This window comes from Paenibacillus sp. S150, from assembly GCF_019352175.1.
Lineage (GTDB): Bacteria > Bacillota > Bacilli > Paenibacillales > Paenibacillaceae > Paenibacillus_AQ.
This window is the reverse complement of sequence record NZ_JACBYI010000008.1, coordinates 1-57,327: the sequence shown is the minus strand read 5'-3', so window position 1 is coordinate 57,327 and position 57,327 is coordinate 1. Positions and strand designations below refer to the sequence as shown.

Genomic DNA, 57,327 nt, shown 5'->3' with positions numbered 1-57,327 from the left:
CCACCTTTTTCGTCAAGCGAAAGAAGCAAAAGGGAGCGTGACAGCCATTGAAGCCGAACCTCAGGAAGTTAATGCCCGGCCTTTTATTTGCCTTCTTTCTCAGCTTATCAGGCATAACGGGACCTCTTCAGAGCTATGCCGCACCGCTGGATACCCCGCCTGACAAGGCCGTCCAGGGAGCTAACCGGGATCTTAAGGTGATTCCCGGAGGGCAGACCATTGGTGTGAAAGTGAAGTCCGCAGGCGTGCTGGTTGTAGGCCATCATCTTATCGAAGTGTCACAGCAGTCCAAGCTTTCACCCGGAGAAAACAGCGGTCTGCTGCCCGGGGATCTGATGATCTCCATCGACGGGGTGAAGCTGGACGAGGTGTCCAAGGTAGCCGAGCTGGTGGAGCGCGCAGGCAAAGCCCACAAGCCCCTTGCCATTGTGTACAAACGCGCCGGCAAAGAGCATACAGCCAAGCTCACCCCGGCCTATGACCGCAATGACAAGGTATGGCGGCTTGGACTGTATATCCGCGATTCTGCAGCGGGTGTAGGCACCTTGACCTTTTATGCGCCTGATCAAGGCGTATACGGCGCCCTGGGCCATGTGATTACGGACATGAATACCGGTACACCGATTGTTGTCGGCAGCGGACACATCGTGCAATCCAGCGTAACCTCCATCTCCAAAAGCCAGGATGGCGATCCCGGGGAGAAACGGGCCCATTTTCTTAAAGAAAGCCAGGTTCTCGGGAATGTGGAGAGCAACACGGATTTCGGAATCTTCGGCAAAATGACCCGCAATCCGGAGCACAGCCTGTATCAGAAGCCGATTCCGGTCGCCATGAGCGATGAAGTGAAGGAAGGGCCCGCGCAAATTTTGACTGTCGTGGATGGACAGCAGGTGGAACGATTCAACGTAGAGATTATTCATGTGGCCCGTCAGGATACTCCGGCGACCAAGGGCATGGTGCTGCGCATTACCGATTCCCGCCTTATCGATAAGACCGGCGGCATCGTCCAAGGGATGAGCGGCAGTCCGATCGTCCAGAATGGCCGTCTGGTCGGTGCGGTGACCCATGTATTTGTTAATGACCCCAAGTCGGGCTACGGCTGTTTTATCGAATGGATGCTTCAGGATTCCGGCGTCGCTGGGCAAGAGCATACCCTTCCCTACAATCTTAAGGCGGTTTAGCCTTAAGATTTTTTTGTCGAAGGGCAACGATAAACATCGAACAATGAAATAAAATATTTAATTATAATTCAAGGCTGAAAAAAAATAAAGAAAAATAATTTTCGACAGAAGGATATTGAATTGGCATGTCGAAACTGTAAGGAGCGAAGATAAATGATTATTTTCGAATAGCAGATATAAATAAGGAGGAAGCAGCCAGTGCAGAATATTGAAGTATTGTTAGCCGATGATAACAGGGAGTTTACGAATTTGCTTGCCGAGTACATTACGGAACAAGAAGATATGACCGTGACAGGCATCGCCTACAATGGGGAAGAAGTGCTTCAAATGCTCAGCGAAGCACGCAAGATTCCCGACGTCCTTATTCTTGATATCATTATGCCCCACCTGGACGGATTAGGTGTCCTGGAGCGCCTGCGCGACATGGAGCTGAAGCCCGAACCGAAGATCATCATGCTGACCGCCTTCGGTCAGGAGAACATTACTCAGCGTGCTGTGCAGCTTGGGGCATCTTATTATATTTTAAAACCCTTCGATATGGAGGTTCTGGCCAACCGTGTGCGTCAGCTCGTCGGTACGCAGGGCAGCATGAGCACTTCATCCAGCATGTCGGGCTATTCGGGCTCCAGAGGGAGCAATGTGGTGCCGCTCTCCAAGGGCAAGAACCTGGATGCCAATATCACCTCGATCATTCATGAAATCGGTGTGCCTGCACATATCAAGGGCTACCAGTACCTGCGTGAAGCCATTACAATGGTGTACAACAATATCGAAATCCTCGGCGCCATCACCAAGACCCTGTACCCGGCCATCGCCGAGAAATTCAAGACAACGCCGTCACGCGTTGAGCGGGCAATCCGCCATGCCATTGAAGTCGCCTGGACCCGCGGCAACATCGACAGCATCTCCCATCTGTTCGGCTATACCATTAATATCTCCAAATCCAAGCCAACTAACTCGGAATTTATTGCCATGGTAGCCGACAAGCTGCGGATTGAGCATAAGGTGTCTTGAAAGGGTAAGGATCAGTGAACTGGAGCGAGTTGCAGAGGTTAAGAAGATTTTTTGTAATCGGCTGAAAACTTACCTTATTACCGGTCGTCTTATGAATAAACATTACTTATCTATTGGTTGCAAAATTACTAATGGAGGAGTGGTCGTACAGATTTTAAAAAAACAAATATCAGCTACGAAAATTGCTAATTATAATAGATTTGACGCTGATTATGATTCGCTTGCGGTCAAGGTGAAAAATGGGGATGAAGAGTGCCAGAATATTGCTTCAGTTGGAAAGGAATTAAAAGGATATGCCAAGGATGCGGCGAAACAAATTGTAAATGAGGATGACGAGGAAGAGGACGGCTTGGATTATAAAAGTAAAAATAAATATAAACGGGTTTTAAATTCTAAGCAATATGCTGTATACTATAGTTAAAGGAGTCGTGCGGGTAACACGACTCCAGTGCAATAGCCGCTTTTAGGGGCGGTAGGCTATAAAATTTGGGTATCAGAAATTAGACCGATTCCTTTGGCGAGGGCGGTCTATTTCTTCTTGAGGTAGTTTAAGAGAGCGATAATGAACATGCCGAACATGAACATTAAAGACAACGCTTGATACACCTCCATGGCATCACCTCCCTTCCGAGAAGTGCGCCGACCGCCCTTGCAAGCCTATACTATTGTTTATGATTATAATTTTGTAGACGAGTGGCATTTATTGGCTACTCTTTTTTGCGTTCTTTGAAAGTCAAGAAAGGAAAATGGTGATGAAATCAGCCAATAGACCGAATCCTAATAAGCCGGCAGTGAACAGTACAGGATGCCTGTGCCGATTTTCCCTTCATAAAATCCATGTCCACTGAGGTATCCCAAGAAGAAACACAGCAGAACAGCAATCCATTTGCTCTTGCGTGTTCATATTTGTAATGGTTTATTTTTAATTTGATATATTCGATTTTTAAATCATTTCCTTTTTTATGATTACAACCGGACGTCGAACGAAGGAGAGGTGTTGGCTGCATTTGTTTTTAGGCTAGATAGAACTGCTCCTGCCCAGCTATTTACGGTATTAATTGTTATAATGAAACACAAATTGTTATGTTGTGTTATGATATAGGTAGAGGTGACTCCTATGAACGATTTCGATAACTATCCCGATGAGCTGGGGAACTTCATCCGGCACTTCAGAAAAACGCGCGGGTTGACCTTAAGAGGGCTGGAAGAAAAGAGCGGCATCAGCTACTCCCAGCTCAGCAAGATTGAACGGGGAGAGAGCATTCCGCTGAAAGATAACCTCGATAAGATTATCGAAGCGCTTGGAGCGGACCTCAAGAACCGGATGTATCATCTGGCGGATTATATGCCCGACCTTGAATACATCAAGACACTCAAGCAGGGATATAAGCAGCCGCAGCATAATCAATCACAGGATTATATCTACGAGACGGCGTTCAACAAGCTGAAGGAGTTCCGGGCGAAGGAAGGCAAAGAAACCTCCTATGTTTCGTTTGATTCAAACGAGGTGATCGTTTATGAAACGGAATATGGGGCAGGAATGGTAATAGAAAAAATCGAGAAATATAACCTCAGCGATGTACTGAACGATAAATTTGAAGGCAGTCTGGATTCCCTCCGCAAGCAGCCCCGCAAAGGCAGACAGGCTTTCCTGTTCGGGGAGTGGCTGAGGGAAAGCATCTACGAGCTGAAGGAAGACGAGCAGGATCTGGTCATTCAAGCCCTCAAGGAATTTACTCAATTCAAAGTGCAGCAGGTTAAGGGAGCATTCAAATAAAGGCTGGCCTCATCCGTTTTCAAAAATGAATAATGTTGCCCTTTCTTGCAGCCATCTATTCATCTTGATCCATAAACAAACAACAAAAATGGTATGACAGAAAAGGGGAAATCCACAATGAGAGTTAACATGAAATTTACCAGCAAGGGCAAAGCCGCCATCGAGAATTTTAACAATGAGGAGCTGCTGGAGATCTTCGCCAGATATATCAAAACATTGACCAAGAAATACGACATTGAAGTGGATGTCCCCCTTGAAGTGAACCAGAATATCGTGAATGACGGAACGGTTATTGCCATGGCAAAGAACGTGAAATGTGATGTGGATACTTTTTTCAAGGAGCTGGGCCGGGATATTAAGGTTCCGTTGAAGAAGAGACTGGGCGGCAAGCTGGAGAATGTCTTCAAAACGGAGTTCATCGAGTAGCCGCTCCCGCCCGGACCGGCAGCTGTGATCACCCGTACCTTCAAGCGCAGGAAGTACAGCATAAGCGATGATGAACCGCAGCAAAGAAGCCAGCTTCACTATACAGTGGAGGTGGCTTCTTTGCTGCTTGCTCGCGGATTTTTTACATCATGTCGTAATAGGTTATATGTAGGAGAGCTGAAATAATTACGATCAATCCTCGGAAGGGCCAGAGCCCCCTATGTTTCTCCCGGTCAGAACAGTTTGGATAATCTCGATGAAATCGGGTGAAGCCTTTGCCTCCACCGCCAATTCGTAGATGTTCAACAATTGTTCGTCAGACAATAGCTCTAAGGATGAGGGGCGCGGAGAAGGATGAAAATAATAATCCATTAGATTCCTCCATCGGTTATTTTAGTAGAGTGCAAAACACTGCGAATCTATACTAAATGGTACCATTTGGAAGGTAACCCGTCTCCTGTCATTCGCCCTGTGAATTAACCTTTACATTCAATGCTTCGTATGTCATAATATTTATTTTTATTAATACAGAATAATTAACAAATATATTAATCAAAAACACCCCCTCCGAAAAACCGGATGGCATCGGGCGGAAGTGTTTTTGAAGCGAAATGAATATGAATGTTAGGATTCAGAGGTGTTTTTCCGTGCGGCCAAAAATTTTCTCAGCCGTGTTTCATTGGGTTCAGATACTGTTGCGAATTGTTCTCCCTGATGAAACGTAACGATTTTACGTTCGGAATCATAACATTCGATGTTGTTAAGACTGACTACATTGCTGCGGTCAAGACGTTCGAAGCCTTTGCCCTTATAAGCAGCCAAGAGATCGGAAAGCGTGGTAGGGAGAACAAACTCGCCTTCTTTGGTGTGGACGAATATCGTATTCTTATAGCTGGAGAAATACAATATTTCTTCTTCCCGGATCTCCCGGGAGGACCCGTCGTTTAACAAGACCCGCATGTTCTCCCCATCCTTGTACAATTACTTCCGCAATTCCTTAGGTGCTTCTGGGCTATGAATCAGTGGTTTTAAAATAGCGACGAACAAAACAGACATGCCAGCAAGTGATGCAGAAGCGTACTTAGCCAAGATTCTTTTCAATGGTTTCCCTCCCTTTAAGAGTAATAACAGTTAAGGACTGGGTGAAAAAAGCCAATCCAATTACTGAAGATCCAATAAAAAAATTGCACCCAACAAGAAGAACTGATATGGCTTTCAGCAGTGGTGCAGCTGTTGCCGAGATTTTTACGTTAACATCTGGACTAGGTGCAAAGAGCAACATCGTTAACAGATTAAAACAGTTTAAGATTATAACTATATTAGCCGGAAGCACGGAAAAATGCGGCAGGGTTGTACACAATACAATAGATACCGTATTGCATGCCAGGGCAGTTTTGAGGTGAAAGCCTCCGGAGCACATACGCAAAATTGCAAAACTAAAAAAGAATAATAGAGTCTCTGCTGTCTTGCCGGTTAACCAGGCAATCAAAAGAGAAACCGCAAAGCTGAAAAGAGTGTTCAGAAGTATCCCCAACGAATACTGCATGATTTCTATCGAGTGTGTCTGTTCAGGATTGGCACGCTTAATGGCAACCGCTATCTTATTTGCTAAGATGTTCATAGTTGCTTCTGTCCTTTTGGTAGGAGTGGTAGAGATAGATATATAAAATCAGACCATATGTAATGGGGACAAAAATAAAGAGTTTTGAAAAATTCTGAATAAAATATGTTGTGGACATCACAATGGCAGCTGAAGGGAGATTTATAGCAAAAAGAATTTTGTCGCGCGTATGAATTTGAACTTTGCCTCCCTGTTTGTCAGGGATAAAATCAAAGCCTTTACGCTTTTTACCAATAAAGACGGCTGTGAAAAAGGCGGCACTGGCTGAAATGCTTTGCAGTACAAACGTCATAATATTAATTGAGTAAGGTGAACTGGATGAGAACAAACCTGACTGCTCCATGATAAAGAAGCATAGTGTTTGGATAAAGGAATAGGCTTGATAGGTGATTCCAGTTATGATTGTGGCATAAAACAGATGTATTCTAAACAAAAGCCATAAAAAGCAGGTTAACAAGACAAACTGGAGCAGTACATCCAATTGGATGTAGTTATAGACATTCCTTAACACGAAAGAAAAGAAAGCCATAATCAAGCTGGAGAATATAATTTCTTTGGTGTAAATGTCAATTTTAAAAATTCTTAACGCCAGATAGAACATGGCACACGTTTCCAGTACCGAAAACACCATATACAGCACAAATTCCAGCATGCTTACACTCCCGAAGCTCAGGTTCATGCAACTTGTATTCTTGCGAATATTATACATAATATACTAAAATACAACAACAGCATTAGACACATTTCGGTAAGTTTTTCTTGAAAACAATAACGAGAGGGGTTTTCCTATGAACCAGCGTCCAGAACCAAGTGAATACAGCGAGTTTCCAGCCCGTTACATTGCCTTGGTGCCTCCTGAAGGGGAGCTTGCGGCTCTGCTTAAAGAACAGTCGGTTCAGGTGTATGAATTGCTGGGCGGACTCAGCGAGGAACAGGGAAGCTACCGCTATGCACCGGACAAATGGAGCATCAAGCAGCTGCTTGGCCATCTGACCGACAATGACCGCATTATGTCCTACCGTCTGCTCGCGATTGCCAGGGGCGAGACGGCTCCGCTTCCCGGCTATGAGGAAAAGCTGTACGCGGCGGCAGGAGAGTTCGACCGGTTCACCCTGCAGGAGCTGGTACAGCATTATAAGCTGGTGCGGCAGTCCACGCTCGCGCTGCTGGAGAGTCTGCCCGAAGCGGCCTGGACCCGAATGGGGACAGCCAGTGATTCACCTATTTCGGTCAGAGCGGTTGCCTGTGTCATTATCGGGCATGAGCTGCATCACCTGGGGGTCCTGAAGGAGCGTTACCTGAAGCAATAAAAGGAGGGAAGGCTGGTTGGCATACTCAAAGGCATACTGCATTTTTTCATTCCCAGAGAACGGACACTCGTATACACGACTTTTGATCAAGCGCAATATTTCAGAGCCAAAGGCAGCCTTGCTGCCGGAGGCATTCCTCACCGGTCACGGATCAACGGGGGAATGCAGGCTTTTGGCCAGCGTGCCCGTTATGGCGGAAAGGCAACCGTTCAGTATGATCTCTACGTGCGCAAGGAAGATGAACACCGTGCAGCGCAGGCAATCCGTTAGAATATTATGGGCCAAAAAAAGCATTCCGGCATGAGGACATGCGCAGGAATGCTTCTGGGAATATATCTTTTTTACAGCGGCGGATTCTTGTGGCATTTGCGGCATACCGGATAATAGGCTTCATTGCCGCCGATCTGGATTTGCTTGCCGCTGTAGACGGGCTTGCCGTTCTCCACGCGCAGCGCCATCGTGGCTTTGCGTTCGCAGAACCAGCAGATGGTCTTCATTTCTTCGATTTTGTCTGCATAGATCAGCATGTATTTGCTGCCTTCGAAGAGATTGTTCTGAAAATCATTTTTGAGTCCAAAGGCCATCACCGGTATATTCAGCTCGTCGACAATCCGCACCAGCTGCAGAATGCAGTCCTTGGTGAGAAACTGGCATTCGTCGATCAGCACACAGTGGGGCTTCGGCAAATTGCTGCTGACAATGCTGTATATATCCGTATTCTCGTCGATGGGGATGGCCTGCTTGCGCAGTCCGATGCGGGAGGAAATATACCCGACTTCGTCCCGGTCGTCAAGGGATGGAGTGAAAATGAGCACCGACTTGCCCTGCTCCTCGTAATTATGCGCAACCTTGAGTATCTCAATGGATTTGCCGCTGTTCATTGCTCCATACTTGAAAAACAACTGTGCCACGTCCATCTATCCTTTCGTCAATCAGCCTGATGAATCCAAATCTGAAAAATGCGACTGTATTAGCGTATCATATTCTCAGTAAAAGTAGCCAGTGAAAACATTTCGGGTAATGGATAAAGGGTGTTATAATTAACAAAGTTCTGTGTATCTGGACAAGAGAACGTTTACAGAAAGAAGGCTTACAGTTGACGGACAAATTGGAAGGCTACAAAGAGAAGATAGCGGCTCTGCAAGAGAATGGGGAGCTGCCTCGGGAAACATTGGGCTTGCTGACGGAGATGCTGGACGAGCTGGCTGAATTGAACCGCAGCAACAAGGCGCTGCGCCGGGTGATTTTGAAGGGGCAATCCTCATCCATGTCCACCCGTCTGCGCGATGCACTCTATGAATAGACAAACGGGGTGACGCTGATGAACATCATTTTTTCCTATCTCAGAAAATATAGGGTTGCTGCAATCGCCGCGCTTGTGATGATGCTGGTCGAGCTGGCGGTGGAGCTGTCCCAGCCTCTGCTGATTTCCAAAATAATCGATGACGGCATCAGGGAGCAGGATAACGGGATTGTCTGGCTGTGGGGCGGTGTGCTGGTTATAAGCGCGGGGCTGGCGTTTATTGCGGGCGTGCTCAGCTCCTTTTTTGCGTCCCATGCCAGCCAGGGATTTGCCTTTGATCTGCGGGACAAGCTCTATGAGAAGGTTCAGTCCTTCACCTATGCTGTGTTCAGCCGCATTCCCACCTCTTCCTTAATCACGCGCCTTACGGCGGATGTGTCACAGCTGCAGGATACGATCTTCATGGGGCTTCGTTTCATGACCCGGGTGCCGCTTGTAGTACTGGGCAGTGTGGTTATGGCTTTGGTCGTGGATGTGAAGCTGGGGATGCTGCTGGCGGTGACCCTTCCGGTGCTGATTGTGCTTCTGGTCTGGGTGATGAGGCGGGCGTCGGCATTGTTCCGCAGTGTGCAGATCAGGCTGGACGGTGTAAACAGCGTGATTCAGGAGAATCTTACCGGAATCCGGCTGATTCGCGTGTTTGTGCGCATGAACTATGAGATCCGCCGGTTTGCCGCTTTCAGCGGGGAGCTGATGAAGTCCACTGTAGCTGCCCTGCGGCTAACCGAGACGTCGGCACCGCTCATTATGCTGATTGTAAATGCGGGAATCATGATGGTGCTGTGGTTCGGACGTATCGAGATCTCCAGCGGGGACGCCACCTTGGGACAGACTGTTGCGGTCATCAACTACTCTTTGCGTACGATCGGAGCGTTGTCGGCGCTCTCTTGGATTATGGCCACCTTTTCCCGGGCCCGGGCTTCCTCACAGCGGATCGGGGAAGTGATGTCGGCAGATGAACTGGAAGCGAGGGACGCGGCGGCGGACACTGCCAGGGAGACTACGGCCATAAGGGGCAAGGTCGAATTCCGGCAGGTGGGCTTTCGTTACCCGGAGAGCGATATCGCTGTACTGGAGGGGATTTCCTTTGCGGTGCAGCCGGGGGAACGGGTGGCGATTATGGGGGCCACCGGCTCCGGCAAGTCCTCGCTGGTGGGGCTGATCCCCCGCCTGTATGAGCAGAACAGCGGCGAAATTCTGATCGACGGGACAGCAATCGCCGAGGCGGGGATTTCCAGGCTGCGCGGAGCCATTGGCTATGTGCCCCAGGAGGTCTTATTGTTTACCGGCTCGGTGCGCGAGAACATTGCCTGGGGGAATCCGGATGCTGCGCAGGAGGAGATTGAACAGGCGGCCTCCGCGGCGCAAATTCATGACACGGTAAAAGAACTGCCGCAGGGCTATGACACTATGCTCGGCCAGCGGGGAGTGAATCTCTCCGGCGGGCAAAAGCAGCGGCTGACGATAGCCCGGGCACTGGTAAGAAAGCCTGCGGTTCTGATTCTGGATGACAGCACCAGCGCGCTGGACGCTGTTACCGAGGGACAACTGCTGGCGGAGCTTAAAACCATGTCCTGCACTACTTTTCTCATTACGCAAAAAATCAGCTCTACCGTATCCGCCGATCTTATTCTGCTGCTGGACGAGGGCAGATTAATTGCACAGGGAACGCATGAAGACCTTATGAAGCATTCGGAGCTGTACCGGAAAATCAATGAATCTCAGGACAGGGAGGGGGTGCAGCATGTTCAAAGCATTATTTGAGCCTTTTCGCCATCCGAAGCTGAATGTCGGGCTTGGGGACGCGGCAAGCTTCGGTTCGCCGGGCGGACGGAGGCCGAAGGCCAAGGCCAAGAACTGGTCCGCCACACTCCTTCGGATCTGGAGCTATCTGGCGAAGCGCAAGGCCAAGCTGGCGCTTGTGCTGGTTATGGTGCTTCTCAGCTCCGGTCTTGCCCTGCTTGGACCCTATCTGATCAGCAGGGCGGTGGACCGCTATCTGGAAGGTGACGGGGGCAGAACCTGGGGAGTTTTCCTCATTACGCTTGCTCTGGTATATCTGCTGAATTCCCTGACCTCCTGGCTGCAGAACATCTGGATGATCGAGATTGCCCAGGAGACGGTATTCCGGATGAGGTCCGACCTGTTTGCGCACCTGCACCGGCTGCCGATTCCTTTCTTCAACCGCAGGCAGCAAGGTGAAATTATGAGCCGTCTGACCAATGATATTGAGAATATCAGCTCCACGCTGAACAGCTCGGCGATTCAGATTTTCTCCAGTGTGCTGACGCTGCTGGGCACGGTGGGCGTGATGCTCTGGCTCAGCCCGCTGCTCACGCTGCTGACCTTCATCGTGGTGCCGCTGATGATTCTCGGCATGCGCTGGATTACGCGGCGCACAGGCCCGCTGTTCAAGGAGCGCCAGCGAAATATGGGCGAGCTGAACGGCTTTATTGAGGAGACATTGTCCGGCCAGAGGATTATTAAGGCCTTTTCGCAGGAGGAACGGGTCATTGCGGGCTTCCGTGAGCGCAATACACGGATTATGCTGTCGGGGTACTGGGCCCAGGCGATTTCCGGCTTTATTCCGAAGCTGATGAACGGCCTGAACAATCTGAGCTTTGCTATTGTGGCGGGTGTCGGCGGCCTGCTGGCGATCCGCGGACTGGTCACAATAGGCGTGATTATCGCGTTCGTAGAATACACGCGCCAGTTCACGCGCCCGCTGAATGATCTGGCGAACCAGTGGAACACGCTGCTGTCGGCGATTGCCGGTGCGGAGCGGGTGTTCGAGGTGCTGGATGAGGAGGCTGAGGCGAAGGACGAAGGGGCAGCGGTATCGCTGGAGCGTGTGGAAGGAGCCGTGAAGTTCTCCGGTGTCTCCTTCTCGTATGATGACGGGGCGGACACGCTGCAGGATATCAGCTTCGAGGCGAAGCCCGGCGAGATGATCGCGCTGGTAGGACCAACAGGGGCGGGTAAAACCACGCTGATCGGCCTGCTGTCCCGCTTCTATGACCCGGACAGGGGCCGTATTACGCTGGATGGCCGGGACCTGACTACGGTCCGCCGTGAGAGCCTGCGGAGCCAGATGGCCTTTGTGCTGCAGGATTCCTTCCTGTTCAAGGGAACGATCCGCGACAATATCCGCTACGGCAGATTGGATGCCAGCGACGAAGAGGTTGAGGAGGCCGCCAAGCTGGCCAATGCCCACTCTTTTATTATGCGGATGAAGGGCGGCTATGAACGGATGCTGTCCGTGGACGGCAGCGGCATCAGCCAAGGCCAGAAGCAGCTGCTGGCTATAGCCCGTGCCATTCTTGCCAATCCGTCGATGCTGGTGCTGGATGAAGCGACGAGCAGCATCGACACGGTGACGGAGATCAAGATTCAGGAGGGGCTGCAGGCGCTGATGAAGGGCCGGACCAGCTTCGTAATCGCCCACCGTCTGGGCACGATCCGTGCGGCAGACCGCATTCTGGTGCTCCGGGGCGGACGGCTGGAGCAGCAGGGCTCGCATCAGGAGCTGCTGCAGGAGGGCGGCTTGTACAGTGAACTGGTACGGGGGGCTTCACCAGATTCCGCGGCAGGCTAGAACCCAAAAAGGCCAGCCCGGATTAGTCCGGAGCTGCCTTTTGCTGTGTGCGGGGGAAGAGGCTATCCCGAAATGGAACGGGAAGATAGCCTGTCAGCCGGCGGCATCCGTTGAAGGGGGCTGCTGTGCCTTCTGCTTCTCCCGGAACCGGGGGCCGACGTAGTTGCGCTTGCGGTCGCGGGTCAGAATCCAGCCGCCGAGGAAGCTCATGCCGGCTAGGAACAGCAGCAGCCCGCCGCCGAAATGAAGCCAGGCGAACACAGGGGTTGCGCTATCGTCGCCGTGCATGGAGATGTAGCTGAAAAGATCGTCTTTCATCATCAGGAAGCCCTTCATCGCGAGAAGACCGGGAATGACCAGGATCAGAATCGCTATAAAACGTGAAATCAATAGTTTCATAAGTGACAATCCCCCTTCGGCAGCCCTTTGAATTCACCCATATGATAACGCTTCAACGGGTAAAAGTCCATGCATACATGACGTTTGTAAGTTTTGTAATACACATAAAAGAGAGTACAATGTAATAGGTTAATTTAGAACTAAGGAGTTATGACTGGAGGATACATACATGACGATTTCATGTGACGTGGCTATACTTGGCGGAGGTACCGGAGGTTATGTGGCGGCGATCCGCGCTGCTCAGCTCGGGAAATCCGTCGTTGTCATCGAAATGGACAAACTGGGCGGAACCTGCCTGCACCGCGGCTGCATTCCAAGCAAGTCGCTGCTGCGCAGTGCCGAGGTGTACGCTGAAATACAAGAGAGCGAGAGTTACGGCATCGAGACTTCAGGGGTGCAGCTGGTGTTCCCGAAGGTGCAGCGCCGCAAGGAAGCCGTGGTGGAGCAGCTGCACCAGGGCGTGCAGTTTCTGATGCGTAAAAATAAAATCCGGGTGGTGAAGGGGAAGGGGCGCATTATTGGCCCTTCGATCTTCTCCCCGCGCAGCGGGGCAGTGGCCGTAGAGCTTGAGAATGGCGAGATGGAGACGGTGGTCTCCGGCAATCTCATAGTGGCTACAGGCTCGCGTCCGCGTGTGCTGCCCGGCCTGAAGCCGGATGGCACAGCCATTCTGAGCAGCGAGGAAGCATTGAAGCTGGAAGAGCTGCCCGCTTCGATAATTATTGCGGGCGGCGGGGTAATCGGCGTGGAGTGGGCTTCGATGCTGGCGGACTTCGGCGTACAGGTCACCGTGGTTGAAGCTGCGGGCCAGCTGCTGCCGCTTGAAGATGAGGAGATTGCCCGCGAATTGCTGCGCCTGCTGAAGAAGCGGGGCGTCAAGGTGCTGACGGGCACCACCGTAGATGCCGGGACCTGTGTAATCACAGAGTCGGGGATTACGATGGAAGCCCGCAAGGGCGGGCAAAGCCAGAGCCTGTCTGCGGAGAAGCTGCTGGTATCCGTAGGCAGAGCAGCCAATATTGAAAACATCGGGCTGGAGAATACCGATATCCGCTTTGATAAGGGAGTTATCGAAGTCAATGGCAGCATGCAGACGAATGAGCCGCATATCTATGCAATCGGCGATTGTATCGGCGGGCTGCAGCTGGCCCATGCCGCGAGCCATGAAGGCATCCGGGCAGTGAACCATTTGGCGGGAGAGATCCTTCATCCGTATCATCCGCACCTGGTGCCGCGCTGTGTGTACACACGGCCCGAAGTGGCGAGCGTCGGTTACACGGAGAAAGAGGCCCAGCGCCTCGGTCATGATACTGTGACCGGCAAATTCCCCTTCTCCGCCATCGGCAAAGCGATTGTCTACGGAATGAAGGACGGCTTCGTCAAGGTGGTTGCCGACCGCAGCAGCGGGGATATTCTGGGCGTGCAGATGATCGGGCCGCATGTTACCGACCTGATCGGTGAAGCGGCGCTTGCCCAGGTGCTGGATGCCACTCCTTGGGAGATCGGCGAGGCCATCCATGCCCATCCGACGCTCTCCGAGATCATTGGCGAAGCCATGCTGGCGGTGGATGGAAGAGCAATAGGTTTCTAGCATACGATGAAGGCCCCCATGAGAATGCCGGACGGAGCTTAAGGCGCTATATGCGCCAAAACTGCTCCATACCGGCTTTTCGCGGCTTTTCTTTTTGCCGGGAAAGGGATTATAATGGACTGGAGCAGGCTTTAGTACCTGGTTTTAAGATCAGGGCATAAAGCTGGCCGAAGTGCATGCTGACAAAATTTTTAGGAGGTACCTCATATGGAATCCCAAGGTACTGCAGGAACTGTTAACAGACACAAGCCGCTTGGACTCAGCGACGGCCAGGTCATCGATATGTACAGATATATGCAGCTGGGGCGGAAGTACGACGAGCGCAGCCTGCTGCTGCAGCGTGCCGGTAAGATTAATTTCCATGTCTCCGGCATCGGCCAGGAGGCGGCGCAGGCGGCGGCGGCTTTTGCGCTTGACCGGGAGAACGACTATTTTCTGCCCTATTACCGCGACTACGCCTTTGTGCTGTCCGTGGGGATGACCACGCGGGAGCTGATGCTGTCCGTGTTCGCCAAGGCGGAGGACCCTAACAGCGGCGGCCGGCAAATGCCGGGCCACTTTGGCAGCAAACGTCTGCGGATTGTTACCGGCTCCAGTCCGGTGACCACACAGGTGCCGCATGCTGTCGGTTTTGCCCTCGCTGCCAAAATGCAAAAGAAGAAATTCGTTTCCTTTGTGACGTTCGGGGAAGGCTCCAGCAACCAGGGGGATTTCCATGAAGCCTGCAATTTTGCCGGGGTCAACAAGCTGCCGGTCATTATATTTTGCCAGAACAACCAGTATGCGATCTCCATTCCGGCCCACAAGCAGCTTGGCGGCAAGGTCAGTGACCGTGCGCAGGGCTATGGCTTCCCGGGGATCCGCGTGGACGGCAATGATCCGCTGGAGGTGTACCGGGTGGTGAAGGAAGCACGGGAGCGTGCGCTTGCGGGTGAAGGACCGACACTGATCGAGGCGATGATGTACCGCCTGTCTCCGCACTCCACCTCGGACAATGATCTGGCTTACCGGACGAAGGAAGAAGTGGACGCCAACTGGAAAAAAGACGGCATCGCCTCCTTCCGGGGCTATCTGGTTGATCTTGGACTGTGGAGCGACGAGCAGGAACGCGATCTGGCTGCAGAATATAATCTGGAGCTCAAGGCTGCCATTGAATACGCTGAAAATGCGCCGTTTCCGAAACCGGAAGATACGCTGCTGCATGTCTACAACGAGTCTGACCTCAAGGGAGGAGCCTAACCCATGGCGATTATGGAATATATCGATGCCATCCGGCTGGCAATGAAGGAAGAAATGGAGCGCGATGAATCGGTGTTCGTGCTCGGCGAGGACGTTGGCGTCAAAGGCGGCGTGTTCACGACCACCAAAGGGCTGCAGGAGCAGTTCGGGGCAGAACGCGTGATGGATACGCCTCTGGCGGAGTCCGCGATTGCCGGGGTGGCTATCGGCGCAGCGATGTATGGCATGAAGCCGATTGCCGAAATGCAGTATTCCGATTTCATGCTTCCCGCGACGAACCAGATCATCAGCGAAGCGGCCAAAATCCGCTACCGTTCCAATAATGACTGGAACTGTCCGGTCGTTATCCGCGCGCCAATCGGCGGGGGGATCTTCGGCGGGCTGTATCATTCGCAGTGTCCGGAATCGATTTTCTTCGGGACACCGGGGCTGAAAATCGTGGCCCCTTACTCGGCATATGATGCCAAGGGGCTGCTGAAAGCAGCGGTGCGCGATCCTGATCCGGTTCTCTTCTTCGAGAACAAGAAATGCTACAAGCTGATCAAGGAAGAGGTGCCGGAAGACGATTATACCGTTCCGATCGGTGAAGCGAATCTGCTGCGCGAGGGCAGTGATATTACGGTGATCGGGTACAGCCTGCCGCTGCATTTTGCGATGCAGGCAGCGGAGGAGCTGGAGCGCGAGGAAGGCATTACCGCGCATATCCTCGACCTGCGCACCCTCCAGCCGCTGGACCGCGAGGCGATTACCGCCGCCGCCCGGAAGACCGGCAAGGTGCTGATTGTCCACGAGGACAACAAGACCGGAGGCATCGGCGGAGAAGTGGCGGCCATTATTGCGGAGCACTGCCTGTTCGAGCTGGACGCGCCAATCTTCCGTCTGTGCGGGCCGGATGTGCCGGCAATGCCGATCAGCCCGCCCATGGAGAAATTCTTCATGCTCAGCAAAGATAAAGTAAAGGCGGAAATGCTGCGGCTGGCGCAGTATTGATCTTTTCATTTTGGGATAGCTGTATAGATTGAAGCTGAGAAGTTAAATATTCAGGGAAATGCAATGAGGTAAACGGGGAACGGAGGCGGAGTGGAAAAAGGGTAACTAATCCGCCGGAATTGGGGCTGCAAAAGGACTTTAGCGGGATTCTGTAAACTTAATTTCAGCCGAATTCCCACTTCAGGCTGGTTTCATCAGAAATAGCGCCACTTTTTCCCACTAAGAGTTCCCCATGAGCCCAATGAGTTCGATTAGTGCACCTTTTTCCCGCTACGAAGTAATAACTGTAAGCATTGCTTACAAAACTTAAGTAGATGCTTCCGAAGTAAGTTTTGTACGAAGTAATAACTGTAAGCATTGCTTACAAAACTTTTAAGGAGTGACATTATGTCTGACAACACTAAGCTGACCGACGTTATTATGCCGCAGCTGGCCGAATCGCTGGTGTCGGCGACAATCGGCAAATGGCTGAAGCAGCCCGGCGATTCCATCGAGCAGTACGAACCGCTCTGTGATCTCATTACAGATAAAGTAAATGCGGAGCTGCCTGCCACTGTGGACGGCACTCTGGTGGAGCTGCTGGCGGAAGAAGGCCAGACGGTCAACGTCGGCGAGGTCATCGCCCGCATTGCCGTAGCCGGCTCTGCCGCGCCAAGCGCACCGGCAGCTGCGGAGGCGGGTGCGCCTTCGGCAAGCGCCGCGGCGCAGGCTCCTGCCGCATCCCGCCCGGCAGCGGGCAGACCGGCTGCCGCTGCCTTTGACGCATCCGCACCGATGCGCTCCCGCTACTCCCCTGCGGTGCAGACCCTTGCCGCCGAGCATGGCATTGATCTTACGGCTGTGCCGGGAACCGGCCTTGGCGGCCGCATCACCCGCAAGGACGTGCTGGCGTTCCTGGAGAATGGCGGCGCATCTGCCGCAGGCATCTCCGTTGGAACAGCCTCCTCTGCAAGGCAGCCTGCACTCCAGGCGATTCAGGAAGAAGTGCAGGAAGCCTTGGAGCCGGTCCGTCATTCCGGCCTGCATCTGAGCGAGACTCCGCGTATTCCTACCATTGAAGTGGAAGGCGGGCGCGGCAGCAGCTCGGAATATCTGATCGATGTCACTCCAATCCGCAATACGATTGCTACCCGGATGCGCCAGAGTGTCTCCGAGATTCCCCATGCCTGGACCATGATTGAAGTCGATGTGACCAATCTGGTTGTGCTGCGCAACAAGCTGAAGGACGAATTCAAGCGCAAGGAAGGCATCAACCTGACTTATCTGGCTTTTCTGATGAAGGCTGTCGTCAGCGCCATTAAGGATTATCCGATCATGAACTCCGTCTGGGCTGTGGACAAAATCATCGTCAAGCGCGACATCAACATCTCGCTGGCCGTGGGCACCGAGGATTCTGTCATGACGCCGGTGATCAAAAAGGCCGACCAGAAAAATGTCGCCGGGCTTGCCCGCGAGATTGACGAGCTGGCGCTGAAGACGCGTGAAGGCAAGCTGCGCCTGGAGGATATGCAGGGCGGCACCTTTACGGTCAATAACACCGGCTCCTTCGGCTCGATCCTGTCCTATCCGATTATCAACTACCCGCAGGCCGCGATTCTGACCTTTGAATCCATTGTCAAAAAGCCTGTAGTCATCAACGACATGATCGCGGTGCGCTCCATGGCCAACATCTGCCTGTCGCTGGACCACCGCATTCTGGATGGCGTTATCTGCGGACGATTCCTGCAGCGTGTCAAGGATAATGTCGAAGGCTACACCCCGGACACCAAGCTGTATTAATGAACGGTACAACCCTGTAACAGGAGACTGTAATGCAAAGGGGACCTGCAAGCATGAGCAGCAAGGATTTAAGCCTATTGGAAGTTTCATATCTGCCCCTGATGGAGTACGGCGCGGCCTGGAAGCTGCAAAGGGAGGCCGTGGCGGCTATCGATGCCGGAACGGGAAATGAGCAGCTGATTCTTTTGCAGCATCCGCCGACCTATACCATCGGTTCACAGCATCATCCCGAACATCTTCTCCTCAGTGCTGAACAGCTTAAGGAGCAAGGCATTGCGCTGTTTGAAATTGACCGCGGGGGAGATATTACATATCATGGACCCGGCCAGCTTGTCGGCTATCCGCTGCTGAAGCTGGGGGAGGACGGCAGGGTGGATTTGCACGGCTATCTGCGCCGCCTGGAGTCGGTCATTATTGATTTTTTGGCTGCTTATGGCATTGAGGGCGGGCGCAAGCCGGAATACACCGGGGTCTGGGTCGGCGATGAGAAAATCTGTGCCATTGGCGTGAAGTTCAACAAGAGCAAATTCCGTAGAGGCTTCATCACCAGCCACGGCTTCGCGTTCAACATCACGGCAGGGATCGGACAGCAGGGGTTTCAGGGGATTATTCCTTGCGGGATTGCCGAATACGGGGTCACCTCGCTGGAGGAATGCGCCGGGCGTCCGTTTGAGCCCGGGACAGTGGCAAGAGAGCTGGTTCCTTATTTTCTGAAGCATTTTCCTTATGAAGTGCCTGCTGCAGAATAAGGGGACGCGGTGCAGACCGGTTAAGCCGGCGCATGCACAAATGCGCGCAAGTCAAATAGCGCCCGGAGAATCCGGACGCTATTATTAACGGGCCAGGGCGGTGATTAACCGGCCAGGAAAGGCTCAACGACGAGCAGCACGGTAGACGCGATCATGGCGATCAGCATTACGTAGATGACAATGCGGAACCATTTTTGACGTTGCATGAGTGACTCCTTTGGAATTAGTTTAAGTTAAAAGCATACAGCTTGTTCACACAATACTACTATTGTAACGTATCCGTGAAAGAGAGGGAAGTCCGATGATCTCACAAGACCGCTTGATTCAGGAATTCATGGAGCTTGTCCGTGTAGATAGCGAAACAGGAAACGAACGGCAGATTGCCGATGTGCTCACAGCAAAATTCAGCGCCTTGGGCCTAACCGCAATTGAAGATGATTCCCGGGAACGCACCGGTCATGGAGCGGGCAATCTGTTCGTCACCTGGCCTGCCGAGGAAGGTACAGCCGCACCCAAGCTGCTGTTCACCTGCCATATGGACACCGTTGTTCCCGGAAAAAGCATTCAGCCTTCCCTTGGCGAGGACGGCTGGATTACCAGTGACGGCAGCACGATTCTCGGTTCGGATGACAAGGCTGGACTCGCTGCATTGTTCGAGGCGATCCGCGTAATTCAGGAGCAGAAGCTGGCACACGGGCAGATCCAATTTGTCATTACCGCCGGCGAAGAGTCGGGGCTGCTGGGTGCCAGGAGCATGGACCCGGGTTATTTGGATGCCGAGTTCGGCTTTGCCCTGGATTCCAACGGTGAGGTGGGAGCCATTGCCGTGGCTGCGCCGACCCAGGCGAAGGTGACGATGCAGATTTTTGGCAAATCCGCCCATGCCGGGGTGAATCCCGAGGATGGAATCAGCGCCATTCAAGTGGCCGGCAAAGCCATTTCGGCGATGAAGCTTGGACGCATCGACAATGAAACGACAGCCAACATCGGCAAATTTGCCGGCGGCGGGCCGACGAATGTCGTGTGTGACCACGTGCAGCTGGATGCGGAAGCGCGCAGCATCGTGCAGGAGAAGGTCGAGCGCCAGATTGCTTCCATGCGTGAAGCGCTGGAGACAACGGCCCGGGAATATGGTGCGGAAAGTGAATTCCGCAGTGAAATTATCTATCCGGCGTTCAGCTTTAATGAGCATGATCCCGTGGTGCAGCTGGCGAAACGCGCGATTGTCTCTTTGGGCCTGACACCCCGGTTATTTCCGTCCGGCGGCGGCAGTGATGCCAACGTGTTCAACGGTCTGAAGGTGCCAACGGTTAATCTGGCGGTCGGCTATGAGAATATCCACACTGCCAAAGAGCGGATCAGGGCCCAAGATATCGTCAAGGTAGCCGAACTGGTTGTTGCTATTGTCCAAGAAAGTGTAAAAGGCTAATCCCGGCAGCTGCCGCTTCAGACTGCGGTTGCGGGATACATGAAGGAGCTGTCTCCGGGTTGATCCGGGAACAGCTCCTTATGTTTAAATGCGCAGATCCGGTGCCGGAAAGAGCTGCCAAGCGAAATATTATCCGGCTTTGGAGGCGTTGTTCCGCGCTTCGGAGTGCAGCAGCAGGATGTAGGCCAGAGGCATATCACGTCCATATTGCTTAATCCACCCGGCCATTACGGCCCTGATTTGCTCCGGTTTGCCTACCATTGTGACGGCGGACGGGCTTGTACGGACAAGGATATCATTCATGCCTGCATTCCTTCTTTCCTCTTAAGTTTGCTATAATACACCCTATGCAGATCACACCCAAAGGAGACCATAATCTATGAAAAAAGATGAAATTAAACGCAACCCCGCATTGGATGAGGAAACGTTGTCGACACAGCCGGTTTTTGACGGGAAAATCATTTCCCTGCAGGTGGATACGGTCAAGCTGCCTGACGGCAATACCGCAACACGCGAAGTCGTGAAGCATCCGGGGGCAGTGGCTGTACTGGCATTGAATCAGGGCAAGATGCTGGTTGTTGAACAGTACCGCCAGCCGATGCACCGCACCGAGGTGGAGATTCCCGCAGGCAAGCTGGATAAAGGCGAAGATCCATTGGCGGCGGCCGGGCGCGAGCTGCAGGAAGAAACGGGTTTTCATAGCGGTGAGCTGAAGCTGCTGAAGTCCTTTTATACCTCTCCCGGCTTTGCGGATGAAATTATTCACTTGTATGTAACGGACAATGCGGAAGCGGGGGATATGGCGCTGGACGAGGATGAATTTCTGGAGGTATCCGAGCTGACTCTGGAGGAAGCCTACCAATACATTGCGGACGGGCGAATTGCCGATGCCAAAACGATGATGGCGGTCTATGCCTGGCATTTATATACGCTTACAGGAGAATGGCATTAGTGTCTAAGCTTCAGAGCTTTTACTGCGACCTTCATGTGCATATCGGGCGGACTTCGGGAGGGCAAGCCGTCAAAATCAGCGGCAGCCAAGGTCTCACCTTTGCCGGAATCGCCCGTGAAGCGGCGGAGCGCAAGGGGATGCAGCTGATCGGCATTATCGACAGCCACGCGCCGGGAGTGCTGGCGGATATCCGCGCACTGCTTGCCTCCGGCGAGATGAGCGAAGCGGATGGAGGCGGAATTGCCTACCGGGGGACAACAATTGTGCTGGGGACAGAGATCGAAATCCGCGAGCCCGGGCGAAAAGAGTGCCATGTCCTGGCCTTCATGCCGGACCTTGCGGCGATGGAGGATTTCAGCCGCTGGATGGGGCGGCATATGCGCAATGTCAATCTGAGCTCCCAGCGGTTGTATACCCCGGCCCGGGAGCTGCAGGATGAAATCTGCGGACGGGGCGGGATTCTGATTCCGGCGCATATTTTTACGCCCCATAAGGGATTGTACGGCTGTGCGGCGAAGCGGATGGACGAGCTGTTTGATCTGAACAGGATTGCTGCGGTTGAGCTTGGGCTGAGTGCCGATTCCGGAATGGCCGGGTATATATCCGAGCTTGACCCGTTCACCTTCCTGACCAATTCCGACGCCCATTCACTGGGGAAAATCGGCCGCGAGTATAATGTCATCGAAATGGAAAAGCCTTCATTCCATGAGCTGCGGCTGGCACTGGAGCGGCGGGAGGGACGGCGGGTCAGCGGCAACTTCGGGCTGAATCCCCGGCTGGGCAAATACCACCGCACCTACTGCTCGGGCTGCGGCAGCATTGCCGACGAGGTCTATGCGACCTCGGAGCGTTGTCCGTATTGCGGCAGCCAGAAGCTGGTGCAGGGAGTATTTGACCGGATTTTGGCGATCGCAGACCGCCGGCAGCCGCAGATTCCGCCGCATCGGCCGCCGTACCAGTACCAGGTGCCGCTGGAGTTTATTCCGGGGCTTGGCAAGCGCAAGCTGGAAACGCTGCTGCAGGCCTTTGGCACGGAGATGAAGATTCTGCATGCTGCCGGTGAAGCGGAGCTGGCCGAAGCCGCCGGGACCGAGCTGGCAGCGCAGATTGTGAAGGCCCGCTCGGGCACGCTGGAGCTGTCGTCCGGCGGCGGAGGGACCTACGGCAAGGTAATAAGAGGGTAGCAGGCAAGGCTGTCTCATGCGCGGTTTTCAACCGCGGTGGGGAGCCTTTTTTTCAAATTGTAAGACACCCATGCCGCTGCGCGGCACCACTGAGGAATGAAATATCGCTGCGGCCGCGTGATTACAGGGCAGACTTTATAGGTTTCACGCTATCCATTATCCTTCTATTTCTCGCTGAAACACCCCGTCCTTTACAAGGACGGCGAAGCCGTTTCCACTTGAAAGATAAGAATGTATATGTTTTGGGGTCCCCGCAAAGTACCTGAGTCATCATCGAAGCCAAGGCCCCGCTTTGTGAGGTTATTTTGCGCAGGATAGACGCAGGCTTTTGGGTAGGCATATTCCTCTGTAAGGGAGAGAAACGGATGGATTAGGTATCCATTTTCCCACTGACGCTTGCGGAAAAGGGGATGTAGGAAGAATTAAGGTCACTTATTGGTTGCGTAAAAATTGCCTTTGAATTCGCTGGGGGGAGGCTAGCTCTATCTCCAAGTAATCAAGCTTTTTCGCCTGCCGGACTTGCCCGGCGGCATTTCATTAAGTCAAGGCCCGTGTTTCTGGCCGCTATGTTCAGACAAGCTGTTCCCGGAGATAAGGACAAGGCATAGAGCGGAATGTTTTCTCATATGGTGTAACATATGACCTGAAAGGAGAACGTCCCGATGCGCAGTTTACGTCTGATGATGAAGGAACAGACGCCTCTTTATATTTTTGTCGCGGTATTGTTTTTGGTAGGGGTCGTTTTCGGGGCTTTAATTGTGAGTGCGCTGACGCTGGATCAGCAGCAGGAGCTTGGCGATTACCTGGGGAATTTTTTCGTCATTGTCGACCAGCAGGGCCTGCCGGCTGCACCGGATTCCTACTGGGACATTGCCGCACTGAATCTGAAATGGCTTGGGCTGGTCTGGATTCTGGGGTTGTCCGTGATCGGATTGCCGGGCATTCTGATCTTGGATTTTCTTAAAGGCGTGCTCATCGGCTTTTCTGTCGGCACTCTGGTCAGCGAGTATTCCTGGCATGGCATGTTGTTCGCGCTGGTCTCTGTTGCGCCGCATAATCTTGTGCTGATTCCAGTGCTGCTGGTAGGCAGCGCGGCAGCGATTGCTTTTTCCCTGCTGATGATCCGCAGCCGGGTGCTTGGCCAGCGGCGTTCGCCAATAACCCGTCCTTTCGTCATGTATACGCTGCTATCCTTCGGACTGGCTGTGCTTGTGCTGGGGGTTTCCGGCTTCGAGGCCTGGGTTACGCCGTCTATGATGCGCTGGGTTACACCGATGTTAGTGAATAATGTCTGAAAAGACTGGTGTTTGCAAATTGGAAGAGTGATACGATAATGAAAAATCACGTTAAAGTCACATTTTCGGCGGATTCTTTGGATTTATGCGTTATCGAAGAGTATGTTTACTTTTTTCGAGGCGCCGCTGGTCATGGCTGCTGTAACGCGCGTATAAATTTTCAACGTGGTTATCGAATCGTCGTGTCTACCCGCTGCATGATAACCGCAAGGTCCACTTTGGCCTAAGCGAGCTTACTGATGCGTGTGTCGCAATATATAGGGTGCAGCATGTTTGGTCATTGTCGTCCGTTTCATTAATCGATCCGTTCGATTTAGTAATATCTTTGGGTTTAAGAGTTTGCCATTTGGGCGTGAAAACATATATTTTTCATCAAAGAAATCTTCGTTCACTTTCTGCGCTTTTGGCATTCTTCTTAGTCTGCTTTATATGCCTTAAGATTCACAATAATTTGCCGAGCTGTATGCAAACAAATTTATACAAAATTCCGAAGAAAGATACGGACTTTCTGGTAGCATCCCTGGCATAATCCAAGGTATCGGTTTGGTATTGGGAAGATCCGGCCCCAATTGAGAACCTGATGGACTTTCTCAGATAATTATGTAAGGCTAAACAAGAAGAAGTTTCAACAAGAAGTTTTAGCACTAAATCCTGATGCATTAGAAGCAGCTTTATCTTCAGAAATACGACTTAGATTTGATGGTGTATCTGATCTGCAAAATATGGTAAGTCTATTTAAGGAAGCAGATAGCCCAGTTCAAACTTTTTCAATGGAGTATCCAGATGGGAGTCGTATTAGCTCGACCGTCGAAAATATAGTAGAAAAGGATAGTTCTAAAATAGTTAGCGTTTTTTCTCCTGAAGAAATAGCAAGAATAAATAGCGGTACAAATGATACTTCTGAAGCTCCTGATATCACAACTCTTGCCATGACCCCATACATTACAGGACCTTGGAATAGTGTAAGTCTCATTAATACTGAGCCTAGTATTCTCTATAACAACGGATGGCCAAGTGGACAGGTAAGACAAATAACTTCAAAGACTGAATGGTCCTTTTCATCGGGAGCTAGCTATTCAAAGCTTAATGATGTTTTTCAATGGCAATGGTATGGTGTGGTTACTGGTAGCGGAGAGTCATCAGTATATAACTTCAGTGTAGCTCCTCTTTCCGATAGTGGTGCTGGTGCATCTTATGGCGTTGTCACTATAGCTAGTGAATCTCCGAACCACCCCAGAAAGTCTGGAACTGGAACTAATGGAAAAGTACAGGGCTATATGGATGTTCAATATCAAGTAAGCGGTTCGTTCAGTGCGACTTGGGGGATACTATCCATTTATGTTAATGCAGGTGCGCAGTGGCATCAATATGCAATAACGGAAGTTGATGGTTGGTCATACGTTGATCATTACGCCGGTACTTACAAATAAGCTTAAGTTAGGGGGAGGTATCCTCCTCCTCTCTTTACAGGAGAACATATGAACAGACTGAAGATATACCTGTTATTAATTCTAACTATGATAAGCCTGACTAGCTGTAGTGAGAAAAAAAGCTTACCCGAGCAAAACGCCTTTGAGGTGTCTGATAGTTCAAACATAAAATATGAAGCCTTGCTCAAATCGTTTTTAACTGGAAAATACAGTTCGATTGACAGATTTGTTATTTTGGATCTTAAAAATTACCTGGAGAATCATATTTTCGTTCAATTCTCTTTCATGCATAATAACCAAAAATATGAAGGGATTAGTTATATTTACAAATATCAAAATGAATCTCAAGTTATCCTAGAAGAAGATAGCATCCTTGATATACAAAGTGAAATTACCAAACTAATGGTAGTTGGAGAATTAAAAAATTCAGATTACAAATTCAAAACTATATCAGGTATTGTAAATAATAAATCTATAGACACGTTGTTAATTAAATATAGCGACAAAAACAATGTATTCATAAAGCTAAATGCAACAAAAAGAAGTTATTTAGATGTTCGAACATTACCACTTAATTCTCAAGTTAGTATTGAAAATATCATAGGATTAGATGAAAACAACAATATAATAGATAAGATGCAATAATAGTTTAGGAAGAATGTTAATTACTGTATCAATAAAAGGCTTTGCTAGTTGAGAGGTGGAACTGTGGCCGGAAGTTCAAACATTCTCTGGAGTTACGGCGAAGCCCAAAATACAAACATTAGAAGTTCCATCTATATAAATCCAAGATATCAAGAAATGTAGGATTGAATGTAGTAGCCATAGCAGCCCGGTACTTTTATGTCATTCTAAAAAAGAAAGGGCTTTCCGAAGTATTGGCTTGTTCGCATAGTGCACTTGACCGCTCGGGCCTAAAAGCGTTTGACTTCTCAAAGCGACTCCCCCTATAATGGAAGAAGTGATTTGAAGCCCGGTGCGGTAATTTTCCAAGGGGGAGGCAGACAATGGAAGCCCGGATAGATAAGATTAAGCAACAGCTACAATCCCAAGGATATAAGCTCACACCCCAACGGGAAGCGACTTTAAGAGTGCTGCTGGAGAATGAGGAAGATCATTTAAGCGCAGAGGACGTCTTCATGCTGGTGAAGGAGAAGGCTCCGGAGATCGGTCTTGCTACCGTTTATCGTACCCTGGAGCTGCTCAGTGAGCTGCATGTGGTGGAGAAGATCAATTTCGGAGATGGCGTAGCCCGCTACGATCTGCGTACGGATACGGCCAAGCATCACCATCATCATCTGATTTGTGTGCAATGCGGCACGATGGATGAAATCCGCGAGGATTGGCTTGGGCCGCTGGAAGAACGGCTGGAGAAGGAATTTAACTTTACGGTTCTTGATCATAGACTTGATTTTCACGGGATCTGCTACCGCTGCAAGGATAAGAACAACAACAACACAGACGGCAGAAATCCTTCCGAATAAGCTTATAGATAAGAATTTACCGCATAAGCTCTCCCCGGTGCGAATTACCGGAGGGGGCTTTTTAAATGATTTGCAGAGGCTTTGTACATAACATGAGTTCCCGGCGCATACAGTGTAGGACGAGTCAGCGGAGCTGGGCTGACGGCTGCTTTTTTTCCAAAAGGTTGTTGTACGAGTACGAAGCAGCCGGAGGCCGCTTGCCTGTCCAGATTAGTCAGGAGGGGTCCTATGATTATTTCTGTGCCCAAAACGGTGCGCCGGTTGTATTTCATGACACTGCTTGTCGCACTCAGCTGCCTTGCCTATTATGGGATGAGCTGGATCAGCGGCTGGATCAGTCCTTTTGAGAAGGTTGAAATTCCCGAGGGAACTGCCATCAAGGCCTTTCAAGAGCTGCCGCACAGCGTGGATGGTCTGAATACAGGAGAGAGGCTGCGGTTCTATTACTGGTACGGAGAGTGAAAACTGCCCGGAAGCAGGAAAAAGCTGAGAGTCTGTCGAAACTTGTTTAGGGTGGGACCGGACATGGCCTGCCCTCATGAGGCTGCCGACGGACCCTATGCTGGAATGCTGCAGAATCGTGAAAAGCAGCCTGAGTAAGACAGGAGCGTGGATTGATGAAGTCACATTTGCAGCCGTTTATGCAGTACTTGTCCGAAAATAGAGGCTTGTCGACAAGCACACTGGAATCCTACGGACGGGACATTTCGCAGTTTATAGATTTTGCCGAAGAGCGGGGCCTGGCCCTGCCGGAAGAAATCCGGAGATCGCACATTATGCTGTATCTCGCGGCACAACGGGGAGCAGGGCGGGCAGCCGCAACGGTGAACCGGAATACGGTGTCCCTCCGGGCTTTTTTTCATTATTTGCTGAAGGAGCGGCTGATCGGGCAGGACCCGACGCTGGATATGGACAAAATCAAGCCAAGCAGCAAGCCTCCCATGGTGCTGAGTGTCGGGGAGATGGAGCGGCTTCTCGGTGCCCCCGATGGGGGCCGTTCCCAGGGCAAGCGCGACAAAGCGATGCTGGAGCTGCTCTACGCCACGGGCATCCGCGTGTCCGAGCTGATCTCGCTGAATGTGGAGGATGTGAATACGGAAATGAAGTATGTCCGCTGCACCGGGGCTTCCGGCAAGGAGCGGATCGTTCCGATCGGCGCCATCGCCGCCGAAAGCGTGGCCCAATATACCGCTGGAATGCGGGACAAGCTGCTGCGCGGCAATCCGGACGAGCCGGCCCTGTTCCTGAACAGTCTGGGGGGAAGGCTGACCCGGCAGGGCTTCTGGAAAATCATAAAAAAATACGCACGTGAAGCCCATATTGAGCAGGACATTACGCCTCATACCTTGAGGCATTCCTTCGCCGCGCATCTGCTGGAGGGCGGAGCCGATCTTCGCTCCGTGCAGCAGATGCTTGGACACGCCGACATTTCCACAACACAGGTGTACAGCGGAATTGCCCGCAAAAATATGAGGGAAGTCTATGAAAGCCATCATCCGCGGGCGCATTAGCTTCCGGCCCGGGAAACAGAACACAGCTGAAGTGCGGCTGGCCGAGGGCTGAAAGATGCTTTTTGTGAGTAAGATCGTTATGATGGAAATATACTGAAACCAAAGGCTCCACTTTGTGGGGCTCTTTTGAAATATAAGGATGGATAGGTTTCACGACATAAATCATCCTTCATACTACCCGAAGGAGTGACGACGCAATGTCCTCATTTAAACGAATCGGATTTATTGTACTGGACAGTGTAGGCATCGGCGAAGCCCCGGATGCCGAAGGCTTTGGAGATAAAGGGTCCCATACGCTGGGGCATATTCTGGAGCGTGTTCCGGGACTTAAGCTTCCCAATCTGCAGCAGCTCGGACTTGCGAATATCGCACCGCTGCCGCCGCTCGAGCCTGTGGCTGCCCCAACCGGATATTACGGCAAAATGCAGGAGGTTTCGGCAGGCAAGGATACGATGACCGGCCACTGGGAGCTGATGGGACTGAAGATTGAGATCCCCTTCAATACGTACCCGGAAGGATTTCCGGCCGGGCTGATCGGGAAATTCGAAGCCGCTACCGGCCGCAAGGTGATCGGCAACAAACCGGCCTCCGGCACGGAGATTCTGGTGGAGTACGGCGAGGAGCAGATGAAAACCGGCGCCTGGATTGTCTATACTTCCGCAGACAGTGTATTCCAGCTTGCCGCCCATGAGGATATTATTCCTCTGGAAGAGCTGTACAGCGCCTGTAAAATCGCCCGCGAGCTGACGATGGCTCCCGAATTTTCGGTAGGACGCGTGATTGCCCGCCCTTATGTGGGCGAACCGGGGAATTTCGTGCGCACGCCGAACCGGCATGATTACGCAGTGAAGCCGCCGGAGCCTACGGTCATGAACGCGCTGGAGGATATCGGCAGGGATGTAATCGCTGTCGGCAAGATTAACGATATTTTTACGGGTGAAGGCGTTACGGCGTCCTATCCAACCAAAAGCAATGAGCATGGCATTGAAATTACGATTGCGGAGCTACGCAAGCCGTTCGACGGCTTCCTGTTCACCAATCTGGTAGACTTCGACTCCCTCTACGGTCACCGCCGTGATCCGGAGGGCTATGGACGCGCGCTGGAGGTGTTTGATCAGGCGCTGCCTGAGCTGCTCTCGGCCTTAACGGAAGATGATCTGCTGATCATCTCGGCGGATCACGGGAATGACCCGATCCACAGCGGAACGGATCATACACGCGAATATGTGCCGCTGCTGATTTACAGCCCAAGACTCACAAATCCGGTCAGCCTGGGTATCCGCCGGACCTTTTCTGATGTCGCAGCGACGATTGCCGATAACTTCGGGGCGAAAGCGCCGAAGTACGGGACGAGCTTTTTGGCGGAACTGAAATAATCCAAGTAAAACCAAGTACATGCTTACGCTGTGAGTTTGTACGGTGCTGTTCTAATCAAGAAACCCTACCAAACTCTTTAGGAGGAAATACATCCATGAATGCAGTGACCCAGAGCAACATTCAGGAAGCGGCAATTTATATCAAAGACAAATGTCCGGTCTCCCCGGAGATCGGCCTGATTCTCGGCTCCGGCCTTGGCGTGCTGGCGGATCTGATCACAGATGAAGTGATTATACCTTATAACGAAATTCCGCATTTTCCGGTGTCTACGGTAGAAGGGCATGAGGGAGAACTGCTGATCGGCATCATCGAGGGACGCCGTGTGGTCATGATGAAGGGCCGCTTTCATATGTATGAAGGCTATGGCCCGGAAACAACGGCTTTTCCGGTACGCGTGATGAAGGAGCTGGGGGTAGCCAGCCTGCTTGTCACCAATGCCGCCGGAGGTGTGAACATAGGCTTCAGGCCCGGAGATCTGATGCTGATCACCGACCATCTGAACCTGACCGGACGCAATCCGCTGACCGGACCCAATGACAACGCTCTGGGTGTGCGCTTCCCGGATATGTCCACAGCCTACAGTCCCCGCCTGATAGCAGTGGCCAAGGAGGCTGCGGCGGCGCAGGGCTTTGAATTCAAGGAAGGCGTATACGCCGGACTGCTTGGACCCAACTACGAAACACCGGCTGAAATCGTCATGCTGCGCCGGCAGGGTGCGGATGCCGTAGGGATGTCTACCGTTTCGGAGACGATTGTTGCCCGCCATGCCGGCATTGAAGTGCTGGGCGTATCCTGCATCACCAATATGGCAGCCGGTATTCTGGATCAGCCGCTGAACCATGCGGAGGTTATGGAGACGGCGGACCGTGTGCGGGAGAGCTTTTTGAAGCTGGTGCTGGCGTTTATTCCGAAGATGTAGGATAAGCCCAGCGCTGCGATGAAGTACCTTTTAACTTTACACAATTGATATCCGGGAGGATTTATTGATGACACAACACGCAAATACCCCTTACGGCATGCAGGTCAAAGAAGCGGCTGAATATATTAAATCCAAGCTGGGAGCCTACTCCCCGGGCATCGGGCTGATTCTGGGTTCGGGTCTTGGCGATCTGGGCGATCAGATTGAAGATGCGGTGTACTTGCCTTACGAGGAAATCCCGCATTTCCCGCGTTCGACGGTGGAGGGCCATGCCGGACGGTTCGTAATCGGAAAGCTGGAAGGCAAGGACGTTATTATTATGCAGGGCCGCTTCCACTACTATGAAGGCTATGCGATGCGCAAGGTTGTGCTGCCGGTGTATGTGCTGGCCAAGCTGGGCGTGGGTACGCTGGTGATTACGAATGCGGGCGGCGGCATGAACCGCTCGTTCAAAGCCGGAGACCTGATGCTGATTACCGACCACCTGAACATGACCGGCGACAACCCGCTGATCGGACCGAATGATCCGGAGCTGGGTGTGCGTTTCCCGGATATGTCCCGTGCGTATGATCCTGAATATATTGCCTTGGCGAAAAAGCTGTCCGCTGAAGTCAAAGGTGCGGACGGCGCAGCGCTGGTGCTGCAGGAAGGCGTCTACGCCGGCATCAGCGGCCCGACCTACGAAACACCGGCTGAGCTGAAAATGCTCGCCCTTCTCGGCGGGGATGCCGTCGGCATGTCCACCGTGCCGGAAGTGATCGTTGCCAGCCACAGCAGGCTGCGCGTGCTCGGCATTACCTGCATTACCGATATGGCGATTGGCGAAGAGCTGGAGCCGCTGACGCATGAGCAGGTGGTGAAGGTGGCGAATCTGACGAAGCCGAAATTTATCGGCCTGGTGCGCGCTTTTGTGCGTGAGGTGCAGGCGTAATGCGGGCAGTGGATCTGATTCAGAAGAAAAGAGACGGCGGGGAGCTGAGCCGTGAAGAAATAGCCTACCTGATCCAGGGCTACAGCAGGGGCGAAATTCCGGATTATCAGATTTCCGCCTGGGCGATGGCTGTCTATTTCCAGGGGATGAACGCGCGGGAAACCGGTGATCTTACCCTGGAGATGGCCATGTCCGGCGATCAGGTCGACCTTAGCCCGATTGCGGGCATTAAGGTGGACAAGCATTCCACCGGAGGTGTGGGCGACAAAACTACGGTTGTCCTCGCGCCTTTGGTAGCCTCTGCGGGCGTGCCGGTTGCCAAGATGTCAGGCCGCGGCCTGGGGCATACCGGAGGCACGCTCGACAAGCTGGAGTCGATCAGCGGCTTCTCCGTGGAGATGGGCCGGGAACGGTTCTTCACCCAGGTCGGTGAAATCGGCGCGGCTGTGATCGGCCAGTCCGGCAACATTACGCCAGCGGACAAGAAGCTGTATGCCCTGCGGGATGTGACCGCGACCGTAGAATCCATTCCGCTGATCGCCAGCTCCGTCATGAGCAAAAAGATCGCCGCGGGCGCCGATGCCATCGTGCTTGATGTCAAAACCGGCAGCGGCGCGTTCATGAAAACGCTGGATGATTCCATCGCCCTGGCCCGGGCCATGGTCGATATCGGCACGCATCTTGGCCGCAATACGGTTGCGGTCATCAGCGACATGGACCAGCCGTTAGGGTACGGCATCGGCAACGCCCTGGAAATCAAGGAGGGCATCGCAACGCTTAGGGGCCACGGTCCGGAGGATCTGGAGGAGGTCTGCCTGATTCTGGGCAGCCAGATGCTGATTCTCGGCGGCAAGGCGAAGGATGAAGCCGAAGCGCGCTCGATTCTGAAGTCCCGCATTGAGGACGGCAGCGCTCTGGCCAAGTTCAAGCAAATGGTCGGGGCGCAGGGCGGAGACGTTGCTCAGGTAGAGTCGCCTGATACGTTGCCGGCAGCACGGACCTTGATCGAAGTGAAGGCGGTAACCGCCGGTTATGTGGAGAGCATCCAGGCCGGGGAAATTGGCATTGCCGCCATGCTGCTCGGGGCCGGACGCGAGACGAAGGAATCGGTCATTGATCTGGCTGTCGGCATTCAGCTGTCCAAAAAAGTCGGCGACGCTGTAGCCGCAGGCGAGACGCTCGCCGTGCTGCATGTGAACGATGCCGGAGCGGGCAAGGTGCGGGAAGCCGAAGCCAAGGTGCTGGAAGCCTACCTGATCTCCGCCGAGCCGGTTCCGCCGCAGCCGCTGGTGTTCGCCCTGGTGACCAGGGATGGGGTCAAGCGGTATTAGTCCGGGAGAGAACTCCATATCGCAGGTGTGTCCAACCGCAGGGAGCATGTTCCCTGCGGTTTTTTGGGGCTGCCTGCGGGTTATTAAACAGCCTGCTGAATGTATTGTTTGAATTCCTGGATCGTCGTAAACAGCCTGTCGGGCTGCAGGGGCAACAGCTGTTCCGTATCGGCAGTTTCCGCCCACGCTGCAGAGACAACGGCTACTCCGGCTGCGCGCGATGCCTCAATATCGCTTGGGGCATCTCCTACATACAGGCTTTCTTCGGGCGCGGCTCCAAGCTGCTTCAGCACGTTTTTGATCCCCTGCACTTTTCTTGGTCCCAGCGGAGAGCCGGTTTCAATCACATCAAAATAGGAGCGTATTCCAAAAATATCCAGAGTAATTTCTGTACTTTGCTCACCCTTCCCCGTAACCAAAGCCAGGCGCACATTTCTGTCTTTTAGGTAATCAAACAACTCTACAATTCCCTCGAATGGCGCAGCGCACATTTCATGCAGGTCATTATAATGCTGTAAATAATCCGCAACCCCCTGTTCGTAATGCGCGGGGATCAAAGCCTGGACGGTTCCTTCCTCGGAAGGGCCGAAGGTATCGATAATTTCCTGATCGCTCAGCGCTCTGCCGGCCAGGGGTTCAATTGATTTTTTGAAAGCGGCAATACAAAGAGGCAAGGTGTTCCCAATCGTACCGTCAAGATCAAAAATGAGGCATTTTATCATGTTCATTCTCCTTTTCATAATGAATTGTCAAGCTGCAATGAATGGGCCGAGACACTTTACTGAGGGGCTTGCAGCACTAACATAATTCATGAAACGCTTTTCAGGTCAAGGGTTCTTTTCCTGCAGGAGCTGTAACTGCTATACAAAAGAAACTTTGAACTGGATCCGGGGAGGGAGGAGCCCGTTATGGCAAATATTAAAGATATAGCTAAGCTGGCCGGAGTGTCGGTCACCACGGTGTCCCGTGTAATTAATGCGCATCCTTATGTAAGCGAGGAAAAAAAGAGGCTGTGATACGGGCAATGGAGCTGACCAACTATGAGCGGAACATCAACGCCGTTCATTTAAGCAAAGGCAAAACCAACCTCATAGGTGTCGTAGTTCCGTCCATCAAACGGCCTTATTTCGGGCTTGTAGCCGAAGGAATAGCCGGCGAGGCTTTGAAGGATAATTACAAGCTGGTGCTCATCCAAACCAATTATGAGGAAAAACGGGAGCTGGAGGCTTTAATGATGCTGCGGTCAAACAAATAGATGCTCTGATTATCTGTTCTAAAAGCAGCGGCTGGGAAATCGTGGAGGAGTACGCCGCCTGGCAAGAAAATCAGGTGCCAGCAGCAGACAAAGAGATGCGGCTTACAGGGATTTTTTGAAAAACTCGGATGAACCGTTTTCACTCCTGGTTACGGGCGATCAAGTGGCGGCAGGAATTCTGACCTGTTGCCAAGAACAGAAGCTTGAGGTGCCGGGCAAGCTTGCGATCGTCGGATTTGATAACCAGCCCATCGCCAAAATCCTGAATATCACCACTTTTGAAATTCCATTGGCGGAGATCGGCAGGAAGCTGTTCCTTCAAGCCGTTAGCGGAAGCTGCTGTCAAGAGCAGATTCCCGTTAATCTGATTGAACGTCTGACCGTATAACCGCAATGGTCAGCCAGCTCTCATATTGGCGGCAAGGCGGGGGGGTTAACCGAAATCGTTACCGGGGGCAGGGGAGAGCAGTGGAATTAGTGCATTTTCCGGTTGCTGAGTCTTGGATAGATCGAGGGTAGAGCGGGCAATTATACCTTGTTTGCCCCGGGTCAGGGGTCAAGCTGGAGCTTCCCGCTTCAAGCATCCGCCTGAGGGTCCAAGCACTCCTCTATGATCCGGCTCATCCGGTAAGCGCCCCGGCTCTGGTTGCAGAGCACAGCGGCAGCGGTTCCGCTGGCGGGATAGTAGGCGGAGTGGAAGGATACGCCGGGATCGTAGCCCATTACATGGTATTTATAGACCTCGCCGCCGCGCTTCGTAATCCATACCCCATAGCCGTAATATTCCTCCTCATCCTTATGCACATGCGGCGTAAGCAGCAGGGCAGTCATTTCCGGACCCAGCAGCTTATGCCGGAGCAGACCCTCCCAGAGCAGCAGCATATCGGGAGCGGTCACGAACGCGCCGCCGTCAGCGCCTCCTTTTACCGGGATGGAGTAGATATTGGCGGTCCAGGCGCCATCCTCTTTTACAATGTAGCCCTGAGCCGTATTGCCGGGGAGCGCATCCAGTGCAAAGTATCCCGAATCCTTCATTCCGCATGCTCCGAAGATACTTTCCTCCACATAATCCGTAAAGGTTATCCCGCTCAGCTTCTCCACGAGCAGTCCGAGCAGAATGTATCCGGCATTGTTGTAATGGAATCTGGTGCCCGGTGCGAATGTCATCGGCAGCTCACGGAACATCGGCAGGAAATCCTCAAGCCGTCTGAGCAGATACATGGGCATGGTTGTCCACAGCTCGGCGATATCCTCCATCGTATCTTCATCAAAATAATCCGGAATCCCCGAGCTGTGGGTCAGCAGCTGATGCACGGTAAAGTCAGGACTGAAATGAGGGAAGGCCGTCCGCTCCAAAATATCCATGACTTTGCTGTCCAGCGCAAGCTTGCCCTGCTCCGCCAGCTGGCAGACGGCAATTGCTGTGAACAGCTTGCAGCCGGAGGCGATTCCGAATCGCGTGTCCGGACGGTTCAGTCTTTCTCCGGCTTTGTCGGCATATCCGTATGCGCCGGAGGCCGCAATAAGGGAAGTGCTTTTTACCAGAAAGGTTCCCGAGAATGCGGCTGCCTTGGCCTCCGAGTCCATTGTTGCAAACAGCTGTTTGTTCGGCATGTGATGTCCTCCTGTTTCTTTGGGGCCGGAGAAGTTGAACTTCAATCCGAAACCGGGCTTTACAGCGCTAAGTCTCTTTCTCTGCAGCCGCAAAATAATTCCTGGCATGATTGTACTTTCTGCAGCAGATTGGATCTCGGCGGTCAACACTGAACATCTAACCTGAAATGTCAGTTCCAGTCTCAATTCCCAGCCCTGTTACCCATTATACCTTGTTTGTGCCCTGTTTATTGACCGTTTAATTGAACTGTTTGCGGCCAGCCTATTGGTCTGCCATTGGCCTCCTTCCGAGCTGTTTCCGAACCGTTTGGCCCGGCAGCCTCCATATAAGATTGTCCAGGGAAGAGCATACGCCGGACGTAAGGTTTATCTGCAAAGGACAAGAAAAGCACAGCAGTTTTGGCAGGGCGGCACATTGTGGAGCATTTGGAATTTAAGATAGTATAACTCTAACAGATTGAGAGAAGCACATCCGGGGAGGAATTTGAATGGCACTTCATCAGACGATGACAGTATTGAATACTATGGACAGCGCTTATGTGAACGGTGAACAGATCAGGCAGCTATTCGCGTCATATCCGGCGGTTAAGGTAGAAGTGAGGAAGGTTGAAGGGGATAAAGGGAGCACAGAATTCGTGAAAATCGCAATCCCCGGCAGTGATGGCAAAGCGGCGGGCGGCAGTGCGCCAACGTTCGGCATTGTGGGCAGACTGGGCGGTATCGGGGCGCGTCCCGGACGGATCGGCATTGTCTCTGACGCGGACGGAGCAGTAGCTGCCGTGGCTTCAGCTCTGAAGCTGGCAGATATGCAGTCTAAGGGAGATATTCTGAAGGGCGATGTGCTGGTCACCACCCATATATGCCCGGATGCGCCGACCCTGCCGCATGAGCCGGTGGATTTCATGGACTCTCCGGTCGATATTCTGCAGATGAACGAGCACGAGGTGCTGCCGGAGATGGAAGCGGTTCTGTCCATTGATACCACCAAAGGCAACCGCGTAATCAATCACAAGGGGATTGCCATCTCGCCTACCGTCAAGGAAGGCTACATTCTGCGGGTGAGCGAGGACCTGCTGCGTCTTCTGGAAATGACGACCGGGCAGCTGCCGGTTACTTTCCCGGTTACGACCCAGGATATTACTCCATATGGCAATGATCTCTACCATATTAACTCGATTCTCCAGCCGGCAGTGGCAACGGATGCCCCGGTTGTCGGCCTGGCGATTACTGCCCAGTCGATGGTTCCCGGCTGCGGAACGGGCGCCAGCCATGAGGTTGATATCGCCTCGGCCGTCCGCTTTGCCATCGAGACGGCCAAGGAATTCAGCCAGGGTCTGTGCTCGTTCTATAATACAGCCGAATTCACGCGCATTACGGAGCTGTACGGCTCAATGAAGGTATTGCAGACCTCCGGCAAACCGGCGGTTCCTTCAGCCTGATGTGGTGCGCGGCGATTCTTAGCCATGGGACGGAACCGGGGAGGGAGGAGAGGGCAAGGTTGAAGCAGATTGGGATGATTACCATTGGACAAGCCCCAAGAACGGACGTGGCGCCTATTCTCGAAAAATATCTGGAGGGACGCGCGGAGCTGGTCCAGTCGGGAGTGCTGGACGGCTTCACCCCGGCCCAGGTCCGGGAAAATTACGCGCCGGGGGCGGGAGAGTATGTTCTGGCCTCCCGGATGGCCGACGGTTCGGCTGCCGTGGTCTCCAGAGAGCGGATAAAGCCGGTGCTACAGGGGAAGATTGATGCCATGGAGGCGGCGGGGATCACCACGATTCTCCTGCTCTGCACCGGCGAATTCCCTGGGCTGCGCACGGCCCGGGCCCATTTGATTGAACCGGACCGGATCATTCCTCCGGTGGTGCAGGCCTTAACCGGCAAGCGCCGCCTGGGGCTGATCGGACCCTTGCCTGAGCAGGAGCGGAACCTGAACGACAAGTTTGCCGTCCCGGGCATCACCCTGCCTTTTGCCGCCGTCTCTCCCTACACCGGGAAGGAAGCGGAATTCCGCGCCGCTGCGGAGAAGCTGAAGGATGCTGCCGATGTGATTGTACTTGACTGTATGGGCTATGTGGAGCAGCATAGACAATGGGCAGCCTCAGCCGGGGTCTCTGTCGTGCTGTCCAATGCGCTGATGGGGAAGCTGATCGCTGAAATGGTGTAATCAGGAGGAAGCTAGCATGAGTGAACAACGGATCGAAATCAGTATGAATGTCCTGAAGGACTGTCTGGGACTCGTCAGCCATGAGCAGCTTGTTGTAGTAGCGGATGACGATAAGCGCGAGCTTGCGGAATCGGTCTATGAGGCAGGCAAACGGCTTGGCGCCGAGACGGTGCTGATGATTATGAAGGAACGGGCCCGGTCCGGCGAAGAACCGCCGGCCGCCATTGCCGAAGCAATGGCCAAGTCGGACGCGGCTGTATGTATTACAACCCATTCCATGACGCACACGGCGGCCCGGAAGCAGGCGGCGGCAGCGGGTACGCGCGTAGCCACAATGCCCGGGATGACCGATGATATGTTCAGTCAAGGCGCGATAACGGCAGACTATGGACAGGTGAAGACCTTGACGGAGCAGGTTGCCGCGCTCTTGTCCGGCAGCCGCACCGTCCGTATCGAGAAGGAAGGATTAAGCCTGTCGTTCTCGATCCAGGGACGGGAGGGCATCCTCAGCACGGGCCTGTATCTGAAGCCCGGGGAATCCGGCAATCTCCCTTCCGGTGAAGCCTATATCGCGCCTGTGGAAGGAACGGCTGCCGGAAGCATTAAGGTCGATGGCTCCATTGCCGGAATCGGCGCGCTGGGCAGTCCGGTGGTGCTTACGGTCGAGCAAGGCCGCTTGACTGCCGCCGAAGGCGAAGCCGGGGACAGGCTGCTGGAGATGCTGGGTGCAGGCGATGGAAGGCTGCTCGGCGAATTCGGAATCGGCACGAACAACAAGGCGAGAATTACCGGTGTGGTGCTGGAGGATGAGAAGGTCTACGGGACGATTCATGTGGCGTTTGGCAGCAATAATACCTTCGGCGGAATGGTGGCCGCAGGTGTGCATATAGATGCTGTCGTAATGAAGCCGGATGTGTATCTGGATGACAAGCTGATTATGCGTGCCGGAGAACTGCTGTAGGCATACAGATTGGAATACGCGGCCCGGGCAAGGCTGCTGAACAGGAGGAATAGGGATGCTGGGAATTATCCGCGTCATCACATTGGAGGAAGAGGCGGCCGTCCAGCTGCACGGCGAGCTGATTGAGCGCCGCTTCGGGCTGCCCGTCATGAGCCGCTGCATTCAGGATCAGCCTCAAGGGGTCTACGATGCGGAGACGGAAGCGCAATCGGTCCCCAAGATCATTGCGCTCGCCCGCGAACTGGAACGCAGCGGCTGCACCGCCATCGGGATCAGCTGCGCGGCAGATCCTGCCCTGGGGGAAGCCAGAGCGGCAGTGAAGGTGCCCGTTCTCGGTGCGGGCTCCTGCGCCGCGCATATGGCGATGGCGTATTCCTCCAGGGTGGGCGTGCTGACTATCCTTACGGAGGTGCCGCCCCTGATCCGGAGCATACTCGGAGAGGCTTATGCGGGCATGGACCGCCCGGACGGAGTAACAACGACCCTTGACTTGAATACGCCTGCGGGGCGTGCCGGCGCCTTGGCTGCCGCTGCACGGCTGAAGGCGCGCGGAGCGGCAGCCATTGTCCTGGCCTGTACCGGCTTCGCCACTATCGGACTGGCGGCGGAGCTGGAGGAGAAGCTCGGTGTCCGCGCGCTGGACCCGATCCTGGCGCTCGGCGCAGCAGCGGCATCCGCCGCTGCGGTGCCGGAGCTTCACCACCGGCGGCAATAGTCTACTGTGATTTGCAGAAGCGGATACCCCTTTTTGAAGGGATGTATCCGCTTTTTTTGCTCACTGTACAGGAACTGAAAAGCGGAAGCCAGGCGGGGAAGAGGATGAGCAGAGCGGAAGTGTCTGCTTCCAGATGAAAAACTTATCCTTTTGGTTATTCGACAAATTCTGCTAAACTATCGGGAGCTGAGGTTTGGCATATTTCAGGAAAAATCATGAAATACTGAAGACAGCAGAAGGGGGAAATAATCGTTGAATACTCAGGGCATTACCTTAAGAGAACTGATGCAGCTTCCGATTCTGTCCAAGGCAAGCGTCATAAGCGGAGTGCAGGGGCTGGACCGGGTGGTGCGTTTTGTGGATATTATGGAGGTGCCTGATCTGAAGGGCTGGATCAGCGAAGGCGTGATGCTGTTGACCACAGCCTACTCCATCCGCCACGACCCTTCGCTGCTGACCGAGCTGGTCTACACCCTGGACCAGTTAGGCGCGGCTGCGCTGGCGATCAAGCCGGCCCGGTTCCTCAAAGAAATTCCGCAAGGGGCGATTGAGGCGAGCAATGCCTGCGGTCTGCCCATCGTGGAGATTCCGCCGGAAATCCCCTACACGGATATCACCCAGCCGGTAATGGAGCTGCTGCTTGGCCGCCAGGCCATGCTGCTGCGCCGGGCGGAGGAAGTATACCGTACGCTGACCACGATGGTGCTGGAGAACAGCGGGATTCAGGCGGTGAGCGACAATGTGGCTGAGTTCTTGAAGGCGCCGGTCGCCCTGGTCGACACGGAGCGGAATATCATTGTATCCTCGCCGTCGCAGTTTGACTGGTCGCGGGCGGAGCAGCCGCTGAGCTGGAATATCCATGTGGACCGGCGGACGGTAGCCAGGCTGCTGGTCCACAAGGAGCAGCTGGATGATATGGAGGAAGTGGGGATTGAGCAGGCCCGTCTGGTGTTTGCCCTGGAGCTGATGCGGAAAAAAGTAGCCGAGGATACGGAGTTCCGGCTGCGCGGCAATTTTATCGATGAGCTGCTGACGCCGCCCCTGCCGTCAAGACATGAAGTGGAGCGGCGGGCGCGCCAGCTGGGGATGAATCCCGGGCACAAATGGGAGGTCGCCGTGATCGAAGGCGAAACCGCGCCGGATGAGGAAACGGTGAACCGGCTGCTGGAGCAGGAGGCGCTCAAACGCGGCGTGATGCCCCATGCCGAATTCCGCTCGAACCGTGCAGTGCTGTTCCTGCCGACGCCGGAGGGCCGCAAATTCGCCGTTGCCGGCGACGCCGGGGAATCATGGGCGGCGACGCTGGAAGGCTGGCTGCGGGACAAAGAGGAAGGCCTGGGCGGCTACCGCACGGGAGTCGGGACCTCCGAATATCTCTGGGATATTCAGGCCAGCTATAATGAAGCGCGCAAAGCGCTGTCCATCGCAAGACGCCTTGGCCAGGGAGCGGGCGGTGTGACCCGCTATGAAGAAATCGAGGTATACCATCTGCTGGAGGGGCTGAGCGGTGAGGGGATTGCCGCCTTGTTCGAGCGCAAGCTGGGCAAGCTGCGGCAGTATGACCAGGAGCATGACAGCAATATGCTGCTGACATTTTACCATTATCTGGAATTCCGGGGAAGCCTGATCGAGACGGCGAACAGCCTGTACATCCACCGCAATTCCGTCAAATACCGGCTGGAGCGCATCCGCGATATTACCGGCTTCGATCTGAATGATCCGCGCGAGCAGTTTGTTTGCCATTTGTGTCTGATCTACTACTATCTGCAGGAAAAATAGGCGGAATTGGAATTTTGGAGAATTCTTGCTGAACGGTACCTTTCTGTAAAAAGAACGGAAATTCCGTCTCTGCTTAGGATATTGTGTTAGAAAATGTGACATTAAAACGGGTCTGTAGTGCACAATCGACAAACGGTTGTGCTTTTTTTTAGCTGAACGGGACGTAGTGAGGGGGGCAAATTCTATGTAGAATTAGCACAACTACCTAAGAGAGAAAAGAAACCGCATGGTACCTGACATGGAGCCTGCGCTGCAGCAGAAAAAAGCTCAAAGCATGAAGGCAAAAGAGCCGTAAGGGGGTTGAGTCATTGTTTGCTTACACATTAAAAAGACTGGCACAGATGATTCCGGCCTTGCTGGGCATCATCGTGATCACGTTCATTCTCTCCAGGGTATTGCCGGGTGATCCCGCAATCATGCTGGCCGGGGAACAGGCTCCGGAGGAGACGGTCAACAAAATCCGCCAGGACATGGGGCTGGACAAGCCGCTGTACATCCAATTCTTCAGTTATTTCGGGCAGCTGTTCCAGGGGAACATCGGCTATGCCTATCATACGGGGCATTCGGTCGCAAGCGATCTTGCCACCCGGTTCCCGGCGACCCTGGAGCTGACGCTTGCAAGCATTCTGATCGCGGTTGTGGTGGCCATTCCCGTCGGCATTGTTGCCGCCACCCGCAAGGAGTCGATTCTGGACCATATCTCGCGCGTCTTCTCACTCATAGGTGCATGTGTGCCAATCTTCTGGCTGGGTCTGATGTTCATTTATATCTTTTATTCCATCCTTGGCTGGTCGCCTGCTCCGATGGGGCGCATCAGCGGGGACCTGAATCCGCCGGTGCAAATTACCGGATTGTATGTACTGGACAGTATTTTATCAGGCGATATCCTCGCACTCAAAAGCAGTATTGCCCACCTGCTGCTTCCGGCAATTTGCCTCAGCACAGGCACGATGGCCATCGTGGCCCGGATGACCCGCTCCAGCATGCTGGAGGTGGTCGACCAGGATTTCGTCCGGACCGCACGGGCCAAGGGACTGAAGGAATCGGCGGTCATCGGCAAGCATGCGCTGGTCAATGCGCTGATTCCAACGCTTACGGTGCTCGGTCTGCAGTTCGGCTACCTGATGGGCGGTGCGGTGATCACGGAGACAATCTTCTCCTGGCCGGGAATCGGCGGCTACGTCACCGATTCCATTCTGGCTGCGGATTACGCGCCGATCCAGGCCTTCACGCTGGTCAGCGCCATTCTCTACTGCGGCATTAATCTGGCAGTCGATCTGATCTATGGCCTCATTGATCCGCGAATCCGCTATGAATAAGCCGGCATTTCCGAAAGGAGGAGATTTCCATTGAGCACGGCAGCACATTCAGCGCAGGGCAAGCCTTCATCACCCGCAGCTGCCCACAAACCCAAAACACTGTTCTCTCTGCTTCTGCATAACCGGCTTGCCGCGGTCGGCCTGGTCTTTATTCTCATCTGGACCGTGACGGCCCTGATCGCGCCATGGATTGCGCCGCATGATCCCTACATTACGGACATGGCGAACAAATTGCAGGCCCCTTCCGGCAGCCATTGGTTCGGGACGGACAACTTCGGGCGGGATATATTCAGCCGGGTGCTCTACGGAGCGCGGATCAGCATCTGGACCGGCCTGATTGCCGTAGCCATCTCGTTTCTGATCGGTGTTCCGCTTGGCGGGATCGCCGCCTACTACGGCGGGCGGACCGGAACGATCATCATGCGCCTGATGGATGTTCTGCTGTCCTTCCCGTCACTCGTGCTCTCCATGGCAATCGCCGCTTCCATCGGGGCGGGCCTGACCAGTGCGATGATCGCGGTCGGCATCGTCGGCATTCCGGAGTTCGCCCGGCTGATGTTCGGCCAGACCGTCTCACTCCGCGAGAAGGAGTATGTGGAAGCCAGCCGGGCCATCGGGGTGAAGAACTCGGTTATTCTGTACCGGCATATTCTCCCGAATGCCCTCGCTCCGTTGATGGTCCAGGCGACACTGGGCATGGGCTTCGCCATTCTGACAGCCTCCAGCCTCAGCTTTCTCGGCCTTGGAGTCAAGCCTCCGATTGCCGAGTGGGGGGCGATGATCTCGGAAGGCAGAGAGTATATTATCTCCGGCCAGTGGTGGCTGGTAACCTTCCCGGGACTCGGAATTGCCACCTCCATTCTCGGTTTTAATCTGCTCGGCGACGGTTTCCGGGATGTGCTTGATCCGCGGTTGCGTTCGGGCAAGTAAGCAGGAGAGCGGCCGGCAGTGTCCGCCGCTTCCCGCCCTTTCCCGGTAAAGATAAATCAGCAGCATTGTACTTGTATCCAGTACGCCCAGAACATATCCCGTGGATAGACACCGGTGTTAGGCTGGTCACGGGGGATCTGCAGCACATTTCTAGTGTTGAACGCATACTCGGATAGAGAAAAAGGGAGGAATTATTCATGAAGAAACTGCTGTCCACACTCGTAGCTCTTTCAATCGTGCTCGCCGGCTGCGCAAGCAGCGCCAATCCGCAGACGCCTGCTGCCACTTCGGCGGCTGAGGGCACCGCAGCAACAGGAGAGACAACGGCAGCGAAGCCTTTCCTGACGGTCGCTTATTCCGAAGGCGGCACTACGCTTGACCCGGCGGAAGCCAATGATCTCACCTCGGATACCCTGGTTCTGGCCGCATATGACCAGCTCGTCACCTATGGCATCAAGACAGAAAATGGCGCCAGTATCGCCAACACCGAAGACATTCAGCCCATGCTTGCCGAGAGCTGGGAAGTGTCGAGCGACAATACAGTCTACACCTTCAAGCTGAAAGCCGGCGTGAAATTCCAGAGCGGCAATCCGGTGGATGCGGCGTCGGTTGTGTATTCCTTTGACCGTGTGGCCAAGTCCAGCTCCGGGAGCTTTCTCTACGGAATGGCAGCGATCCAATCCGTAACCGCCGCAGATGATTCCACCGTTGAAATTACCCTGACTAATGCCAATCATAATTTCCTGCAAATTCTGGCCATGTACACCTTCTCCATCGTTGACCAGAAGACGGCGGAAGCGCAGGGCGCAGATTACCTGAAGACAAACACCGCCGGCTCCGGCCCGTTCATTCTGCAGAAATGGGACCCGGCTACCGAAGCGGTATTCACTCCGAACGAGGAGTACTGGCAAGGTGCGCCGAAGCTCGGCAAGGTGACGCTGAAGTTCACCAAGGAAGCCTCCAACCGCGTGCTGCTGCTGGATAAGGGCGACGTTGACATGGCGATTGAGATTCCGCCGAAGGATGTTGATTCCCTGAAGAGCAACACGGAACTGACAGTAGCCTCCAATGCGAGCAACCGGATTCTCTATTTTGCAATGAACAACAGCGTGAAGCCTTTTGACAACGAAAAGGTCCGCCAGGCCATCAGCTACGCAATTCCTTACGATGAGCTGCTGACCGGTGTAATGTATGGACAAGCCAAGCAAATGAAGAGTTCGGTGGCCAGCAATACGCCGGGCTTCACGGATGCAGGCTATGTCTACGAGCACAATCTCGACAAGGCGAAGGAATTGCTTAAGGAAGCGGGCTATGAAAATGGCTTCAGCTTCGACTTCACGCTCGGCTCCGGGTTCGATGACTGGGAAGACGATGCTGTGCTGATCCAGGCCGAGCTGGCCAAAATCGGAGTAACGATGAACATCAACAAGCTGGCCCGCGCCCAGTTCCTGGAGCAGCAGAAAACGAAGAACCTGACGGCGTATATCTCCAAATGGACATCTTTTGTCAACGATCCGGGTTATCATCTTGGCTTCCTGATGTACGGCAAAGGCTCCTCCAACTACAACAACTACCAGAACGCCGAGGTAGACAAGCTGTGGGAACAGGCCAACACCGAGCCTGACGCCGCCCGGCGCGCAGAGCTGTACAGGCAGGCACAGGAAATTATCACCACGGAAGCGCCATGGGCTTATCTGTACGAGTACAACCGCATTGTCGGCATGAGCAACAAGATCAGCGGCTATGCGTTCTACCCGGATGAAGTGATCCGCTTCTACCCGCTGTCGATTCAGGAATAGAGAACTCTGAAAAAGAGCGGACGGGCCTTGCGGCTGTCGTCCCTCTTTTTCCAAATTACAGAGGACCCAAAGGAGAGCGGACTTCATGACAGATTGGAAAAGCAAGGTACTCCAGGAGATCGAGGAACAACAGGACCAATTGCTGGAGCTGTGCTCGCAGCTGATCCGTTTCCCTTCCGAGAACCCTCCGGGGGATTCGCGTGAAATCAGTGCGTTCATTATTGATTATCTGAAGCAGGCAGGAATAGATACCGAGGTGCATCCGGCGACTGAAACGATGCTGAACCTCGTCTCCACCTTGAAAACCGGGGCCGCAGCGCCTTCCGGTAAAAAATTGATCTTCTGCGGACACACGGATGTGGTTCCCGCCGGTGACCTGTCGCGCTGGGATTTCGATCCGTTCAGCGGCGACATTGTGGACGGCTATATGCTGGGAAGAGGCGCCTCCGATATGAAGGCCGGACTGGCCGGACTCATCTTCGCCATGGGGTTGCTGTCCAAGCTTGGCGTGCCGCTGAGCGGAGATTTGGCTCTGCTGGTTGTGCCGGATGAAGAGACCGGCGGCCATCTTGGCGTGCCGTGGGTGCTGGAACGCGGGCTGGTCACAGGAACGGCTGCGGTTATTGCCGAGCCATCCGGTCCGCTGAATCCGACGATCGGCCAGAAGGGCAGCTGCTGGTTCGAATTCACGGTGGAAGGCACGCCGGGACACGGCAGCCTCTCCCCGGTGGTGGGGGACAGTGCGATTGTCAAAGCGGCCAAGGGGATTGAAGCCCTGCAGCGGCTGTGGGATATCAAGCCCGACATTCCGGAGGAAGTGAAGGAGATCATCCGCATTTCGCAGGATTATGTGAAGGAGCGGGAGCAGGACGGCTCTATTGCCTACCAGGTGTTTGACCACGTGACCGTCAACATCGGAACGATTCAGGGCGGAACCAAGGTGAACGTTGTGGCGGACCGCTGTACGGTGCAGGTGGATTCGCGGGTGCCTTTTGGCGTCGATTACCGCGATGTGCTGGACCGCGCGCGTTCGCTGCTGCTTGAAGCAGGCATCGAATCCGAGGTCAAAGGCTTCGGCTTCCAGGGCAACGCCAACTGGACTTCTACGGAAGAACCCATCGTCAGCGATCTGGTGGAGAGCATCTGTGAGGTGAGCGGAGAGGAAGCCTACGGGGTACTGCAATGGGCCTCCAGCGATGCGCGCCATTTCCGCACCCACCAGATTCCCGTGCTGCAATACGGCCCGGCCGAGCTGTCCACCATCCACAATTTCAATGAAAAAGCACCGGTCTGGCAGATCATCCAGTCTGCCAAGGTCTATGCGCTGACAGCGCTGAAGTACCTTGGTGTGGAAGAAAGCGGAAAGTAAAGGGCGCTGACAAATTTTACGCTGAAAATCTGAGCGGAATTGATGTTACGATTAGAGTCTGTATATCCTTTTCAAGTTCAGGCCGAGACACGAACATAATATTTACCGCCGGGAGGGATAAAGATGACAGAACTGCTTGAAGTATCCGGGCTCTGCACCGAATTCACAACGGCTGCGGGTACCATCCGTGCGGTTGACGGCATCAGCCTGTCCGTGCGCAAAGGGGAGACGCTGGGCATTGTCGGCGAATCCGGCTGCGGCAAAAGCATCACCTCGCTGTCGATTATGCAGCTGCTGCCGAAGCGGATCAGCCGGATTGCCGCCGGGCAGATCCGTTTTGAAGGCAAGAACATGCTGGAGATGCCGGTGAAGGAAGTGCGCAATATCCGGGGTAACCGGATTGCGATGATTTTTCAGGAGCCGATGACCTCGCTGAATCCGGTATTCAAAATCGGCCGCCAGATTTCCGAATCGGCCCGGTTTCATCTGAAGCTGGGCAAGAAGGAAGCGGAGGAGCGTGCGGTCGAAATGCTGCGCAAGGTCGGGATTCCCCGTCCGGAAAAAATTGCCCAGCAGTATGCCCACCAGTTATCCGGCGGGATGCGCCAGCGTGTCATGATTGCCATGGCGATGGTCTGCAGTCCGCAGCTGCTGATTGCCGATGAGCCGACGACGGCGCTGGACGTGACGATCCAGGCGCAAATTCTGGATCTGATGCGCGAGCTGCAGCAGACCGAGGGCATGTCCATCCTGATGATTACGCATGATCTTGGTGTAGTCGCGGAAATGTGCGACCGGGTTGTGATTATGTATGCGGGCCAGATTGTCGAGGAGGCGGAGGTGGCGGCGCTGTTCGGCTCGCCGCTGCATCCTTACACCCGAGGGCTGCTGGCCTCGCTGCCCCAGCTTGCCGGGGACAGCGGCCGTCTGTCCTCGATTCCGGGCCAAGTGCCGAATCCGGCCGATCTGCCGGCCGGCTGCCGGTTCGCTCCCCGCTGTCCGATGGTGTTTGACCGCTGCTGGACGGAACGCCCGGAGCTGCTGGAAGCCCGGCCCGGACACAGCTGCCGTTGTCTGCTGCAGCAGGGGGAGGAGGTATCATGAGCGCAATTCTGGAAGTCCGCAATCTGAAGAAGCATTATCCGGTCCGCAAGGGCTTTTTCGCCAAGCAGGTCGGCGCTGTAAAAGCGGTGGACGGCATTACATTATCCGTGGAGCAAGGGGAAACCCTGGCCGTGGTAGGCGAATCCGGCTGCGGCAAGTCCACCACCGGCCGGGCGATTCTGCGGCTGATAGAGCCGACAGAAGGCGAAATCCTGTTCGGCGGCACGGATGTCCGCAGTCTGGACACCGAGCAGCTGCGGCGTTTCCGCACCCATATGCAGATGGTATTCCAGGACCCGTATGCCTCGCTGGACCCGCGCTGGACGGTGCAGCGGATTCTGGAGGAGCCGCTGCGGACGCATGAAGCGGCGAAGAACAGCGAGCTGAAAAGCCGCGTCGAGCAGCTGATGGAGGTCGTGGGCCTGTCGCCCTACCAGGCGCACCGCTTCCCGCATGAGTTCTCCGGCGGCCAGCGGCAGCGGATCGGGATTGCCCGTGCGCTGGCCCTGAACCCCAAGTTCATCGTCTGCGATGAACCGGTCTCCGCACTGGATGTGTCCATCCAGGCACAGGTGCTTAATCTGATGCAGGATCTGCAGGAGCAATACGGCCTGACCTACATGTTCATCTCCCATGACCTGTCTGTCGTGAAGTTCATCAGCGACCGGGTCGCGGTGATGTATCTGGGACGCATCGTCGAGCTGGCGCCAACCAGGGAGCTGTTCGCGCAGCCGCTGCATCCATACACGCAGGCGTTGATGTCCGCAGTGCCGGTGCCTGCCCCGGGGCTCAAAAAATCACGGATCGTGCTGACCGGCGATGTGCCAAACCCGGAGACTCCCCCGGCCGGCTGCGCCTTCCATCCGCGCTGTCCCTTTGCCATGGACAAATGCCGCAAGGACGAGCCTGTGCTGCGCGAGCAGGATTCGGGGCACCAGGTCTCGTGCCATTTGTACTAGCAGTAAGTTGAAAGAGTAAGGGCCACCCGGAAGCGGGTGGCCCTTACGGCTTTAGAGAGGGAAGCCGGTCTGCGGCACACTGCCTTTGGTATCGCCAAGAGTACCTTTGATATGGCCAAATCCGGCTCCGGGCCGGGAATCAAGGGTAAAAGTACCTCTGATCTTGCCCAGAGTGGGGTCCGGGCCGGGAATCAAAGGTAGAAGTGCTTTTAATTCCGCGGCTGGCGGGGCAAAAGGTGAAATCAAGGGTAAAAGTACCTCTGATCTTGCCCAGAGTGGGGTCCGGGCCGGGAATCAAAGGTAGAAGTGCTTTTGATTCCGCGGCTGGCGGGGCAAAAGGTGAAATCAAGGGTAAAAGTACCTCTGATTTCGCCCAAAGTGGGGTCCGGGCCGGGAATCAAAGGTAAAAGTGCTTTTAATTCCTTGGCTGGCGGGGTAAAAGGTGAAATCAAGGGTAAAAGTACCTCTGATTTCGCCCAAAGTGGGCTCCGGGCCGGGAATCAAAGGTAAAAGTGCTTTTAATTCCTTGGCTGGCGGGGCAAAAGGTGAAATCAAGGGTAAAAGTACCTTCAATTTCGCCCAAAGTGTTGGATTGCCCGGATATAACGGCAGAAATGCCGTTGTTGAGGCTCGCCCGGGAGGATTGCCCGGAAATAACGGCAGAAATGCCGTTGTTGAGGCTCGCCCGGGAGGATTGCCCGGAAATAACGGCAAAAATGCCGTTGTTGAGGCTCGCCCGGGAGGATTGCCCGGAAATAACGGCAAAAATGCCGTTGTTGAAGCTCGCCCGGGTAGATTGCCGGAAATAACGGTAAAAATGCCGTTATTGAGGCTCGCCCGGGCCAGATTGCCCGAAATAACGGCAGAAATGCCGTTGTTGGAGCTCGCCCGGGAGGATTGCCCGGAAATAACGGCAGAAATGCCGTTGTTGAGGCTCGCCCGGGCCAGATTGCCCGAAATAACGGCAGAAATGCCGTTGTTGAAGCTCGCCCGGCAGGATTGCTTCGGAGCAGGCTGCTAGTAGCTACAGCAATCGCAAAAGTTCCTCCCCCATGTTACCAAGGGGCTATAATAAAGCCAAACGGCTTACACAGCAGAGGCACAAGTTCTTCCAACGTCTCTTGAAAGGGAGACGTTTCCCAATGGCCTTTGTGGAGCAAGACAAGAGTGAATGGACCAAAACACTTTTATTTACCTTTTTTTCCTTTAGAAGTGTGGTGATTTTGTCGTGGCTTATGGCCGGGTAGGGGTTTCTACTCGCTGTTGTAGCCGGATTTTTTGAATTTTGTAACCCCCTATAGGGGGAAATCCGGCTACAAAGGCGACTGCTACCGCTGTTTGGCTCCCTATCGGCTCTCCGGTCACTTTTTCACCATGCTTTTAGGGGCTCTAAAAGTGGGGGAAGAACTTACGGGATGTTGTATTAGGTCAACATTCCTATAAAAAACCGCCATTACAGTGCTATTTCTACCATTCCAGCGAACCCTGCAATTGGCGGTTTTTGCATGGGGGCCGGTCCGCTTTTGATCTGCGACTTCTGATTCATTTATGACAATTTAGTAACTTTAAAATTGAAATGAAATGTAAACTCCCCTATAATTACATTAAATATAAAACTGAACTGGGAGGAGATGGAACTCATTGTGAATAAACGGCGTGAGCTGTGGATTGACGCGGCGAAGGGTTTCAGTATTATTTTTGTGGTCATGGGACACTCCGGCGATGCGGCGGCCAACCATTATCTGTCCTGGTTCCGAATGCCGCTGTTCTTTATGCTTAGCGGGCTGGTCTTCAAGCCGGTGGATCCGGACCGGTATCTCGGCTGGGCAGCCAAACGGACGAAAGGGCTGATGACACCTTATGCGGCCTACGGAATCCTGATTGCCTCCGTGCTGCTGCTGTTCACCTTCAATATCAAAGGATTTGCCGAAAATATCGCCAGACTGCTCTATGGGGGGCTGTCGCTGACCGGTCCGTATGGTGTGTTCTGGTTCATAACTTGTCTGCTTTTTACACAACTGCTGTTCGGTTTCATTGTGCGCTACTCCATGAGAACGCAGCTCCTCCTGATTGCCGCCGCTTATTCTCTATCCCACCTGATCTCCCTCACTTCGCTCCATAACTATAACCTTCCCTGGAACATCGACGTTTCATTATTGGCGGTGACTTATTATGCCGTCGGCTACTATGGCAAAAAAGCGATTCCCGCGCTGATCAGCCGCCGGATTGCCCTGCCGTTGTTGCTGCCGCTGTGTGCAGGGGTGTTTGCACTGGAGCGTACCGGACTTATTCATTACAGCCTGAACATGAAATACAAGGAATACAATGCCTTGCTGCTCGACCTCATTATTCCGCTGCTGATCTCCCTGACCATTTGCGCGGGAGTGTACTGGCTGTCGAAGGTGCTTCCGCTGCAATGGCTGGGCAATTTGGGCCGCAATACGATTGCCATCATGTACCTCCACCTGCCGGTGAATTATGCGCTGAAATATCTGCTCGGCACAGACTACGGCCTGGTGCCCTTCACGGTAATCGGCGTCGGCGTCCCGCTTCTCGCAGCCCTGTGGATCAGCCGGTTCCCGCTGCTCTCCAGACTGTATCTTGGTCATAATGGGGGCAGCCGCCCTGCCGTCAGCTACAGTGAACGCGCCGCAGTACGGAACGGAGTCTCGGCCGGAGACTAAACTGAGGAAATGAAGCGTGAGGCAATATAGAGCGCTTCAATTCAACCCCTACCCTCACCACCGCAATTATGCGGCCCGCGCAAGCCAGGTTCCCGTTGATTCCGCGGCAGCGGAATCAACGGCTTGGCTGCGTTTTTTTTACGCACATATGGAATAATTTTCACCCTTTCTGACCAGACTGGAACACAGTACCTGTGAAATAAAGGTTAATGTTCAGGAGGGGAACCATGTGAGAAAAATGCGTTATGTACTGCTTGTGCTGTGTGTTGCTGCTTCGGTTCTGGGAGCGGCCTCAGGCGCACATGCAGAGGAAAAAGCCAAAGCCAAGGACACCGGCAAGAACGCCGCCGCTGTGGATCTGGCACCCGGAGCACGCTCCGCCATTCTGATGGATGCGAACACCGGAACCGTGATCTATGAGAAGAACAGCCACGAAAAGCTGCCTCCGGCAAGCATCACGAAAATTATGACGATGCTGCTGACCGTCGAAGCGCTGGACGAAGGCAGACTGCAATTGACCGACAAGGTGCGGACGAGTGAATATGCCGCCTCCATGGGCGGGTCGCAGATTTTTCTGGAGCCTGGAGAAGAAATGACGGTGGATGAAATGCTCAAGGGCATCGCGATGGCCTCGGGCAATGACGCTTCTGTGGCGATGGCCGAGAAATTGGCCGGGTCGGAGAGCGCTTTTGTTGATCAGATGAACAAGAAGGCCGAAGAGCTTGGCCTGAAGGACACGCATTTTGCCAACTGCAACGGTCTGCCGGCCGAGAATCACTATTCCTCCGCCCACGACATTGCCGTCATCAGCCAGGAGCTGCTGAAGCATGAACGGATTATCAAGTACACCGGCTCCTATCAGGATTACCTGCGCAAGGATTCGACCAAGCCGTTCTGGCTGGTGAATACGAACAAGCTGGTGCGCTTTTATACAGGGGCTGACGGTCTGAAGACGGGCTATACGTCCGAAGCCAAGTTCTGCCTCTCCGCGACTGCGGCCAGAGACGGACTGCGTGCCGTTGCGGTTGTGCTGGGTGAACCGAATACCAAAACGCGCAACAGCGAGGTGTCGGCAATGTTCGACTATCTCTTTAACGGGTATAAGGTCCACACGATACACCAAGAGGGAGAAGCCATCGGCACCGTGAAGATTGAAAAAGGCGTGAAGACCCAGCTCCCTCTGACCGCCAAGGAAACCTACAGCGTGCTTTTGAAAAAAGGTGTCACCCAGGAAGGCATCCGCCATGAGCTTGTCGTGCCGGAAAGCATAAAAGCCCCTGTGGCCGCAGGACAGACGGTGGGCAAGCTGGTCGTCTATCAGGGTACCAATGTCCTTAAGGAATATGAGCTGAAGGCAGACGCGGATGTGCCGAAGGCGGGCTGGTGGAAGCTGTTCAAACGGACCACAGGCTCTATGTTCCGGATTGATTAATTTCTTGTTTTTTGTAGATTGGCCTCAGGCTTTCTGTAGATTCGTAGGAGTTTTCTTCTAGTTTTGTCGCGAGGCAGGATTATAGAATTCCGGCGTAGAAAACCTTGTCCTTGTAGGGGAAAGAACTGTTGTACAGGACGGGTTCTGAAAGCAACGAAGAGGAGAGTGGCAAGCATGAATTCTCATGTGGAGATGGAGCATCACCGGGGTGTGCTGATTGTCCGGCTGTCTGGAGAGCTGGACCATCACGCAGCCGAGTATGTACGTATGGATATGGATGATGCGATTATGCGGGGACAGGTCGAGCATCTGATTCTCAGCCTGAAGGAACTCCAGTTCATGGACAGCTCAGGCTTAGGCGTTATTCTCGGCCGGTACAAGCTAATCCGCAGCAAAGGCGGTAAAATGGTCGTCTGTGATGCCACCGCACCTGTAAAAAGGCTGCTGGAAATGTCGGGCTTGTTCAAAATCATGCCCCTATATGACGACGAGAGCGCTGCACTCTCGGATTTGGAGGTTGCGTTATGACAAAGAGTGAAGCGGGTAACTTCATGAGCGTCCAGTTCGCCGCATTGTCGGAGAACGAATCGTTCGCACGCGTGGTGGTGGCGGCTTTTGTCTCCCGGCTCGATCCTACGATGGAGGAGCTGAATGATCTGAAGACGGTTGTGTCCGAGGCGGTCACCAACTGCATCATCCACGGATATGACAGCAACCCTGAGGGAATTGTCAGCATTTCTGCCTCCATTGAATTTGAAACGGTCCATCTCACCATTGAGGACCAGGGCCGGGGCATTGATGATTTGGAGCTGGCCCAGCAGCCGCTCTACACCTCCAAGCCGGAGCTGGAGCGTTCGGGTATGGGGTTTACGATTATGGAAAATTTCATGGATGAATTCGAAGTGACAAGTGAACCGGGGCGCGGTACCTCCATTTCAATGAAGAAAACCATCGTCTCGAAAAAAGCTTTATACAATTAGGGGTTGGAGCCATGGATGCAGAGTCAAAAAAAGCTCCGCCGACCTATTTGGACGATGCGGAGGTCAAACGTCTGATTGCACTCAGTCAAGCCGGAGATAACCTGGCCCGCGATACGCTGGTCAACTGCAATATTCGCCTCGTCTGGTCGGTGGTGCAGCGGTTTATGAACCGCGGTTATGAGCCTGACGATTTATTCCAGATTGGCTGTATCGGACTGCTGAAGTCCGTTGACAAATTCGACCTCAGCTATGAGGTCAAATTCTCCACCTATGCCGTACCGATGATTATCGGCGAAATCCAGCGGTTCCTGCGCGACGACGGGACCCTCAAGGTTAGCCGCTCGCTGAAGGAGATGGCCAACAAGGTCCGCAAAATGAAGGACGAAATGTCCAAAACGCTGGACCGCCTGCCGACCATCGGTGAAGTTGCGGAGGCGCTGGGGGTAACCCCTGAAGAAATCGTGTTCGCCCAGGAGGCCAACAAGCCGCCGACCTCGATCCACGAGACCGTCTTCGAGAACGACGGCGATCCGATCACACTGATCGACCAGATCGCCGACGAGACGCAGGAGCGCTGGTTTGACAAGCTCGCGCTGAACGAGGCCATCGGGGCCTTAACCGAGCGCGAGCGCCTGATCGTCTACCTGCGCTACTACCGCGACCAGACCCAATCCGAAGTCGCCAGCCGCCTCGGCATTTCGCAGGTCCAGGTATCGAGGCTGGAGAAGAAGATCCTCGCGAACATCCGCGAGCAGATTGCACAGTAGGGCAGGCTGTCAGGATAGAGGCAGGCAGGGGACAGGCAGGAAGCTTAGGTGCAAGAGGCAAGGAGTTATGAGCCGGGAAGAGCAAGTTCAAACAACAAGCAAATTGCAGGAGCCGGGATTTTAAGTGTGGGCAGTGAATGTGACGGGTGAAATGAAGGTTTGGAGCAGAAGGCCGCCTCGGGAGGGGCGGTTTTTTGATGTGCTATCTTTTAGCTTATTTTAAGCTGGATTACATGAATCGACAAAAGTAGATATTAATACTCTTTATTCTACCTATAGAAAATATTGGAACTCTAAAATATACTATGATACATAGCTATCCAAAATTGAAAAACATTAAATTAAGGGAGAAAATTATGAAAAAATCATCTAAGAGTTCACTGATTTTCATAACGTTTTTAATTACAATTCCAATTTTTCTGTCAAGCATGGATATTCCCGACACATTTGCATATTCAACAACGTCCGTTAGTCAGGCAACCTATGTCCCAGCAGTAGAAACGCCGCCCTTGAATAAAATCGAAAAGCTTCCAAGTTCACTTTACTCCACTGCTCAAAGCTCAACCGATACATACGTAGCTTCAACGGGCTTTAGTTCTCAGCAGGGACTCAATCAGTGGTACTATCAGCAATGGAACGGCAGCTCATATAGCAATATGACATGGGACTCGACTTACGGACGCTGGAAAGGCACTCCTGCATACACGTTGGTAATGAGCAACGGACAGCATCCAGACGCACAAGATTCGGTGAGAAAATGGTTATCGCCTAAAGCTGGAATCATCCATATTACAGGTGTTGTTAAAAAGGGGGATATCTCCTACGGAGATGGTGTGTTGGTTAAAGTAATGAAAAATCAAGAGCAATTATGGCCTGCATCTGGCTGGCAAAGTATTCAATACAACGACAGTACTGGATATGAGCTGAACGTGACAACATCCGTAAGCAGTGGGGACAGTATCTATTTCATCGTCAACAAAAATGTAACGACCTACGCAGATACTACAGCATGGGACCCTGTCATTACGTATGTGAATAATTCCACGACTTATTCTTATGAATATAACGCGCGGGCAGACTAACGAAAATGATTTCCCCTGACGGCAAGGTTACTGCATTTAGCTATGACAAAAATGGAAGTTTGCTGAAAAAAATAGTTCAGCCCTAGCACATATTTTAAACGAATAGACACGTTTGATCAGAAGACAAGAATACCTACCCACCCCTAAGGAGAGATCTGCTTGAAGCGTAAACCTATTATAACTAAACTCGTCCTCATCTTCCTGGCATTATGCCTGCTTACACCGGAGTATGCAGTGAATGTACTGGCCGCACCGGATACGGAACAAGCGGCTGCTGCTGCAAAGTCTGGTGCGAATCAAACCGAACTTGTACAACCCTCGCCCGCTCCCGGGAATCTGGGCGACGTACAGAAAGGCCAGGGACAGCCGACACCGACACCCACACCGGCGCCGGATCCGTATGCAACGCCGGGACCCGGAGAGTCCCCTTCCGCCCTAAGAGACGGGGACCGCGTCCAATCCTGGGAGAGCCCCCTGCTTACAGCCACAGAAGCCGCCTATGCAGGGGAAGCGGCTTTGGACCCTTGGACCGAGACGATGAAGCAGGTCAAAGCCAAATATTTGCTGACGACAATGGATCAATCGCTGCAAGGCGATCCTATCCTGACGGAAGAGCAAGTGAGAGCCCTCCTGATGAAAGGGGCCTCCTATGCGGACGTGTACGAGCTTGCCTTTCTCAGCCGGGAAGTCAGCCGTGAGCCCTTGGCATTGCTAGAACTGAAGCAGCAGGGAGCGTACACCTGGGATGAACTGCGGGCGCAGTTGAGCCCTGCACAAGCCAACGTGACCGATGAGGTCTACGGAGAAGATTCAGCGAATGGAGATATTTCAAAAACCCGCAGCTCCTCTGCCCGCTCCCTGGTTACGGGCAGCGTGTATGAAGAACTGCCTGTGGAGGCGGGCGAAAGCTTGGCTGTTACCGCTGCCTATGCGCTGGATGCGGTAGTCAACAGTGTCATTGAAGATGATGATACGATGCGGGTGATTAATCAGACCGCCAAAGTGCAATATTCGGACCGGAATGGAGACAGTGAACTGATCGACCCGGCTTCAGGTGCACTCACCTGGAAATCGAACCAGATCAGCCTGCCGGGCAGGGACGGACTGGATCTGAACATCGGGGTCATGTACAACTCCAATCTGTCCAGCCCGACCACACCGGGACCCAACGGCCGAGAATATTATAACTATTACAATAACCGGTTTGAGCTGGGGAACGGCTGGACCTTCAGATTTCCGTCCTTGGAGTATCAGAAGGGCTTTTACTACCACGATGGAGAAGGAGCCCGTTACTCCCTGCAATATGATTCCACCAAGCCGCTGGAAGAGTACACTCATCTGGCGGGCTACAAAGGCAAAGATAAACGCATGTTGTACGGGGGGAACTTCAGAAGCGGGAACTATACTTCGGAGCGCTACATCGAATACAGCGATCAGCGCAGAGAGTATTTCGGCGGTGCGGATTCAAACTACTCCTTGCTTGGAATGAGCGACCGGTACGGGAATACGATTACCTTCCATTACACCCCGCGTAAAATTTATACAGGGGACACGTATCTGATCCTTTCATCGATTACCGACAGCGTAGGCCGAA

General features: G+C 53.5%; 57 protein-coding genes and 2 pseudogenes. 47 read left to right on the top strand and 12 right to left on the bottom strand.

What is annotated here, in order from left to right; genetic code table 11:
• Positions 1–47: 47 nt before the first annotated feature.
• From spoIVB to HYD27_RS10415, 3 genes are all read left to right on the top strand, one after another.
• Entirely contained in the window at positions 48–1,181 is a 1,134-nt protein-coding gene (gene spoIVB / locus HYD27_RS10425; protein WP_219214596.1) for a SpoIVB peptidase, read from the top strand.
• A gap of 198 nt (positions 1,182–1,379) precedes the next feature.
• Entirely contained in the window at positions 1,380–2,195 is an 816-nt protein-coding gene (gene spo0A, locus HYD27_RS10420) for a sporulation transcription factor Spo0A (RefSeq protein WP_219214594.1), read from the top strand.
• A gap of 139 nt (positions 2,196–2,334) precedes the next feature.
• Positions 2,335–2,616: a hypothetical protein gene (locus HYD27_RS10415; protein ID WP_219214593.1), complete on the top strand. Its 282-nt coding sequence runs from the start codon at positions 2,335–2,337 to the stop codon at positions 2,614–2,616.
• A 107-nt stretch (positions 2,617–2,723) separates the two neighbouring features.
• Here HYD27_RS10415 and HYD27_RS10410 read toward each other — a convergent pair whose 3' ends face one another.
• Both HYD27_RS10410 and HYD27_RS32920 read right to left on the bottom strand, forming a co-directional pair.
• The gene (locus HYD27_RS10410; protein ID WP_219214875.1) at positions 2,724–2,807 is read right to left on the bottom strand and encodes a putative holin-like toxin; all 84 of its coding nucleotides are present in this window, start codon (positions 2,805–2,807) and stop codon (positions 2,724–2,726) included.
• Between the two features lie 165 nt (positions 2,808–2,972).
• Positions 2,973–3,053 carry a hypothetical protein gene (locus HYD27_RS32920; RefSeq protein ID WP_375373908.1) on the bottom strand — a complete coding sequence of 27 codons (81 nt, stop codon included), beginning with the start codon at positions 3,051–3,053 and terminating at the stop codon, positions 2,973–2,975.
• A 259-nt stretch (positions 3,054–3,312) separates the two neighbouring features.
• On the opposite strand from HYD27_RS32920, the gene HYD27_RS10400 reads away from it, so the two are divergent.
• Positions 3,313–3,972, top strand: a complete 660-nt coding sequence (locus HYD27_RS10400; protein ID WP_219214591.1) for a helix-turn-helix domain-containing protein — start codon at positions 3,313–3,315, stop codon at positions 3,970–3,972.
• Between the two features lie 117 nt (positions 3,973–4,089).
• Positions 4,090–4,398 (top strand): hypothetical protein, encoded by a 309-nt coding sequence (locus HYD27_RS10395; RefSeq protein WP_219214589.1) that lies wholly within the window; start codon positions 4,090–4,092, stop codon positions 4,396–4,398.
• 192 nt (positions 4,399–4,590) lie between these two features.
• Here HYD27_RS10395 and HYD27_RS10390 read toward each other — a convergent pair whose 3' ends face one another.
• From HYD27_RS10390 to HYD27_RS10375, 4 genes are all read right to left on the bottom strand, one after another.
• Positions 4,591–4,770 (bottom strand): sporulation histidine kinase inhibitor Sda, encoded by a 180-nt coding sequence (locus tag HYD27_RS10390; protein WP_219214584.1) that lies wholly within the window; start codon positions 4,768–4,770, stop codon positions 4,591–4,593.
• Between the two features lie 252 nt (positions 4,771–5,022).
• Positions 5,023–5,358 carry a LytTR family DNA-binding domain-containing protein gene (locus HYD27_RS10385; RefSeq protein ID WP_219214581.1) on the bottom strand — a complete coding sequence of 112 codons (336 nt, stop codon included), beginning with the start codon at positions 5,356–5,358 and terminating at the stop codon, positions 5,023–5,025.
• 121 nt (positions 5,359–5,479) lie between these two features.
• Positions 5,480–6,019: an accessory gene regulator ArgB-like protein gene (locus HYD27_RS10380; RefSeq protein WP_219214578.1), complete on the bottom strand. Its 540-nt coding sequence runs from the start codon at positions 6,017–6,019 to the stop codon at positions 5,480–5,482.
• Positions 6,000–6,671 carry a hypothetical protein gene (locus HYD27_RS10375; protein WP_219214575.1) on the bottom strand — a complete coding sequence of 224 codons (672 nt, stop codon included), beginning with the start codon at positions 6,669–6,671 and terminating at the stop codon, positions 6,000–6,002. The genes HYD27_RS10380 and HYD27_RS10375 overlap by 20 nt, the downstream gene beginning before the upstream one ends.
• Positions 6,672–6,807: 136 nt before the next feature.
• On the opposite strand from HYD27_RS10375, the gene HYD27_RS10370 reads away from it, so the two are divergent.
• A complete protein-coding gene (locus tag HYD27_RS10370) occupies positions 6,808–7,329 on the top strand; it encodes a DinB family protein (RefSeq protein WP_219214573.1) in 522 nt (173 codons plus the stop codon).
• Between the two features lie 341 nt (positions 7,330–7,670).
• On the opposite strand, the gene HYD27_RS10365 is transcribed toward HYD27_RS10370, so the two are convergent.
• Entirely contained in the window at positions 7,671–8,240 is a 570-nt protein-coding gene (locus HYD27_RS10365) for a thymidine kinase (RefSeq protein ID WP_219214572.1), read from the bottom strand.
• Positions 8,241–8,425: 185 nt separating this feature from the next.
• On the opposite strand from HYD27_RS10365, the gene HYD27_RS10360 reads away from it, so the two are divergent.
• The 3 genes from HYD27_RS10360 to HYD27_RS10350 are packed head-to-tail and all read left to right on the top strand — an operon-like array spanning position 8,426 to position 12,227.
• Entirely contained in the window at positions 8,426–8,632 is a 207-nt protein-coding gene (locus tag HYD27_RS10360; protein WP_219214570.1) for a hypothetical protein, read from the top strand.
• Between the two features lie 18 nt (positions 8,633–8,650).
• Positions 8,651–10,396, top strand: coding sequence for an ABC transporter ATP-binding protein (locus tag HYD27_RS10355; RefSeq protein WP_219214568.1), 1,746 nt, complete (start codon positions 8,651–8,653; stop codon positions 10,394–10,396).
• Complete coding sequence (locus tag HYD27_RS10350) at positions 10,377–12,227, top strand: ABC transporter ATP-binding protein (protein ID WP_219214566.1); 1,851 nt, start codon at positions 10,377–10,379, stop codon at positions 12,225–12,227. The genes HYD27_RS10355 and HYD27_RS10350 overlap by 20 nt, the downstream gene beginning before the upstream one ends.
• A gap of 93 nt (positions 12,228–12,320) precedes the next feature.
• Here the strand turns inward: HYD27_RS10350 and HYD27_RS10345 are convergent, their stop codons facing one another.
• Positions 12,321–12,626, bottom strand: a complete 306-nt coding sequence (locus tag HYD27_RS10345) for a DUF2627 domain-containing protein (protein WP_219214564.1) — start codon at positions 12,624–12,626, stop codon at positions 12,321–12,323.
• Positions 12,627–12,795: 169 nt separating this feature from the next.
• Here HYD27_RS10345 and lpdA point away from each other — a divergent pair, with 169 nt between their 5' ends.
• The 5 genes from lpdA (at position 12,796) to lipB (ending at position 18,974) form a co-directional block, all read left to right on the top strand.
• Positions 12,796–14,217, top strand: coding sequence for a dihydrolipoyl dehydrogenase (lpdA, locus tag HYD27_RS10340; protein WP_219214562.1), 1,422 nt, complete (start codon positions 12,796–12,798; stop codon positions 14,215–14,217).
• A gap of 207 nt (positions 14,218–14,424) precedes the next feature.
• Complete coding sequence (locus tag HYD27_RS10335) at positions 14,425–15,456, top strand: thiamine pyrophosphate-dependent dehydrogenase E1 component subunit alpha (RefSeq protein ID WP_219214560.1); 1,032 nt, start codon at positions 14,425–14,427, stop codon at positions 15,454–15,456.
• Between the two features lie 3 nt (positions 15,457–15,459).
• Positions 15,460–16,446 carry an alpha-ketoacid dehydrogenase subunit beta gene (locus HYD27_RS10330; protein ID WP_219214557.1) on the top strand — a complete coding sequence of 329 codons (987 nt, stop codon included), beginning with the start codon at positions 15,460–15,462 and terminating at the stop codon, positions 16,444–16,446.
• Positions 16,447–16,833: 387 nt separating this feature from the next.
• Complete coding sequence (locus HYD27_RS10325; RefSeq protein WP_219214554.1) at positions 16,834–18,225, top strand: dihydrolipoamide acetyltransferase family protein; 1,392 nt, start codon at positions 16,834–16,836, stop codon at positions 18,223–18,225.
• Positions 18,226–18,278: 53 nt separating this feature from the next.
• Positions 18,279–18,974 (top strand): lipoyl(octanoyl) transferase LipB, encoded by a 696-nt coding sequence (lipB, locus tag HYD27_RS10320; protein ID WP_219214552.1) that lies wholly within the window; start codon positions 18,279–18,281, stop codon positions 18,972–18,974.
• Positions 18,975–19,078: 104 nt separating this feature from the next.
• Here lipB and prli42 read toward each other — a convergent pair whose 3' ends face one another.
• Positions 19,079–19,180: a stressosome-associated protein Prli42 gene (gene prli42 / locus HYD27_RS10315; protein ID WP_219214540.1), complete on the bottom strand. Its 102-nt coding sequence runs from the start codon at positions 19,178–19,180 to the stop codon at positions 19,079–19,081.
• A gap of 95 nt (positions 19,181–19,275) precedes the next feature.
• Between prli42 and HYD27_RS10310 the strand changes: the two genes are divergently transcribed.
• A complete protein-coding gene (locus HYD27_RS10310) occupies positions 19,276–20,403 on the top strand; it encodes a M20/M25/M40 family metallo-hydrolase (RefSeq protein WP_219214536.1) in 1,128 nt (375 codons plus the stop codon).
• A gap of 129 nt (positions 20,404–20,532) precedes the next feature.
• Here the strand turns inward: HYD27_RS10310 and HYD27_RS10305 are convergent, their stop codons facing one another.
• Positions 20,533–20,706: a hypothetical protein gene (locus HYD27_RS10305; protein ID WP_219214533.1), complete on the bottom strand. Its 174-nt coding sequence runs from the start codon at positions 20,704–20,706 to the stop codon at positions 20,533–20,535.
• A gap of 76 nt (positions 20,707–20,782) precedes the next feature.
• On the opposite strand from HYD27_RS10305, the gene HYD27_RS10300 reads away from it, so the two are divergent.
• The 12 genes from HYD27_RS10300 to HYD27_RS10245 all read left to right on the top strand — a co-directional run bounded on the left by HYD27_RS10300 (position 20,783) and on the right by HYD27_RS10245 (position 32,817).
• Entirely contained in the window at positions 20,783–21,355 is a 573-nt protein-coding gene (locus HYD27_RS10300) for an NUDIX domain-containing protein (protein WP_219214531.1), read from the top strand.
• Positions 21,355–22,539, top strand: a complete 1,185-nt coding sequence (locus HYD27_RS10295; RefSeq protein ID WP_375373906.1) for an endonuclease Q family protein — start codon at positions 21,355–21,357, stop codon at positions 22,537–22,539. The genes HYD27_RS10300 and HYD27_RS10295 overlap by 1 nt, the downstream gene beginning before the upstream one ends.
• Positions 22,540–23,201: 662 nt before the next feature.
• The gene (spoIIM, locus tag HYD27_RS10290) at positions 23,202–23,834 is read left to right on the top strand and encodes a stage II sporulation protein M (protein ID WP_219214527.1); all 633 of its coding nucleotides are present in this window, start codon (positions 23,202–23,204) and stop codon (positions 23,832–23,834) included.
• Between the two features lie 722 nt (positions 23,835–24,556).
• On the top strand, positions 24,557–25,264 hold the full coding sequence (locus HYD27_RS10285) for a hypothetical protein (protein WP_219214525.1): 708 nt from the start codon (positions 24,557–24,559) through the stop codon (positions 25,262–25,264).
• A gap of 48 nt (positions 25,265–25,312) precedes the next feature.
• Positions 25,313–25,909, top strand: coding sequence for a hypothetical protein (locus HYD27_RS10280; RefSeq protein WP_219214523.1), 597 nt, complete (start codon positions 25,313–25,315; stop codon positions 25,907–25,909).
• Positions 25,910–26,271: 362 nt separating this feature from the next.
• Positions 26,272–26,748, top strand: coding sequence for a ferric iron uptake transcriptional regulator (gene fur, locus HYD27_RS10275; RefSeq protein WP_219214521.1), 477 nt, complete (start codon positions 26,272–26,274; stop codon positions 26,746–26,748).
• A gap of 228 nt (positions 26,749–26,976) precedes the next feature.
• The gene (locus HYD27_RS10270) at positions 26,977–27,210 is read left to right on the top strand and encodes a DUF4227 family protein (RefSeq protein WP_219214520.1); all 234 of its coding nucleotides are present in this window, start codon (positions 26,977–26,979) and stop codon (positions 27,208–27,210) included.
• A gap of 155 nt (positions 27,211–27,365) precedes the next feature.
• On the top strand, positions 27,366–28,259 hold the full coding sequence (gene xerD / locus HYD27_RS10265) for a site-specific tyrosine recombinase XerD (protein WP_219214518.1): 894 nt from the start codon (positions 27,366–27,368) through the stop codon (positions 28,257–28,259).
• 197 nt (positions 28,260–28,456) lie between these two features.
• Positions 28,457–29,635 (top strand): phosphopentomutase, encoded by a 1,179-nt coding sequence (gene deoB, locus HYD27_RS10260; protein WP_219214516.1) that lies wholly within the window; start codon positions 28,457–28,459, stop codon positions 29,633–29,635.
• A 95-nt stretch (positions 29,636–29,730) separates the two neighbouring features.
• Entirely contained in the window at positions 29,731–30,555 is an 825-nt protein-coding gene (locus HYD27_RS10255; RefSeq protein ID WP_219214513.1) for a purine-nucleoside phosphorylase, read from the top strand.
• 67 nt (positions 30,556–30,622) lie between these two features.
• Positions 30,623–31,486 carry a purine-nucleoside phosphorylase gene (locus HYD27_RS10250; protein ID WP_219214511.1) on the top strand — a complete coding sequence of 288 codons (864 nt, stop codon included), beginning with the start codon at positions 30,623–30,625 and terminating at the stop codon, positions 31,484–31,486.
• Positions 31,486–32,817, top strand: coding sequence for a pyrimidine-nucleoside phosphorylase (locus HYD27_RS10245; RefSeq protein ID WP_219214508.1), 1,332 nt, complete (start codon positions 31,486–31,488; stop codon positions 32,815–32,817). The genes HYD27_RS10250 and HYD27_RS10245 overlap by 1 nt, the downstream gene beginning before the upstream one ends.
• A gap of 83 nt (positions 32,818–32,900) precedes the next feature.
• On the opposite strand, the gene HYD27_RS10240 is transcribed toward HYD27_RS10245, so the two are convergent.
• The gene (locus HYD27_RS10240) at positions 32,901–33,539 is read right to left on the bottom strand and encodes an HAD family hydrolase (RefSeq protein ID WP_219214506.1); all 639 of its coding nucleotides are present in this window, start codon (positions 33,537–33,539) and stop codon (positions 32,901–32,903) included.
• Positions 33,540–33,725: 186 nt separating this feature from the next.
• Here HYD27_RS10240 and HYD27_RS10235 point away from each other — a divergent pair.
• Positions 33,726–34,460: pseudogene (locus HYD27_RS10235) on the top strand (LacI family DNA-binding transcriptional regulator).
• Positions 34,461–34,648: 188 nt separating this feature from the next.
• On the opposite strand, the gene HYD27_RS10230 reads toward HYD27_RS10235, so the two are convergent.
• Positions 34,649–35,686 carry a serine hydrolase domain-containing protein gene (locus HYD27_RS10230; protein ID WP_219214505.1) on the bottom strand — a complete coding sequence of 346 codons (1,038 nt, stop codon included), beginning with the start codon at positions 35,684–35,686 and terminating at the stop codon, positions 34,649–34,651.
• A 488-nt stretch (positions 35,687–36,174) separates the two neighbouring features.
• Here HYD27_RS10230 and HYD27_RS10225 point away from each other — a divergent pair, with 488 nt between their 5' ends.
• The 19 genes and pseudogenes from HYD27_RS10225 to HYD27_RS10130 form a co-directional block, all read left to right on the top strand.
• Complete coding sequence (locus tag HYD27_RS10225; RefSeq protein ID WP_219214502.1) at positions 36,175–37,125, top strand: DUF1177 domain-containing protein; 951 nt, start codon at positions 36,175–36,177, stop codon at positions 37,123–37,125.
• A 59-nt stretch (positions 37,126–37,184) separates the two neighbouring features.
• Positions 37,185–37,853 carry an AroM family protein gene (locus HYD27_RS10220; protein ID WP_219214500.1) on the top strand — a complete coding sequence of 223 codons (669 nt, stop codon included), beginning with the start codon at positions 37,185–37,187 and terminating at the stop codon, positions 37,851–37,853.
• Positions 37,854–37,869: 16 nt separating this feature from the next.
• On the top strand, positions 37,870–38,814 hold the full coding sequence (locus tag HYD27_RS10215) for an aminopeptidase (protein WP_219214498.1): 945 nt from the start codon (positions 37,870–37,872) through the stop codon (positions 38,812–38,814).
• A 55-nt stretch (positions 38,815–38,869) separates the two neighbouring features.
• Complete coding sequence (locus HYD27_RS10210; protein ID WP_219214495.1) at positions 38,870–39,529, top strand: aspartate/glutamate racemase family protein; 660 nt, start codon at positions 38,870–38,872, stop codon at positions 39,527–39,529.
• A 252-nt stretch (positions 39,530–39,781) separates the two neighbouring features.
• Positions 39,782–41,308 (top strand): PucR family transcriptional regulator, encoded by a 1,527-nt coding sequence (locus HYD27_RS10205; protein WP_219214493.1) that lies wholly within the window; start codon positions 39,782–39,784, stop codon positions 41,306–41,308.
• A gap of 308 nt (positions 41,309–41,616) precedes the next feature.
• The gene (locus tag HYD27_RS10200; RefSeq protein WP_219214490.1) at positions 41,617–42,627 is read left to right on the top strand and encodes an ABC transporter permease; all 1,011 of its coding nucleotides are present in this window, start codon (positions 41,617–41,619) and stop codon (positions 42,625–42,627) included.
• A gap of 30 nt (positions 42,628–42,657) precedes the next feature.
• The gene (locus HYD27_RS10195) at positions 42,658–43,557 is read left to right on the top strand and encodes an ABC transporter permease (RefSeq protein WP_219214488.1); all 900 of its coding nucleotides are present in this window, start codon (positions 42,658–42,660) and stop codon (positions 43,555–43,557) included.
• Between the two features lie 197 nt (positions 43,558–43,754).
• On the top strand, positions 43,755–45,356 hold the full coding sequence (locus HYD27_RS10190; RefSeq protein WP_219214486.1) for an ABC transporter substrate-binding protein: 1,602 nt from the start codon (positions 43,755–43,757) through the stop codon (positions 45,354–45,356).
• 85 nt (positions 45,357–45,441) lie between these two features.
• Positions 45,442–46,725, top strand: a complete 1,284-nt coding sequence (locus HYD27_RS10185; protein WP_219214484.1) for a M20 family metallopeptidase — start codon at positions 45,442–45,444, stop codon at positions 46,723–46,725.
• A gap of 123 nt (positions 46,726–46,848) precedes the next feature.
• Positions 46,849–47,829 (top strand): ABC transporter ATP-binding protein, encoded by a 981-nt coding sequence (locus HYD27_RS10180; RefSeq protein WP_219214483.1) that lies wholly within the window; start codon positions 46,849–46,851, stop codon positions 47,827–47,829.
• Positions 47,826–48,788 (top strand): ABC transporter ATP-binding protein, encoded by a 963-nt coding sequence (locus tag HYD27_RS10175; RefSeq protein ID WP_219214468.1) that lies wholly within the window; start codon positions 47,826–47,828, stop codon positions 48,786–48,788. The genes HYD27_RS10180 and HYD27_RS10175 overlap by 4 nt, the downstream gene beginning before the upstream one ends.
• 442 nt (positions 48,789–49,230) lie before the next feature.
• Positions 49,231–49,809 (top strand): hypothetical protein, encoded by a 579-nt coding sequence (locus HYD27_RS10170; protein WP_219214465.1) that lies wholly within the window; start codon positions 49,231–49,233, stop codon positions 49,807–49,809.
• A 622-nt stretch (positions 49,810–50,431) separates the two neighbouring features.
• The gene (locus HYD27_RS10165) at positions 50,432–51,472 is read left to right on the top strand and encodes an acyltransferase family protein (protein WP_219214462.1); all 1,041 of its coding nucleotides are present in this window, start codon (positions 50,432–50,434) and stop codon (positions 51,470–51,472) included.
• A gap of 238 nt (positions 51,473–51,710) precedes the next feature.
• A complete protein-coding gene (locus HYD27_RS10160; protein ID WP_220101583.1) occupies positions 51,711–52,904 on the top strand; it encodes a D-alanyl-D-alanine carboxypeptidase family protein in 1,194 nt (397 codons plus the stop codon).
• A gap of 174 nt (positions 52,905–53,078) precedes the next feature.
• Positions 53,079–53,432 carry an anti-sigma F factor antagonist gene (gene spoIIAA, locus HYD27_RS10155; protein WP_219214458.1) on the top strand — a complete coding sequence of 118 codons (354 nt, stop codon included), beginning with the start codon at positions 53,079–53,081 and terminating at the stop codon, positions 53,430–53,432.
• Positions 53,429–53,884, top strand: coding sequence for an anti-sigma F factor (spoIIAB, locus tag HYD27_RS10150; protein WP_219214455.1), 456 nt, complete (start codon positions 53,429–53,431; stop codon positions 53,882–53,884). The genes spoIIAA and spoIIAB overlap by 4 nt, the downstream gene beginning before the upstream one ends.
• An 11-nt stretch (positions 53,885–53,895) precedes the next feature.
• Entirely contained in the window at positions 53,896–54,651 is a 756-nt protein-coding gene (sigF, locus tag HYD27_RS10145) for an RNA polymerase sporulation sigma factor SigF (protein WP_074113799.1), read from the top strand.
• Between the two features lie 356 nt (positions 54,652–55,007).
• Complete coding sequence (locus HYD27_RS10140) at positions 55,008–55,733, top strand: hypothetical protein (protein WP_219214452.1); 726 nt, start codon at positions 55,008–55,010, stop codon at positions 55,731–55,733.
• Positions 55,734–55,892: 159 nt separating this feature from the next.
• Positions 55,893–57,327, top strand: a pseudogene (locus tag HYD27_RS10130) (hypothetical protein); the annotation flags it as partial.

Bases quoted from the DNA above. Each gene is read 5' to 3' on its own strand.
- HYD27_RS10410 (WP_219214875.1), bottom strand. From the start codon at position 2,807: ATGGAGGTGTATCAAGCGTTGTCTTTAATGTTCATGTTCGGCATGTTC.
- prli42 (WP_219214540.1), bottom strand. From the start codon at position 19,180: ATGCAACGTCAAAAATGGTTCCGCATTGTCATCTACGTAATGCTGATC.
- HYD27_RS10330 (WP_219214557.1), top strand. From the start codon at position 15,460: ATGGCGATTATGGAATATATCGATGCCATCCGGCTGGCAATGAAGGAA.
- HYD27_RS10140 (WP_219214452.1), top strand. From the start codon at position 55,008: ATGAAAAAATCATCTAAGAGTTCACTGATTTTCATAACGTTTTTAATT.
- HYD27_RS10160 (WP_220101583.1), top strand. From the start codon at position 51,711: ATGCGTTATGTACTGCTTGTGCTGTGTGTTGCTGCTTCGGTTCTGGGA.
- HYD27_RS10190 (WP_219214486.1), top strand. From the start codon at position 43,755: ATGAAGAAACTGCTGTCCACACTCGTAGCTCTTTCAATCGTGCTCGCC.
- HYD27_RS10370 (WP_219214573.1), top strand. From the start codon at position 6,808: ATGAACCAGCGTCCAGAACCAAGTGAATACAGCGAGTTTCCAGCCCGT.
- HYD27_RS10215 (WP_219214498.1), top strand. From the start codon at position 37,870: ATGAGTGAACAACGGATCGAAATCAGTATGAATGTCCTGAAGGACTGT.
- HYD27_RS10345 (WP_219214564.1), bottom strand. From the start codon at position 12,626: ATGAAACTATTGATTTCACGTTTTATAGCGATTCTGATCCTGGTCATT.
- HYD27_RS10285 (WP_219214525.1), top strand. From the start codon at position 24,557: ATGGTAAGTCTATTTAAGGAAGCAGATAGCCCAGTTCAAACTTTTTCA.
- HYD27_RS10255 (WP_219214513.1), top strand. From the start codon at position 29,731: ATGAATGCAGTGACCCAGAGCAACATTCAGGAAGCGGCAATTTATATC.
- HYD27_RS10270 (WP_219214520.1), top strand. From the start codon at position 26,977: ATGATTATTTCTGTGCCCAAAACGGTGCGCCGGTTGTATTTCATGACA.
- HYD27_RS10175 (WP_219214468.1), top strand. From the start codon at position 47,826: ATGAGCGCAATTCTGGAAGTCCGCAATCTGAAGAAGCATTATCCGGTC.
- HYD27_RS10225 (WP_219214502.1), top strand. From the start codon at position 36,175: ATGGCACTTCATCAGACGATGACAGTATTGAATACTATGGACAGCGCT.
- deoB (WP_219214516.1), top strand. From the start codon at position 28,457: ATGTCCTCATTTAAACGAATCGGATTTATTGTACTGGACAGTGTAGGC.
- HYD27_RS10240 (WP_219214506.1), bottom strand. From the start codon at position 33,539: ATGATAAAATGCCTCATTTTTGATCTTGACGGTACGATTGGGAACACC.
- HYD27_RS10250 (WP_219214511.1), top strand. From the start codon at position 30,623: ATGACACAACACGCAAATACCCCTTACGGCATGCAGGTCAAAGAAGCG.
- HYD27_RS10300 (WP_219214531.1), top strand. From the start codon at position 20,783: ATGAAAAAAGATGAAATTAAACGCAACCCCGCATTGGATGAGGAAACG.
- HYD27_RS10335 (WP_219214560.1), top strand. From the start codon at position 14,425: ATGGAATCCCAAGGTACTGCAGGAACTGTTAACAGACACAAGCCGCTT.
- HYD27_RS10385 (WP_219214581.1), bottom strand. From the start codon at position 5,358: ATGCGGGTCTTGTTAAACGACGGGTCCTCCCGGGAGATCCGGGAAGAA.
- xerD (WP_219214518.1), top strand. From the start codon at position 27,366: ATGAAGTCACATTTGCAGCCGTTTATGCAGTACTTGTCCGAAAATAGA.
- fur (WP_219214521.1), top strand. From the start codon at position 26,272: ATGGAAGCCCGGATAGATAAGATTAAGCAACAGCTACAATCCCAAGGA.
- HYD27_RS10375 (WP_219214575.1), bottom strand. From the start codon at position 6,671: ATGCTGGAATTTGTGCTGTATATGGTGTTTTCGGTACTGGAAACGTGT.
- HYD27_RS10180 (WP_219214483.1), top strand. From the start codon at position 46,849: ATGACAGAACTGCTTGAAGTATCCGGGCTCTGCACCGAATTCACAACG.
- HYD27_RS10400 (WP_219214591.1), top strand. From the start codon at position 3,313: ATGAACGATTTCGATAACTATCCCGATGAGCTGGGGAACTTCATCCGG.
- HYD27_RS10210 (WP_219214495.1), top strand. From the start codon at position 38,870: ATGCTGGGAATTATCCGCGTCATCACATTGGAGGAAGAGGCGGCCGTC.
- lpdA (WP_219214562.1), top strand. From the start codon at position 12,796: ATGACGATTTCATGTGACGTGGCTATACTTGGCGGAGGTACCGGAGGT.
- sigF (WP_074113799.1), top strand. From the start codon at position 53,896: ATGGATGCAGAGTCAAAAAAAGCTCCGCCGACCTATTTGGACGATGCG.
- HYD27_RS10230 (WP_219214505.1), bottom strand. From the start codon at position 35,686: ATGCCGAACAAACAGCTGTTTGCAACAATGGACTCGGAGGCCAAGGCA.
- HYD27_RS10280 (WP_219214523.1), top strand. From the start codon at position 25,313: ATGAACAGACTGAAGATATACCTGTTATTAATTCTAACTATGATAAGC.
- HYD27_RS10350 (WP_219214566.1), top strand. From the start codon at position 10,377: ATGTTCAAAGCATTATTTGAGCCTTTTCGCCATCCGAAGCTGAATGTC.
- HYD27_RS10355 (WP_219214568.1), top strand. From the start codon at position 8,651: ATGAACATCATTTTTTCCTATCTCAGAAAATATAGGGTTGCTGCAATC.
- HYD27_RS10305 (WP_219214533.1), bottom strand. From the start codon at position 20,706: ATGAATGATATCCTTGTCCGTACAAGCCCGTCCGCCGTCACAATGGTA.
- spoIIAB (WP_219214455.1), top strand. From the start codon at position 53,429: ATGACAAAGAGTGAAGCGGGTAACTTCATGAGCGTCCAGTTCGCCGCA.
- spoIIM (WP_219214527.1), top strand. From the start codon at position 23,202: ATGCGCAGTTTACGTCTGATGATGAAGGAACAGACGCCTCTTTATATT.
- HYD27_RS10390 (WP_219214584.1), bottom strand. From the start codon at position 4,770: ATGGATTATTATTTTCATCCTTCTCCGCGCCCCTCATCCTTAGAGCTA.
- HYD27_RS10245 (WP_219214508.1), top strand. From the start codon at position 31,486: ATGCGGGCAGTGGATCTGATTCAGAAGAAAAGAGACGGCGGGGAGCTG.
- spoIIAA (WP_219214458.1), top strand. From the start codon at position 53,079: ATGAATTCTCATGTGGAGATGGAGCATCACCGGGGTGTGCTGATTGTC.
- HYD27_RS10395 (WP_219214589.1), top strand. From the start codon at position 4,090: ATGAGAGTTAACATGAAATTTACCAGCAAGGGCAAAGCCGCCATCGAG.
- HYD27_RS10185 (WP_219214484.1), top strand. From the start codon at position 45,442: ATGACAGATTGGAAAAGCAAGGTACTCCAGGAGATCGAGGAACAACAG.
- HYD27_RS10310 (WP_219214536.1), top strand. From the start codon at position 19,276: ATGATCTCACAAGACCGCTTGATTCAGGAATTCATGGAGCTTGTCCGT.
- lipB (WP_219214552.1), top strand. From the start codon at position 18,279: ATGAGCAGCAAGGATTTAAGCCTATTGGAAGTTTCATATCTGCCCCTG.
- HYD27_RS10325 (WP_219214554.1), top strand. From the start codon at position 16,834: ATGTCTGACAACACTAAGCTGACCGACGTTATTATGCCGCAGCTGGCC.
- HYD27_RS10380 (WP_219214578.1), bottom strand. From the start codon at position 6,019: ATGAACATCTTAGCAAATAAGATAGCGGTTGCCATTAAGCGTGCCAAT.